Raw genomic sequence first — 55,705 nt, forward strand, 5'->3', positions numbered from 1 at the left:
TCGTCAAATCTGTCATAATTTTTTTTCACCACACTAAAGGGTTATTCGCCGCAAGTTTCACTTTTCGCTGTGTTAACCAATAGCGCACTAAGATGGACGTTAAATGAACGTCTTAAATCTCGTCAGGCGTCCGGAGGTTGGTCACCGCGATGCGCTCGCCGTGTTTACGCTCTCTTTCAGACTGCATATTGGCGCGGTAAACGCCCTGATCGCCGACAACCCACGACAGCGGGCGACGTTCTTTGCCGATGGATTCCTGCAGCAGCATCAGCGCTTGCATGTAGGCTTCCGGACGCGGTGGGCAGCCGGGAATGTACACGTCGACCGGCAGGAACTTGTCCACGCCCTGCACCACGGAATAGATGTCGTACATGCCGCCGGAGTTGGCGCAGGCGCCCATCGAGATCACCCACTTAGGCTCCAGCATCTGCTCGTACAGGCGCTGGATGACCGGGGCCATTTTGGTGAAGCAGGTCCCGGCTACCACCATCAGGTCAGCCTGACGCGGGGAGGCGCGCAACACTTCCGCACCGAAACGCGCCACGTCGTGAACGGCGGTAAACGACGTCACCATCTCCACGTAACAGCACGAAAGGCCGAAGTTATACGGCCAAATAGAGTTTTTACGCCCCCAGTTCACCATGTCATGCAGCGCATGTTCGAGTTTACCCATGTAAACCGTGCGGTGAACCTGTTGTTCCAGGGGATCGGCGACGATCTCCTGTTTTTGCAGGGGATAACGGTCGTTCTCACCGTTCGGGTCTATGCGGGTGAGCGTATAGTCCATCTTAATGCCTCGCTGTTACTGCGGATGACTGTTGGTGTTAGTGATCGTGCTCGGTTTGCTGCGGCGTTGGGAACGCGCCGGAGTCCAATCCAACGCGCCGATGCGCACCAGATAAACCAGACCGGCCAATAGCACCAAAATGAAAATGGCGGCTTCGATAAAGCCCACCCAGCCGCTCTCGCGAATCGAGACCGACCAGGCATACAGGTATAAGGCTTCAACGTCGAAAATAACGAAGAACATGGCCACCAGGTAGAACTTGGCGGACAAGCGCATGCGCGCCGTGCCGACCGAGTCGATGCCTGATTCAAACGGGGTGTGTTTGGCGCGCGCCCGGGCTCTCCCGCCCAAGAAGAACGCACCCAGCAGCATTAAGCCGCAAAGCCCGATAGCCACGACGAGAAATACGGCGAGCGCCCAGTGATGAGCGATAACTTCAGTGGTTGTTGACATACTCTATGCTTACTCATCAAAAGTGGCGTCGATCGCACTGCTCTTGTCACCGGCAGTTAGTGCGCCACATCGATTTAAGGGAAGGATAAATAACCACACAAACAAACTGCTTTTACAGCGAGTTAGGCAGCGTTTTTCTGTGGGCTTTTTACTCCTTTCTATAACCTTTTGTCAACTTTGACAAAAGTATCTACACACTAGTTTACATACGTATCATTTGATTAACATTTGATGCGCCAGGGACAGGCTAAATCGTGTCAGTTAATTTTTGTGTAGAAACAGATAGATATAAACCAACATGCACATTTCAGTTTTACTATACCATTGTCTCAGGAATTCCCTGTTCTTCCACTCACTACCTAGGGGTATTTTTTTGATCCAGGACACGTTTTCAGCATAAATCCTCAAAAAAAGTGTGGCCCTTTAACAATTTTCCTCAAATTAAGCCGCAAAAACGACCGCCATAAGCTAACAAAATAACCATGCTATTACCATGCCTTTAACTCATTCAATCTTATTGTGCAAAAAACGAACCCAGCATCTTAAATCCGGTCAAACTCTCTTTTCAGCAACGCTTAAAAGTTAATAAAACAGACGACTCATAACAAAATCATACTTAAACCTCTATAACAGTAGAAATCATCAAAAAACGGCCAAAAAAAACCTCCGCCGAAGCAGAGGTTTTTCATCAGATATCACGCCGCGGCGTTATTCTTCTTCGTCCACCAGGCTGGCATCATCCTGATCGCTCTGGAGACCGGCTTCCGCGCCGTTGAAGCCATAGCTGTCATCGCCGCCCTGCATCGCGCTGAAGATGGCCATGGCCAGTTCGTTGCTGCACTGCGCGTTTTTGCACAGCACATACTGGGTATCCGGCAGCGGCGGCAAACCTTCCACCGCGCCCAGCACCCGCAGATCGGGGCTCATCATCTCGATCGGCCGCGCGGTCACGCCCAGGCCGGCCTTACAGGCCGCCCGCACCGCGGACAGCGTGGAGGCGACGTAGGCGATACGCCACGGGATACCGGCTTCGTCCAACTGTTTGATCGCCAACGCGCGGAACGGGCTTGGTTCATCCATCACCACCAGCGGGATAGGTTCGCCGGCCTGATAGTGATAATCGGCAGCGCAGTACCACAGCGTCGGCGACGTGCGCAGCACGATGTGCGGGTGCCCGGCCGGATCGGCCGTGGTCACCGCCAGATCGATCTCCCCCTCTTCCAGCAGATCGACCATCGTCGTGCTGCGCTTTACGCGCACATCAATGGCCAGCTTCGGATAAATGGCGGTCACGCGGTTCAACAAGAAAGGCAGAATGGTATCGGCGGTGTCGTCGGAAGCGCCGATGGTCAGAACACCTTTAATATTGTTGTACATCAGCGAGGTACAGGCTTCGTCGTTAAAGCGCAGGATCTTCCTGGCATAACCGAGAAGCTGAATACCATGCTCAGTCAGGAGTTTGTTGCGCCCATGGCGGGCAAACAGTTCTTTGCCGACCAGTTGCTCTAATCGCTGCATTTGTTGGCTGACGGCTGATTGCGTACGGCAAACGGCAACAGCCGCCGCCGCGAAGGTATTCAAATCAGCAACCGCAACAAAGGTTCTTAGCAGATCGAGGTCGAGATTAAGTATCGGACGATTTGCAGTTGTCATAGTGTATTCTTCACTTTTTTAAATTCTAATTTACGAACTACTACCCTGGTGTGTTTCTCAGACGCCGTTGAAAAGGACGGAGCCTGTTATGACAGTACCCCACTCATAAGTGGAGGGCAAAAAAATTACTTATGATTCGTTACCTCTATCGCTTTTTAAAATGCGATCTATCGATGGTGCTTATAGAACGCGGGGGACTGAATACCGGTGGGAAGGGAAAACCCCCACCGAACCTGAGATTTTACTCATTGATACTGCCTAATTTCCACTCCATTCGTGCTACTGAGAATCCTTATCAACCGGCGTTCAGGCTGCATTACAGAGTAAGAAAAATAAATAATTAACGGCACCAACGTCGTGTTATCACTCAATGAATTTAATAAATTCAATCAGTAAGATTTTTACTTTAAATAATAATCCTATAACCACATAAACAATGCTTAAGCTGAAATATAAAGTAAAGCTAATGTAAATATGCCATTTTTTTAGTGTGGTGCGCTAACCGGCAACCCGCTATCAGACAACTCCGGTATTATCGTTCCTTTACAGTTTATTGAAGCCTATTCTCACTTTCGGCTTATCAGTTCACTGCTGCCGGCCGCGATCGCCGACACGTCTCGTTTATCGACACGTGATTTTACAGAACAAAACCCTAGTAAAATTATAGTTCATGAAATTATGAACCACAAAATAACTTTACCTTTGCTTATCATAACTAAAATCCCCCGTTACGACATGCATTTGCACCAAAGGCGTGCAAAACCCTTCAAAAGCAACTACGCCAGGAGTACATTGGGCGGGTTGCGGCGTCCCACGGTAGGAGCGCCCCTATCCCAGCAAAAGGCTCAACTTTTTATGTCCCCCATTGAGAAATCCAGCAAACTGGACAACGTCTGCTATGACATTCGCGGCCCGGTGCTTAAAGAAGCTAAACGTCTTGAAGAAGAAGGCAACAAAGTCCTGAAACTGAACATCGGCAACCCTGCCCCGTTCGGTTTCGACGCCCCGGACGAAATCCTGGTCGACGTGATCCGCAATCTGCCCACGGCGCAAGGCTACTCCGACTCCAAGGGCCTCTTCTCGGCGCGTAAAGCGATCATGCAGCACTATCAGGCGCGCAACATGCGTGACGTGACCGTTGAGGATATCTACATTGGCAACGGCGTCTCGGAGCTGATCGTTCAATCCATGCAGGCGCTGCTCAACAGCGGCGACGAAATGCTGGTGCCGGCGCCGGACTACCCGTTGTGGACCGCCGCGGTCTCGCTGTCCGGCGGCAAAGCCGTGCACTATCTGTGCGATGAGCAGGCCGGCTGGTTCCCGGATCTGGACGACATCATCAGCAAGATCACCCCGCGCACCCGCGGCATCGTGATCATCAACCCGAACAACCCAACCGGCGCGGTCTACAGCAAAGCGCTGCTGGAACAGATCGTCGAGATCGCCCGTCAACACAACCTGATCATCTTCGCCGACGAGATCTACGACAAGATCCTGTATGACGAAGCGGAGCATCATTCGATCGCTGCGCTGGCACCGGATCTGCTGACTGTGACCTTCAACGGCCTGTCGAAAACCTACCGCGTGGCGGGCTTCCGCCAGGGCTGGATGGTGCTGAACGGGCCGAAGAAGCACGCCAAAGGCTATATCGAAGGGCTGGAGATGCTGGCTTCGATGCGCCTGTGCGCCAACGTGCCGATGCAGCACGCCATTCAGACCGCGCTGGGCGGTTATCAAAGCATCAGCGAATTCATTCAGCCCGGCGGCCGTCTGTACGAACAGCGCAACCGCACCTGGGAACTGCTCAATGACATTCCGGGCGTCTCATGCGTGAAGCCGCAGGGCGCGCTGTACATGTTCCCGCGCATCGATGCCAAACGCTTCAATATCCATGACGACCAGAAGCTGGTGCTGGATCTGTTGCTGCAGGAAAAAGTGCTGCTGGTGCAGGGGACCGCATTCAACTGGCCCTATCCGGATCATGTGCGCATCGTCACCCTGCCGCGCGTAGACGAGCTGGAAATGGCGGTCGGCAAGCTGGGCCGCTTCCTTGAAGGCTACCATCAGTAATCGCCTGGGGCGCAGCGCCTTGCTGCGCCCTTCTCTCATTGCCCGGTTGCAAAATTCGCCGTCACTGCTTCACAATGGGGGCCTCACTTGCCGTTAAAGAGAGCACCATGAGCCAGAGCCATTTCTTCGCCCATCTGTCCCGCTTGAAACTGATCAACCGCTGGCCACTGATGCGCAACGTGCGCACCGAGAACGTCTCCGAACACAGTCTGCAGGTGGCTTTTGTCGCCCACGCGTTGGCGGTGATCAAGAACCGCAAGTTCAACGGCAATCTCAACGCCGACCGGGTTGCGCTGCTGGCGATGTATCACGACGCCAGCGAAGTGATCACCGGCGACATGCCGACGCCGATCAAGTACTACAATCCGCAGATCTCCCACGAGTACAAGAAGATCGAAAAGATCGCCCAGCAAAAGCTGCTGGACATGATCCCCGCGGAACTGCGCAACGATTTCCGCACCATTCTCGATGAGCACTATTACAGCGAAGATGAAAAGCAGGTGGTAAAGCAGGCGGACGCATTATGCGCCTACCTGAAATGCCTGGAGGAGCTGTCTGCCGGTAACAACGAATTTACCCTGGCCAAGGCGCGGCTGGATAAAACCCTGGAACAGCGCCGCAGCCCGGAAATGGACTACTTCATGGAAGTGTTCATTCCCAGTTTCAGTCTGTCATTGGACGAAATCAGCCTCGACAGCTCGCTGTAACCCCGCCGGCGCAGCCTCGTTGCGCCGTTAAAAATCGTAGAGCCACGGCACCACAATCACGCTGACCGCCATCACCAACAGGGTGAACGGCACGCCGAGCCGCACGAAATCGCCGAACTTGTAATTGCCCGGCCCCAGCACCAGCGTATTGACCGGTGAAGAAACCGGCGTCATAAAGGCGGCGGACGCGGCGACGGCGATAATCATCGCGAACGGGTATGGCGATACCCCCATTTCGCGCGCGGCGGCGATGGCGATCGGCGCCATCAGCACTGCCGTCGCGGTATTGGAAATAAACAGGCCGATGGTGGCGCACAAGACGAACAGGCACAGCAGCATCACGCGCGGCCCCGCGCCGCCGGCGATGTCCATCAGCCCGCTGACGATCAGATCCACCCCGCCGGTCTTTTGCAGCGCCTGCGCGAACGGCATCATGCCGACGATCAAAATAATGCTCGGCCAATGGATCGATTTATAGGCGCTCTCCATATCGATGCAGCGGAACTTGCCCATCAGCAAACAGGCGATCAGCGCCGCGATCGGGTTGGGGATTTCGTCGGTCAGCATCATCGCCACCATCAGCGCCAGGCAAAACAGCGCATGCGGCGCCTGCGTGATGGCCGGCGCCACTTCGTCCACCTCGGCCGGCAGATTGAGCACGATAAAGTCGTGGGTTTTGGCCTGCAGCTGACGAATCGCCTTCCAATCGCCGATCACCAGCAAGATGTCGCCCAGTTCCAGCGGCTCGTCCACCAACTTGCCGCCCAGCGTCTCGCCGTGGCGGCGGATGCCCACCACGTTCAGATCGTAACGGCTGCGGAACGCCGCTTCGCGCAGGCTTTTGCCCAGCAGCGCCGAGTCCGGGATCAGCGACACCTCCGCCATGCCGACGTTGCGCGACTGTTCCGAGAAGTAATCGCCGCGCAGCACCATCGGCTCCAGCCGCTGCTCGCCGCAGAATTCGCGCAGATCGACCTGGCTGTCCGACATGTCGATCAAGAGGACGTCGCCCTCGCGCAGTTCGGTGTTGCCGGAGGCGCTGACCATCACCCGCCGGAAGCGTTTCCAGCGCTCGATGCCCACCACGTTGGCGCCATAGCGCGCGCGCAGGTGCAGCTCGTCCAGCGAACGCCCGATCAGCGGCGAAGCGCTACGGACAGCCAACCGCCGCGCGCGGCCGGTCAGCTTGTAATCGCGGATCAGGTCACGGAAGGTGCGGCGCTGCCAGTCGTCGCCGGCTTTGCCCGTGTCGCCGCTGCCCAGCCAACGCCGGGCAATCAGCATGTAACCGACGCCCAGCGCCAGCACCGCCAGGCCAATGGGCGTCACGCTGAAGAAACCGAAACCATGGATGCCTTCACGCACCAGTTCGCTGTTGACCACCATGTTGGGCGGCGTGGCCACCAGCGTCATCATGCCGCTGATCAGCCCGGCGAAGCTGAGCGGCATCATCAGCCGCCCCGGCGCGATCTTCATTCTCGCCGTCACGCTGAGCACCACCGGGATAAAGATCGCCACCACGCCGGTCGAGCTCATAAATGCCCCCAATCCGGCGACCGTCACCATCAGCAGCATCAACATTTTGGTTTCGCTGCTGCCGGCCACTTTCACCAGCCAGTCGCCCACCTGATAAGCCACGCCGGTGCGCACCAGCCCTTCGCCGATCACGAACAGCGCGGCGATCAAAATCACATTGGGATCGCTGAAACCGACCGTCGCCTCCTGCAAGCTGAGCGTGCCGCTCAGCACGAAAGCGATGATCACCAACAGCGCCACCACGTCCATCCGCAGCTTGTTGGTGGTAAACAGCACGATGGCAATCAGCAGTAAACTCAGCACCCACAGTAATTCGCTGTTCAAAACGGCCTCATCCGGCAAATGTCCAAGGGTCTAAAAAATAGCATAAAAAAACCCCGCCGAAGCGGGGTCTAATCAATTAGGGTGAAGATCATGCCGCTTAAACTAGCCGGCGAACGATCGCGCCCTGCGCCGTTTTATCGACGGCGATCTGCGCCAGCGAATCCAGCCGCAGGTCGACCTGCTCCAGCTTCGGCGCATCGGCCGGGGCGTTGACCGCAATCACCTGGCAACCCGCCGCCAGGCCGGAGAGAATGCCGGCCGGCGCGTCTTCGACCACTACGCACTCGTGCGGCGCCAGCCCCAGGCGCTCGGCGCCCAGCAGATAGGCGTCGGGCTGCGGCTTGCCATGTTTAACCTGCTCGGCGGTGATGAACACCGCCGGCTGCGGTAAACCGCCGGCCTGGCGGCGAGCGCCGGCCACCGGCACCGAACCGGAGGTGACGATCGCCCAAGGGATGCCGAGCGCGTTCAGGCGCTCCAGCAACGCAATCGCGCCCGGCAGCGCGCGAACGCCATCGGTATCCTGCGCTTCCACCTGCTCCAGCAATTGGAATTCGCGCTGAATTTCCGCTTCGCTTTCGCCCGGCATAAAATGGCGCAGAGAAGTAATGGCCTGTTTACCGTGAATGAAGTCCAGCACCGCTTGCGGGTCGACGCCGCGGCGCTCGGCCCAGTGCGTCCAGGCGCGCTCTACCGCCGGCAGCGAATCCACCAGGGTGCCATCAAGATCGAACAGAAAACCCTTACACTCCACAGAAAACCTCTTCTTAATCAAGCATTGATGATTTGCGCTATCTCAACGGCGCTCAAGTGATACTGGCGCGGACAGGCCAACCAGATCGCCAGCATACGCTGGTATTTTTCCCACATTTTGGTCTGGGCGTTAAAACCGTGGCTGCCGGAATCAAAGTGAGTATAACGCCCCTCGGTGCTGACCAGGAAACGCACGTAACTCAGGTAGCGCGCCTCGGTCGCGGCGTCGAAGCCGAGAAACGCCAGGCGGCGCTCGTCCAGATCCTGCTTCTCTTTCAGGTTGCCCCAGGAAACCTGCAGCGCATGATGCATTTCCATCACGTTGATGATGGTGCGGCACACCTCTTCGCTCAGTTCGCCGAAGTCGCGATCCAGCTCGCGCATTTGCAAACCGAAGCCGCGTTCGACGATGGTTTGCAACCGGCGATAACGATCGCCGTTGTCCGGATCGAGCAAGGTCATCATCTTGTACTGATTCGACAGGATCAGCCGCTGGGCGTTGGTCATTTCCATCAGGATTTCCTCATTTCTGTGTGATGGCGGGAGCATCGCACAGCGCAAGAACGCAGGAAATCACAACTCGACCGTTCTTTGATTTAAACCGGGGTTATTGGCGCTTAGACGAAAAAGGCCGCACAACGCGGCCTTTTTTCATTTACAGATCGTCGAGGAAGGTTTTGTCCAGCTGCTTGAAGGCGCGCTTGAGCAAATCAGCCAACGTCTGATAGGTCGGCGTGCCTTCGAGCGGCGCCACCGCCTGTCCGGCTTCCGTCAGCTTGTTGCGCACCTCATGGAACCATTGCAGCAGCGTCGGCGGCAGCGGCGTGACCGAACGGCGCCCCAGCCACCACAAGCCCTGCATCGGCAGGCTGCAGGCGAACAGCGCGGTGGCGATCGCCGGGCCCAGTTGGCCGCCGAGCGCGATCTGCCAGGTCAGCGTGAAAATCGCCAACGGCGGCATGAAACGGATAGCGAAACGGGTGGCACGCGCAACGCGGTTCTCCGGAAAGACCGGTGCCAGACGTTTGTCTGACGGCCAGGTTTTCATATAATGCTGCCCGCGCTGGAAGACCTGAAACCAGCTTACGGAACCGGACGGTTTGCTCGTCATTGCGTACCTCAACGTCACGTAAAGAAACTAAAAGCGTGCTGCCAGAGCCCATACTAAAAAATTTGAAGCTTTAAATTTATTTTGTGTTTGCACCGGGCTATCGGTATCCTAAGCCGGCCTTGTGGCCGGTAGAAGATGACGTAAATTTTGTCAACTTTTAGCCCTATAAAAATCAAGATTATTTAAACCGCAGAGAAATCATCGGTTTTTCCATCATCCTGTGATTTGTGCACTTCACATGATGTTAATCATAAATGTCATCGGCACTATGCGCTACGCTTGTTGTCTGATTGACGATTAATTCACCACGTGTGTTCGATTTTCTTTTAACAACACGACTATTTAAGTAGGTACTTCCATGTCGAGTAAGCTAGTACTGGTTCTTAACTGCGGCAGTTCTTCTCTGAAATTCGCCATCATCGATGCCGTTAACGGCGACGAATTCCTCTCCGGTTTGGCCGAGTGTTTCCACCTGCCTGAAGCTCGCATCAAGTGGAAAATGGACGGCGCCAAACACGAAGCTGCCCTGGGGGCCGGCGCTGCACACAGCGAAGCGCTGAACTTCATTGTTAATACTATTCTGGCACAAAAACCAGAGCTTTCCGCGCAGCTGACCGCTATCGGCCACCGCATCGTGCACGGCGGCGAGAAGTTCACCGCCTCCGCCGTGATCAACGACGAAGTTCTGCAGGGTATCAAAGATTCCGTGCCGTTTGCACCACTGCACAACCCAGCTCACCTGATCGGCATCGCGGAAGCGCTGAAATCCTTCCCTCACCTGGCTGACAAGAACGTTGCCGTGTTCGACACCGCGTTCCACCAGACCATGCCGGAAGAATCTTACCTGTACGCCCTGCCGTACAGCCTGTACCGCGACCATGGCGTTCGCCGCTACGGCGCACACGGCACCAGCCACTTCTACGTGACTCAGGAAGCCGCGAAGATGCTGAACAAGCCGGTGGAAGAAGTGAACGTGATCACTTGCCACCTGGGCAACGGCGGTTCCGTCACCGCAGTGCGCAACGGCCAGTGCGTTGACACCTCCATGGGTCTGACCCCGCTGGAAGGCCTGGTAATGGGCACCCGCAGCGGTGACATCGATCCGGCTATCATCTTCCACCTGCACGATTCTCTGGGCATGAGCGTTGACCAGATCAACAAGATGCTGACCAAAGAATCCGGCCTGCTGGGCCTGACCGAAGTCACCAGCGACTGCCGCTACGTTGAAGACAACTACGACAGCAAAGCCGACGCCAAACGCGCCATGGACGTGTTCTGCCACCGTCTGGCCAAATACGTCGGCGCCTACAGCGCGCTGATGGAAGGCCGTCTGGACGCGGTGATCTTCACCGGCGGCATCGGCGAGAACGCCGGCATGGTGCGTGAGCTGACCCTGAACAAACTGGGTCTGCTGGGCTTCGAAATCGACCACGACCGCAACATGGCCGCTCGCTTCGGCAAATCCGGCGCCATCACCAAAGACGGCAGCCGCCTGGCGCTGGTGATCCCGACCAACGAAGAGTTGGTCATCGCGCAGGACGCATCCCGCCTGACCGCGTAATGCTCTCAAAACACCGTCAGCCCAGGCTGACGGTGTTGTTTTAGCCTCATGTTAATCGTGAAGAGGACTATTCTGTGTCACGTACTATTATGTTGATCCCCACCGGCACCAGCGTCGGCCTGACCAGCGTCAGCCTGGGTGTCATCCGCTCCATGGAGCAAAAAGGCGTTCGTCTGAGCGTGTTCAAGCCTATCGCTCAACCGCGCACCGGCGACAACGCGCTCGACCAGACCACCACCATCATCCGCAGCAACTCCACCATCCCGGCGGCCGAACCGCTGCGCATGGATTACGTTGAAGGCCTACTGAGCTCCAACCAGCAAGACGTACTGATGGAAGAGATCGTGGCGCGCTACCACGAGAACACCAAAGACGCGGAAGTGGTGCTGATCGAAGGCCTGGTGCCGACCCGCAAACACCAGTTCGCCAACGCGCTGAACTACGAGATCGCCAAAACCCTGAACGCCGAGATCGTCTTCGTACTGGCGCTGGGTAACGACTCCCCGGCGCAGCTGAAAGAGCGCATCGAACTGGCGCGCACCAGCTTCGGCGGCAGCAAGAACAAAAACATCACCGGCGTTATCATCAACAAGCTGAACGCGCCGGTCGACGATCAGGGCCGCACCCGTCCTGACCTGTCCGAAATCTTCGACGACTCCACCAAAGCCAGCATCGCCCACGTCGATCCTGCGCAGCTGTTCGCCAACAGCCCGCTGCCGGTTCTGGGCTGCGTGCCGTGGAGTTTCGATCTGATCGCCACCCGCGCCATCGACATGGCTCGCCACCTGAAGGCCCGCGTGGTCAACGAAGGCGACATCATGACCCGCCGCGTGAAGTCCGTGACCTTCTGTGCGCGCAGCATCCCGCACATGCTGGAACACTTCCGCCCAGGCTCCCTGCTGGTGACCTCCGCAGACCGTCCTGACGTGCTGGTCTCCGCCTGCCTGGCGGCGATGAACGGCGTGGAAATCGGCGCCATCCTGCTGACCGGCGGCTACGCCATCGATGAGCCGATCAAGAAGCTGTGCGAACGCGCCTTCCAGACCGGCCTGCCGGTGTTCATGGTCGACACCAACACCTGGCAGACCTCGCTGAGCCTGCAGAGCTTCAACCTCGAAGTGCCGGCGGACGACCACCAGCGCATCGAGAAAGTGCAGAACTACGTGGCCAGCCACATCAGCACCGAGTGGATCGATTCGCTGACCGCCACCTCCGAACGTTCACGTCGCCTGTCTCCACCGGCGTTCCGTTACGAGCTGACCGAGCTGGCGCGTAAAGCCGGCAAGCGCATCGTGCTGCCGGAAGGCGACGAGCCGCGCACCGTGAAAGCGGCGGCCATCTGTGCCGAACGCGGCATCGCGGAATGCGTGCTGCTCGGCAACCCGGACGAGATCCAGCGCGTCGCGGCGGCGCAAGGCGTTGAGTTGGGCAAAGGCATCGAAATCGTCGATCCGGTCGCCGTGCGTGAAAACTACGTGCCGCGTCTGGTTGAGCTGCGCAAGAGCAAGGGCATGACCGAAGTGGTCGCGCGCGAGCAGTTGGAAGACAACGTGGTGCTCGGCACCCTGATGCTGGAACAGGGCGAAGTCGACGGTCTGGTCTCCGGCGCGGTTCACACCACCGCCAACACCATTCGTCCGCCGTTGCAGCTGATCAAAACCGCGCCGGGCAGCTCGCTGGTGTCCTCCGTGTTCTTCATGCTGTTGCCTGACCAGGTACTGGTCTACGGCGACTGCGCGATCAACCCGGATCCGACCGCCGAGCAGCTGTCTGAAATCGCCATCCAGTCTGCGGATTCCGCCGCGGCCTTCGGCATCGAGCCGCGCGTGGCGATGATCTCCTACTCCACCGGCAACTCCGGTGCGGGCAGCGACGTCGAGAAAGTGCGCGAAGCGACCCGTCTGGCGCAGGAAAAACGCCCGGATCTGATCATCGACGGCCCTCTGCAGTACGACGCCGCCATCATGGCCGACGTTGCCAAGTCCAAGGCGCCGAACTCGCCGGTGGCCGGCCAGGCGACCGTGTTCATCTTCCCGGATCTGAACACCGGCAATACCACCTACAAAGCGGTACAGCGCTCCGCTGACCTGGTCTCCATCGGCCCGATGCTGCAAGGCATGCGCAAGCCGGTGAACGACCTGTCGCGCGGCGCACTGGTTGACGATATCGTCTACACCGTCGCGCTGACGGCGATCCAGTCTTCCCAGGCTGACGCTGCCGCCAAGGCGTAATTCATCGCCAAACGAAACAAGGGCCGGCATTGCCGGCCCTTGTTATTTCATTCATCCCTTCTCTGACTTTTTATTACTCCGCGCTGGCAATAACCTGCGAAATCTGGCCGTCACTGATTTTCAGCGAGAAACTGCGCTGCCAGAAACGTTTCGAATCCGCATCCTGAGGATCCACGGTACTGATTGCTACGGTGTATGGCATATTGCTCTCAAATGCTTTGAACGAGTATGGGATACACCGGCCGGGCGTGATCGTCTCAGCGGGCTTTGGCGGTAGAATGGTCCTGCGCCAGAGTTCATGCGTTTGGCTACCCAACCGTTGTTCAATAGCGATACTGACCAGACTGACCCTGCCACTCTGTGTTTGGTAGGTCTGCGGCAAAGAGAAACAGAGATCATTTCCCCGTAGCGTAATATCCGCAGTGTAAAAACGTTGCTTTTCAAGCATACAACCACTGAGCAACATCATCATGATGAGGGTATAGATTCTTCTCATTTCAGGTTTTTCCTGTCGGTAGGAGCATTAAGAAATCTTTTCAAAACATGCTCATAACGGCTTTTCAAATCTGGACCTATAATACCCTGCATCAGCTTCACCTCAAACCACCGTTCTTTTCCATAACGAGAAAGGATGAAGTAATCTGCAAGAAGGCTGGCTTGCGCCTCCATACCATAATCAGCTAATGAGTAGTAATCGGGCAGCGAGTATTTATAAGTTACCGCCCAGCTCATTATTCCCCGTAGCCGGACGTTCATCCCCATCTGATACTGCCATACGTGGGCCATTTCATGCATGAACCACCATAGATAGCGCGTTGTTTCTGTGGAAAAATCTTCCCTGAAGTGTTTTTCAGGCCAATAAAGTTCACCATTAGGCGTAACGGCCGTTTCCTCATTCTGCAAACCAAACGGGAAATAGCTCGCGTTATGCACTTTAACAAGACTGTAGTCGATGGCATTTTTATAGAGAGAGCGGGATAGCGTGATCTCGCCTAGCGTCAGCCTTCTGAATGAGCCTCTTGCTGTTATCATTATTCACTCCATGAATATAATTTATTGTATTTATTGATTTATTTTTATTATCTATTTTTATCCAAGCATTGACCACCTATTATTCACCGAAAACAAAAAGCCCCCTAAGGGGCTTATCCGTTAATAATACGTGAGTCATGACTCAAAATTCCGGGGGAAGGTATATGCTTTATCCAGAGCACCGAGCCTCATTCGTTACAGCAGTTGTTATTGACTCAAGAACTACTTTTGCAGCAACTGCCCGGCAGCCTCCAGAATATGTTCGGCGGTCAGGCCATACTCCTGCTGTAAAAACGCCTGGGTGCCCACCTGGCCGTAACGCTCCTTCACTCCCACGCGCCGCATCGGCGTCGGGCACTCTTCCGCCAGCACCTCCGCCACCGCCGATCCCAGCCCGTTATGAATGCTGTGGTTCTCACAGGTGACGATGCGTCCGGTCTTGGCCGCGTAGGTTTTGATCAGTTCACGGTCGATAGGCTTGAGGGTGAACATATCGATCACCGCCGCGCTGACGCCCTGCCGCGCCAGCATCTCCGCCGCTTTCAACGCCTCCGCCACCATGATGCCGTTGGCGATCAGCGTGACGTCGTCGCCATCGCGCAGCAGGTTGCCCTTGCCGATGGTAAAGCGCGAGCCTTCCTGGTAGATGCGCGTCGCCTGCTTGCGAATGGTGCGCACCCAGTAGAAGCCGCGCAGATCCATCAGTTGGCGCAGAATGTCGGCGAACATGGTGGCGTCGGTCACTTCCAGCACCACCGAATGCGCCAGCCCGCGCACAATGCCCATGTCCTCGAACGACATGTGGGTGCCGCCGTTGTGGCAGGCGCTTACCCCGGCGTCGGAAGCGATCACCTTGACGTTGTTGCGCTGATAATCCAGCGACATGAACAGCTGATCGAAACAGCGGCGGCTGGCGAAGGCGGTGAAGGTATGCACGAACGGCACCCGGCCGGTAAGCGACAGCCCGGCGGCGACGCCGATCACGTTGGCCTCCATGATGCCGCAGTTGATCACGTGCTGCGGGTGATCCTTGTGCACGCCGTCCATCGCCATCGAGCTCATCAAATCCGCCTCCAGCGCGATGATCGGCGCGCCCGCCTCAATCTGCCGCCGCACCGCGCCGGCGTAGACTTTGCGCATTTCGACGGCGTCGTTTTCCAACTGCGTCACTACGTTAAACATGGGCGGCCTCCAGTTCGGCGATGGCTTTTTCGATCTCCAGCTGCACGTCCGGCGTCAGGCGCAGGTGGTGTGAGTTCGACAGGTTTTCCAGATAGGTCACGCCCTGTCCCTTGATGCTGTCGAGCACGATCGCCAGCGGCCGCTGTTCGCCGCCGCGCGCCGGCGCTACCGCCGCCAGCAGCGCCGCGATGTCGTCGCCCTTGATGGTTTGCACCTCAAAGCCGAAGGCGCGGAACTTGGCGGCCAGATCGAACGGTTGGATCACCTCGTCCAGCGCGCCGTCCAGCTGTTGCTTGTTGTAATCGATAAACAGCGTCAGGTTGTTCAGGTTGTGGTGGGCGATAAACTGGAACGCCTCCCAGCACTGCCCTTCATTCAGCTCTCCGTCGCCGAGGATGCTGAACACCCGATTGCGCCGCCCCGCCAGCCGATGGGATAACGCCATGCCGGCGGCGATCGACACGCCCTGCCCCAGTGAGCCGGTGGTGGCGTCCACGCCGCGCGTGCGCAGCCGGTCCGGGTGGCTCGGCAGGCGCGTGCCGTTCTGGTTGAGGGTCTTCAGTTCCGCCAGCGGGAAGTAGCCCTTGATCGCCAGCGTGCTGTACAGCGCCGGGCCGGCGTGCCCTTTCGACAGCACGAAGTCATCGCGCTCCGGCCAGTCCGGGTCCGCCGGATCGATGCGCATCACGCCGCCGTACAGCACCGCCAGCGTCTCCACCACCGACATGCAGCCGCCGTAGTGGCCGAAGCCCAGCCCGGTCAGCGCTTTCAGCGTTTCCAGACGGATCGCGCGCGCCAGAGTGCGCAGCTCTTCAATTTCCGTTTCGCTCGTTGTGTCGTTCATCAGTCTGCCCTCGTTATTTCTCGACGCGGTCAGCGGCCGGCGCGCCTTTGCGTTTTCTCAAGAAGTTATGCGCCACCAGCAGCGCGAACACGGCGACGATCGCCAGCATGATCATCTCCTTCGACATAAAGCGCGCCATATTGCCCAGCAGGATGCCGATCACGCCGAAATCGGCGTCGGAGAAGGTGGTGTTGGCAAAGCCAAGCGCCCCCAGCACCGGCAACAGCAGCACCGGCAGGAAGGTGATCAGCAGTCCGTTGGCGAAGGCGCCCAGCATCGCGCCGCGCCGCCCGCCGGTCGCGTTGCCGAACACCCCGGCGGTAGCGCCGGTGAAGAAATGCGGCACCACGCCGGGCAGGATCAGCACCATCTTCAGTTGCCCCAGCAGGAACAGCCCGGCCAACCCGCCAAGGAAGCTGAACAGGAAGCCGATCAGCACCGCGTTGGGGGCATAGGGATAAACCACCGGGCAATCCAGCGCCGGCCGCGCGTTAGGCACCAGTTTTTCCGAGAAGCCGGTGAACGCCGGCACGATCTCCGCCAGAATCAAGCGCACGCCCTGCAGAATGATGAACACCCCGGCGGCGAAGGTGATGGCCTGGATAATCGAATACACCAGGTAGTTCTGGCCGCCACTGAGCTCGCTTTCCACATAGGCCCGCCCGGCGCAGATCGCCAGGATCAGGTAGATGACGATCATGGTCATCGAGATCGAAATGGAACTGTCACGCAGGAAGCTGAGGTTTTTCGGCAGGTTCATCTCCTCGGTCGAGCGCGAGTTCTTACCCACCTTCGAGCCGATCCAGCCGGACAGCACATAGCCCAGGGTGCCGAAGTGGCCGAAAGCGATATCGTCGTTGCCGGTGATGCGGCGCATATAGCGCTGGGCGATCGCCGGGAAGAACGCCATCACCAGCCCCAGGGTCAACGCGCCGGTAAACACCAGTTGAACGCCCTCGAAGCCCGCCACCGTCAGGATGATGCCGATCATGCAGGCCATGTAGAAGGTGTGGTGGCCGGTGAGGAAGATGTATTTCAGCCGGGTGAAGCGCGCCACCACGATGTTCGCCACCATGCCGAACGCCATGATCAAGGCGGTGGAAGCGCCGTATTTCTCCAGCGCGATAGAGACGATCGCTTCGTTGTTCGGAATGATGCCCTGAATATTAAATGCGTGTTCGAACATGCCGCCCAACGGATTGAGCGACCCGACCAATACCGTGGCGCCGCCGCCCAAAACGATAAAGCCGAGAATGGTTTTTACCGTGCCTTTCACCACGTCGGAAAAGGATTTCTTTTGCGCCAGCAAACCGATCAGCGCAATAAGCCCGACCAGCACCGAAGGCACCTTTAATATATCCACCACAAACTTAAGCGTTTCCTGGATAAACATATCCACCTCGCCAATCGTTTTATTCAGAGGATTGAGTGGGCTTCGAAGTAAGCGCGCAGCTTGGCTTCCAGCTCATTGATGTCGATGATGTTGCTGATCACCACCAGCTGCTCGGCCGGCACGCTGGCGCTGTCGGCAATGTCTTTCGCCATCACGAACACGTCGGCTGCGCCGGGGGTGGCCGACGACAGATCGGAGTGTTCGACCTCGGCCTCCACGCCCATTTTTTTCAGCACCTTTTTAATATTCATTTCCACCATAAAACTGCTGCCGAGACCAGAACCGCAAATCGCCATGATTTTCATGATATCCACCTGTTGAATTTAGCGTGTAGGGTAGCGCCGCCGGTCATATTCCCGGCGTTGTTAGCATTAATCGTGCTCCTGGTGATTAAACGTTAATAGCGGGCGATAATATCCTCGATTTGTCGTTTATCTTTGGCGTGAAATAACGCCTCCATTGCCTGATTGTCTGAAAATAATTCAGCCAGTTGCGAAATCAATTCGATGTGGCTGTTGCCGTCAGGCGCGGAAAGCGTCACCACCACCTGAACCGGATCGTTATCCGCGGAATGAAAGTTCACCCCCTGATGGATCTTCAACAGCGATAACCCCAGCGCGTTGGCGCCCTCCTCGGGCCGGGCGTGTGGCATGGCGATGCCCGGCGCCAGGACGAAGTAAGGGCCGAGCTTCTCCTGCTGATGAAAGATGGCCGTCAGATAATTCGGCGTAATCACGCCGTCTTGCAGCAGCGGCTGCGCGCTCAGCGTTACCGCCTGGCGCCAGTCCTCCACCCGTTCGCACAGCTGTATATGATCGGCGGTCAGCCACTCTTTCAGCACGTTATCCTCCCGAGAATCGATGATTGCGGCCGGTGATTAATTCACCGACGACGGTAAAACTTTAATCAACCCCTCCCGGCCACACAGTGATGGATATCACAAAGATAGCGCTACCAAAGCGCTATCATGCAGATCTGTGATAGCGCTATCAAAACGCCGCGCCGCGGCATGACGTTAACCACAATTTTTTCTCGCTCTTTCGGGTAACGGGGTAGAATGTGCCACATACGGGGATCGTCGAAGCCGCGCCGTCGGCTTCCCACCCTCACCATTTTTATGCGCCGCGCGCGCATTTCAGTCGGGATTTGGCATGTCGATCGGTAAAAAACGACGCAGCACGGGCAGGGTGACGTTGGCTGACGTAGCGCAGCTGGCGGGCGTCGGCACCATGACGGTGTCGCGCGCGCTGCGCACGCCGGAGCAGGTTTCAGACAAACTGCGCGAGAAGATTGAAGCCGCGGTGAGCGAGTTAGGGTATCTGCCCAACCTGGCCGCCAGTTCGCTGGCGTCGGCCTCCTCCTACACCATCGCCATGGTGGTGCCCAGCCTGTCCGAATCCGGCTGCGCCGAGATGTTCGCCGGTCTGCAGAAAGTGCTGCAGCCCGCCGGCTATCACATCATGCTGGCGGAGTCGCAGCACCACCTGGAACGCGAGGAGAGACTGCTGGAGACCCTGCTCTCTTACAACCTGGCGGCGGCGGTGCTGCTCAGCGTCGAGCATTCGCAAAATGCCCGCAACGCGTTGATCGCCGCCAACATTCCGGTGGTGGAGATCGGCGCCGTGCGCGCCGATCCGATCGACATGAGCATCGGCATCGATTACGTGGCGGCCATGTATCAGCTGACGCAAACGGTGATCGCCGGCGGCTATCAGAATATCGGGCTGCTGTGCGCCAATCAGGAACAGTGGATTTTCCAGCAGCACCTGCAGGGTTGGCACAAGGCGCTTCTGCGCAACCATATGTCGCCGCATCGGGTGATCAACGCCGCGCAGCCCGCCAGCTTCAGCACCGGCGCGCAGCAGCTGCCGGAATTTTTGCTGGCCTGGCCGGAGCTGGACGCGCTGGTGTGCGCCTCGGACGAACTGGCCGGTGGCGCGCTGTATGAATGCCAGCGGCGGCGCATCAAGGTGCCGGACAATCTGGCGGTGGTGGGGTTCGGCAACAGCGAGTTCAGCCGGGTGTGCCAGCCGCCGCTGACCACCATGACCATTCCGCATCGCGACATCGGCATTCAGGCCGGCCAGGCGCTGCTGGCGCGGCTGAACGAGCAACCCTGGCAACCGGCGGGCTCCCTGCCCGCCACGCTGTGCCGCCGCGACAGTTGCTGAATCCACAGCATAAAAAAAGCCGGTCGATGACCGGCTTTCTCACGCGTTGGCGTCTCAGTGGTTGTCGAGCGGCTTACCGTAATCCTGTTCGTTGTTGCGCGTCAGCCACAGCGACAGCGCCTTCAGCGAATCCGGGGTAAACTCGTCGCAGCGCGCGGTGATCTCTTCCGGCGTCAGCCAGCACACTTCAGCCACTTCTTCTTCCTGCAGCGCGAACGGGCCGTGCGATACGCAGCTGAACAGCGCCCCCCACACCCGGCACTGCTCTTCTTCGAAGTAGAACAGACCGTGTTCGGCGAAGGGCACGCCGGCGATGCCCAGCTCTTCTTCCGCCTCGCGGCGCGCCGAATCCAGTACGTTTTCACCGCTTTGCACTACGCCACCCGCCGTCGCGTCAAGCCAGCCCGGGTAGAAGTCCTTGATCTCGGTGCGACGCTGCACCAGAATTTTTCCCATCCCATCATGCACCACAATATAGGTAGCACGATGACGCAGCCGCTCCGCCCGCATCTGTTGACGACTGGATTGCGCAATCACCTCGTTTTGCTCGTCGACGATATCAACCCATTCGGTATCTGCAGCCTGACCCTGTTCCGCCATCCTCTAAAACCTTCTATTTTGGCGCGATGCATCCCGCGCGCTGGTTAATCAATGAGTGTTTTTCAAAGATTTTTATTGTGTGTGTATAAATTAGTGCGTTTAGCGTGTTAACGCCACCTCCGCGACGACCTTGCCGTCGTCGAGCGCCAGCACGCGCAAAGTGCCCCGATCCAACATGCCGTAGCTGGCCGGAAAGCCCCCTTTCGGGATGCTGACCGAGCCTGGATTGAAGCAATAGATCTCACCCTGCCGCTCCGCCTGCGGCAGATGCGTATGGCCGTAGGCCAGGACGTCACCGCGGGATAACGGCGGCAGTGCCGAGGGATGATAAAGGTGACCGTGGGTCAAAAACAATCGTCTTTTTTGCAGTAAAACCTGTTGCCAGGGCGCCTCGATGGGAAACGTCAGCAGCATCTGATCGACCTCGCTGTCGCAATTGCCGCGAACGGCGATGATCTTGTCGCTATAGCGATTCAATCGTTCGGCAACCTGAGCGGGCTGATACCCGGCGGGCAGCGCGTTGCGCGGGCCGTGATTCAGCAAATCACCCAGAAGAATCAGCCAGTCGGCGCCGTGTTGTGCGAACAATTCCAGCACGCGTTCGGTAGCCGGCAGCGATCCGTGGATATCCGAGGCGAACATCAGCTTCATAACCTTGTCCTATAGAGGGAAATAAGCGCCATTTTACCGCGCCGGCGCCGTGCGGCAAACCGCCGACCGCCCCGGTGGAGAATTGTGATCCAACTGCGCAGATAGCATCGGACGAATCCCACATAGCCTGCTATCCTTAGCTGCTATTGTTGGATCTCTGATATACCTTTGTGCGCGGCGAAGACCGCAGCAACGTGTAATGAATTACAGATCACCTTACCGCAGGAGGCAACATGATTGACCTGTATTACGCGCCTACTCCCAATGGTCACAAGATCACCTTGTTTCTGGAAGAGGTCGGCTTGCCCTACCGTATCCATCGCGTAAACATCAGCGCCGGCGAGCAGTTCAAACCGGACTTTCTGAGCATTTCTCCCAACAACAAAATCCCGGCGATCGTCGATCAGCAACCGGTGGACGGCGGCGCGCCAATCAGCCTGTTCGAGTCCGGGGAAATCCTGCTGTATCTGGCGGAGAAGACCGGCAAGCTGCTGAGCAAGGGCCTGCGCGAACGCGCCGCCACCCTGCAGTGGCTGTTCTGGCAGGTGGCCGGGTTCGGGCCGATGCTCGGGCAGAATCATCACTTTAATCACTACGCGCCGCAGCCGGTGCCTTACGCCATCGAGCGTTACCATCTGGAGACCAAGCGGCTGTACGGCGTGCTGGAAGCTGAACTGCAAAAACACCCGTACCTGGGCGGCGACAACTACAGCATCGCCGATATCGCCACCTACCCGTGGGTGGTGTCGCATCCGCGCCAGCGCATCGATCTGGCAGATTACCCGGCGGTGCGCAACTGGTTCGAGCGCATCAGCAACCGCCCGGCGACCGAGCGCGCCTACAAACTGGCCGAACAAGCCTAAGCGCCTCCCCCGACTCCCCGTCGGCCGGGGAGTCACATCGTCCTCACGTTATCATTTCCTTACTTTCCGTGTATTCTGAACGCTAATAATCAGACCTATGGAGAATCTCTGATGTCTTTCAGTCAACCCGACGCCGTTATTCGCATTAAAAATCTGCGGCTGCGCACGTTCATCGGTATCAAGGAAGAGGAAATCAACAACCGGCAGGACGTTCTGATCAACGTGGTGATCCACTACCCGGCGGATAAGGCGCGCAACAGCGAAGACATCGCCGACGCGCTCAACTACCGCACCATCACCAAAGCGATCATCCGCCATGTGGAAGATAACCGTTTCGCATTGCTGGAAAAATTAACGCAGGATGTGCTCGACATCGTAAAAGAACACGCCTGGGTAACCTATGCTGAAGTGGAGATAGATAAACTTCTGGCTCTGCGCTACGCCGATTCGGTCTCCATGACCATGAGCTACCGCCGGGGCTAACTCAGGGAGGTCGACCATGCGGATCCTGATCACCGGCGCAACGGGATTGATAGGCAGCAGCCTGACGGCAAGACTGCTGGCGCTTTCTCACCACATTACGGTACTGACCCGCGACGAGCGGCGCGCCCGAGCCAGGCTGGGCGACCGGCCGAGCTATTGGCAAACGCTGGACGACCGGCAGTCGCTGGATGACTTCGACGCAGTGATCAACCTCGCCGGCGAACCTATCGCCGACAAGCGCTGGAGCGCGCAGCAGAAAGAGCGCCTGTGCCGCAGCCGCTGGGATCTGACCGAACGGTTGGCGCAGCTGATCAAGGCCGGCAGCACGCCCCCCGGCGTGCTGATTTCCGGTTCCGCCGTCGGCTACTACGGCGATCAGGGGCAGGCGGTGGTCACCGAAGAGGAGCCGCCGCACGACGAATTCACCCACCAGCTGTGCCAACGCTGGGAAGCGCTGGCGCTGCAGGCGCAGAGCGACGCCACCCGCGTCTGCCTGCTGCGCACCGGCGTGGTGCTGGCGCCACAAGGCGGCGCGCTGGCCAAAATGCTGCCGCCGTTCCGCTTCGGGCTGGGCGGCCCGATCGGCGACGGCCGCCAATATCTGCCGTGGATCCATCTCGACGACATGGTCAACGGCATTATTTATCTGCTGGATCACGCCACGCTGACCGGCCCGTTCAACATGGTCGCCCCCTACCCGGTGCATAACGAACAGTTCGTCGCCCAACTGGCCAACGTGCTCGATCGCCCGGCGTTTCTGCGGGTGCCGGCGTTCGTCATGCGCTTGTTGATGGGGGAAGCGGCGGTGCTGGTGCTCGGCGGCCAGCGGGCGGTGCCGAAACGGCTGGAAGAAGCCGGCTTCCACTTCCGCTATCTGGAGTTGGAACAGGCGTTGGATGACGTGATCAATCAGCGGGCCGAAGCCCGCTGATCTGACGTTACTTCAACGCGCCGGACAGGAACTGCTGCAGGCGCGGGCTTTTGGGGTTGCCGAACAGCTCGGCCGGCGGCCCCTGTTCTTCAATCAACCCTTTGTGCAGGAAGATCACGTGGTTGGAAACGTGGCGCGCAAACTCCATTTCGTGCGTCACCACCACCATGGTCTTCCCCTCCTCCGCCAGCTTCTGCATGATGCGCAGCACCTCGCCCACCAGTTCGGGATCCAGTGCCGACGTCGGTTCGTCAAACAGCAGCACCTCCGGCTCCATCGCCAATGCGCGGGCGATAGAGACGCGCTGCTGCTGGCCGCCCGACAGGTGCACCGGGTATTTGCCGCGCGCCCGCTCGTCGATGCCCACTTTGTCCAGGTAGCGCACCGCGCGCTCGTGCGCGTCGGCCTTGCTCAGCCCCAGCACCTGCACCGGCGCTTCCATCACGTTCTCCAGCACCGTCATGTGGCTCCACAGGTTAAAGTGCTGAAATACCATGGTCAGGCGGGTGCGCAACAGCTGCAGCTGCTTCTTGTCGAATACCTTCAGTTGGCCGTCCTTGTCGCGCACCATGCGAATATCTTCGTTGTTCAGACTGATCGAACCTTCGCTCGGCTTCTCAAGGAAGTTGATGCAGCGCAGAAAGGTGCTTTTGCCGGAGCCGGAGGAGCCGATGATGCTGATCACATCCCCGGCGTTGGCCGCCAGCGAGACGCCCTTCAGCACTTCGTGGTCGCCATAGCGTTTGTGCAGTTCCGTGACGGCTAATTTATTCTCAGACATGGTTTTCTTCCCGTCATTTATCAGTGACTAACGTGTGCCATCCAGCGTTTCTCAGCTTTGCGGAACAGGCTGATTAACACGTAGGAGATGATCAGATACAGCACCGCCGCAATGCCGAAGGCGTAAAACGGCTGATAGGTCGCGGCGTTGATGTCGCGCGCGATCTTCAACAGATCCGGCACGGTGGCGGTAAACGCCAGCGCGGTGGAGTGCAGCATCAGGATCACTTCGTTGCTGTAAGCCGGCAGCGCGGTGCGCAGCGCCGAAGGCAAAATGATGCAGCGATACATCTTGAAACGCGAGAAACCGTAGGCGTTGGCGGCCTCGATTTCACCGTGCGGCACCGAGCGGATCGCCCCGGCGAAGATCTCGGTGGTATAAGCGCAGGTGTTGAGCGTCAGCGCCAGGATGGTGCAGTTGAGCCCGCTGCGGAAAAACGCATTGAGAAACTCGCTGCCGCGCACGATCTCGAGGCTATACATGCCGGAGTAGAACACCAGCAGTTGCACGTACAGCGGCGTACCGCGAAACACATAGGTGTAGAGCCACACCGGGAAACGCACCCAGCGAAGGGAAGAAACGCGCGCCACCGCCATCGGGATCGCCAGCAGCCCGCCCATCACCACCGAGGCAATCAGCAGCCACAGCGTGATCGCCACGCCGGTGAAGCGGTAGCCGTCACTCCACAGCAGCGACTGCCAATACTGTTGCAGGATCTCGATCATAGTTCGGCCCTCTTGACGCCCAGTGAGTAACGCCGTTCAAGCCACAGCAGCACGCCGTTGGAAACGGTAGTGAAGATCAGATACACCACGCCGGCCACGATGGCGAAGAAGAACGGCTGATAGGTGCCTTTTCCCGCCAGCTGCGTGGCTTTGACCACATCGTTCAGGCCGAGAATCGACACCAGCGCCGTCGCCTTCAGGATCACCTGCCAGTTATTGCCGATGCCCGGCAGGGCGAAACGCATCATCGCCGGGAACAGAATGCGCCGGAAGATCTGCGCGCCGCTGAAGCCATAGGCCGTCGCCGCTTCGATCTGCCCTTTCGGCACCGCCAGATAAGCGCCGCGGAAGGTCTCGGTAAAATAAGCGCCGTAGATAAAGCCGAGGGTAATGATGCCGGCGCCGAGCGGATCGATATCGATCTGCGCGAAGCCCAGCAGCGTAGTGATATTGTTCAGCGCGATTTGCAGACCGTAAAAAATCAGCAGCATCAGCACCAGATCGGGCACGCCGCGGATCAGCGTGGTATAGGCGCCGAACAGGCCGGAGATAAAGGGGTTATGAGACAGTTTGCCACCGGCGCCGATCAGGCCGATCACCACCGCCAGCAACACGGAACTGAGGGCCAGCTCCAACGTCACCAGAGCCCCCTCGAAAATCAGTTGGGAATAGCCTTGCAGCATCTACTTCACCCTGTGGTCTAGGATCCGAACCATCGGGGCCGGCACGCCGGCCCCGCAGTCACAGCATGGAACGGTAAGCGGATTACCCGCCGTAGACGTCAAAGTCGAAGTACTTTTTCGCGTATTTGTCGTAGGTGCCGTCTTTGCGCATCTCGGCGAAGGCTTTGTCCAGCGCCGCTTTCAGCTCGGTATCGGTCTTGCGCAGCCCCATGCCGGTGCCGACGCCGAAGAACTTGTCATCCTTCACCGATTCGCCGGCGAACGCATAGTCTTTGCCCGGCGGCTGTTTCAGGAAGCCGTCGCTGCCCGCCACTTCATCCTGGAAGGCGGCGTCGATACGGCCGGAAGCCAAATCGGCGTAAACCAGATCCTGGTTCTGGTAAGGCACGACGGTGATGCCCTTCGGCTGCCACATGGCGTTGGCGTAGGCTTCCTGGGTGGTGCCCTGCAACACGCCCACACTCTTGCCTTTCAGGGCGTCCACGGTAGGCAACAGCTTGGACCCTTTCGGCGCGATCAGACGCGCGTTGGCGGCATACAGCTTGTCGGTAAAGGCGATTTCCTGCTGGCGTTTTTCGGTGATGGACAGCGAAGAGATGATGGCGTCGATTTTCTTCGCCTTGAGGGATGGGATCAGCGCGTCGAAGTCGCTCTCCACGAAGGTGCATTGGGTATTGATGCGTTTGCACAGCTCTTTGGCCAAATCGATGTCAAAGCCAACCAATTCGCCTTTGGCGTTTTTGGACTCAAACGGTGCGTAAGTCGGATCGGTGCCAATCTTCAGCGTGGAAGGAATGGCGGCAAAGGCGCTGCTGGCGGCGCTCAAAGCCAGAACTAACGGCAAAATCAAAACCCGCTTTTTCATAAATTACCCTCAAATTGATTTTTTGATGCCACTACGGGCATTACTTTTCCCCACCAAATCAATTTGCAGTAATCGTGCCACATTAGGTGCTACGGGCGGAGGGAACGGCTCCGGCCTTCACAATACTGTTTCCTGGGACGATAACCGCAAAATTAAATCGGCCGCTCGGGGCCGCGCCACTGGCAGCCGCGATAAGGCGGCGCCATGAAACAGTGAACGTGATGAAGTGGGATCATTATGGTGCATACGCCGCCCTAATTCAGTGCGGTGTTGCACAAATGTGCCAATTTGGGGATAAAAATGTTAATCAGCACCCTGCCAGCGGGTGAACAGATCGGCCGGCAGTTCGATATCAAACTGATCGATCACCCGATTGACGGTCTGATCGATGATGTCTTCCACGCTTTTCGGCTGGTGGTAAAACGCCGGCACCGGCGGCATGATCGCCGCGCCCATCTCCGCCGCCTGCGTCATCAACCGCAGGTGTCCCAGATGCAGCGGCGTTTCCCGCACGCACAGCACCAAACGGCGACGCTCTTTGAGCACCACGTCGGCGGCGCGGGTCAGCAGCCCGTCGCTGTAGCTGTTGACGATGCCGGACAGGGTTTTGATCGAGCATGGCAGGATCGCCATGCCCAGGGTTTTGAAGGAACCGGAAGAGATGGCGGCGGCGATATCGCGCGCATCGTGCACCACGTCGGCCAACGCCTGCACTTCACGCAGGCTGTACGGCGTTTCCAGCGCCAGCGTCTGCCGTGCAGCGTTGCTCATCACCAGATGGGTTTCCACCTCTGCGACGTCGCGCAAAACCTGTAACAGGCGCACGCCGTAGATCGCGCCGCTGGCGCCGGAAATGCCGATGATGAGTCGTTTCATGGAAAATGGCCTCTGCCGTAAAAAGTAAGATCAGGCAGACTTTGCCGCAATGGCGAGGGATAAGCAAGTTCACAGGAGCAAGGCGCACCGCCGCAGACGCGGCGATGCCCCCCGAGTAATCAACGCGGCCGGTTAGCCTTCGTTGTGCAGTTCCAGATTTTCCGCTTCGGTTTGCCCTCGCAGCGCCTTGGCGTCGTCGCTGCGCAGCGACTCCAGATATTCCAGATAGCTTTGATCGACGTCTTTGGTCACGTAGATGCCGTTGAACACCGAGCATTCGAACTGGGTGATGTCCGGGTTCTCTTCGCGCACCGCTTCGATCAGATCGTCCAGGTCCTGGAAGATCAGCCCGTCGGCGCCGATAATCTGGCGGATTTCATCCACTTCACGCCCGTGGGCGATCAGTTCGTTGGCGCTCGGCATGTCGATGCCGTAGACATTCGGGAAACGCACTTCCGGCGCGGCGGAAGCCAGGTACACACGCTTGGCGCCCGCTTCGCGCGCCATCTCGACGATCTGTTCCGACGTGGTGCCGCGCACGATGGAGTCATCCACCAGCAGCACGTTCTTGTCGCGGAACTCGGCGCGGTTGGCGTTCAGCTTGCGGCGCACCGACTGACGACGCGCCTGCTGGCCCGGCATGATAAAGGTGCGGCCGACGTAGCGGTTCTTCACAAAGCCCTGGCGGTAGGGTTTCTCGAGAATGCGCGCGATCTCCAGCGCGATGTCGCAGGAGGTTTCCGGGATCGGGATCACCACGTCGATGTCCAGATCTTCCCATTCGCGGGCAATCTTCTCACCCAGCTTCTGGCCCATGCGCACGCGGGCGCTGTAGACCGAGATCTTGTCCATAAAGGAGTCCGGGCGCGCGAAATAGACGTATTCGAACAGGCACGGGTTGGTTTTCGGGTTCTCTGCGCACTGGCGGGTGAACAGCTGGCCCTTGGTGGTGATATACACCGCTTCGCCCGGCGCCACGTCGCGCAGGAACTCAAAGCCCAGGGTATCCAGCGCCACGCTCTCTGAAGCCACCATGTACTCGCTGCGGCCATCCTCCAGCGTGCGTTTGCCGATCACCAGCGGACGAATACCGTTCGGATCGCGGAACGCCAGCAGGCCATGGCCGATGATCATCGCCACGCAGGCGTAAGCGCCGCGCAGTTGCTGATGCATGGCGGCGACCGCGGTAAAAATGTTGTCGGCCTCCAGCGGATAATGCGGGAAGCGATCCAGCTCGCTGGCCAGCACGTTCAGCAGGATTTCCGAGTCGGAGGTGGTGTTGACATGGCGGCGGCCGCTTTCGAACAGCTTTTGGCGCAGCTCATGGGCGTTGGTCAGATTGCCGTTGTGGGCCAGCGTAATGCCGAACGGCGAGTTGACGTAGAAAGGCTGGGCCTCAGAGGCGCTCGAGCTGCCGGCCGTCGGGTAACGCACATGGCCAATGCCCATGTTGCCCTGCAAGCGTTGCATATGGCGCGCCTCAAACACATCTTTCACCAGGCCGTTGGCTTTACGCAAACGGAACCCGTTGTGGGCGTCAATGGTGACGATGCCTGCGGCATCCTGGCCACGGTGCTGAAGCACCGTCAGCGCATCATAAATCGACTGGTTTACCGGCATGAAACCGGCGATACCGACAATACCGCACATGTTGTCTTTTCCTCATCAGCGCTACCGCCCCGGCAATTGGGTCGGCAAGAAACTCGACGTGCTCTGCAGGTAGTCAAAGAACCACCTGATGACGTAACTGAACTGGGGAATGAGCTGTGACTGTTTCCAGTCGGCACTCTGTGAAAAGCCGGTAAAGGTATCCAGGAAGAACAGGATCGCTGCGACGATCAATACTCCGCGCAGCGCGCCGAAGCAGATGCCCAACACCCGGTCGGTGCCCGACAACCCGGTTTTCTCTACCAGTGAGCTAATCACATAGTTAACAATAGCCCCTACGATCAAGGTCGCGATGAACAAAATCGCGATCGCGATGCCGTTTCGCACCAGTTCATCTTCAAAACGAGTGAAATAGACCGCAAGGTAAGAGTAGAAATGGCTGGCAACAAAAAACGCACATCCCCATGTCACAAGTGACAATGCTTCGCGAACAAACCCTCGGATCAGGCTCACCAGAGCCGAAAATCCAATCACCGCTATAATGACGTAATCAATCCAGACCATGAACTATTCCAATGATGAATCGCCCCTGCATCCAATTCGCGGCGAATTCTAACAGAAAAAGAAAACGTTTGCGTAGGGGATTTCCTACCACGTTACAAATAAAAAGCGGCGATCAAAAAATTCCCAATCGCCGCGCCTACATAGGTGATTTCGCCTGTAAAAGGCGCGGTTTTTCTCGCTTTATCTCCACCACTCCTTAATTCAGGGGCGCATCGTGCTGCGCCCCTGCGGGGTTTAACGGCCGTACGGCTTCACCTGCCCGCTCAGCCCGCTGATCGAGTTCAGCGACGGCAGCGCCGCCTGCAGCTTCTGCTTGGAAGCGTCCGGGCCGACGTAGATACGGGTGATCTGCCCCTGCACCGGCGTTGACGGCACGGTAAAGGCGCGATAGCCCGAGAGGCGCAGCGAGGCGACAATCTCGTTCGCCTTGGCGGCATTTTTCAACGCCCCGAGCTGCACGACGTAGGCTTGCCCGGCCGGCGCTTTTTCTTCCGCCGGTTTCGGCTGCGGCGTCGGTTCAGGTTTCGGCGTCGGCTCCGGCTTCGGTACCGGCTTCACTTCCACCGGTTTCGGTTGCGGCACCGGTTTCGGTTTCACTTCCACCGGTTTGGTTTCTACCGGTTTGGTTTCTACCGGTTTCGGCTTGGGCTGCGGCACCGACGGAGGACGCGTCTCGACCGGTGGCGGCGCCACCTGCGCTGGCTGCTGAGCACCTTGCCGCACCGCCTGTTGCGCCGCCGCTTCGTTGGCCGCCTGCTGTTCGACCAGCGCGCCCGCCCCTTCCGGCGGCTGCGCCGGCAACGGTTGCGTCACCGGTGGCAGCACGTCGTTCTCTTCGACGTCGCCCGCCTTCGGCACCAACGGAATGGCCGCGAATTCATCCTCGTAATGCTTCTTTTTGCCGTCCAGCAACCCTGGCAGGATGATCACCCCCAGCGCCACCAGAATCACGGTTCCGACCAGTCGGTTCTGAAATTTACTCGCCACTCACACTCCCCGCATCTCGTCTAACGCCGCCATCACCTGCGCCACGGTGTGGAACGATCCACAGACGATCACAATATCCTGTTTATCAGCATCCTGCATAGCCTGCCGCCAGGCAGTTTCGACATCATTAAAGCGGCGCGGTTCCGTCAGATGCTGCGCCAGCTGTTCGACGCTGGCGCCGCGCGGCCCGTCGAGCGGCGCGCAGTACCATTCATCCACCTGCTCGCTGAGGCAGGCCAGCGTGCCGGCGATATCCTTGTCCGACAGCATGCCCACCACCGCGCGCACCTTGCCGCCGTTGCGCGGCAGTTGGGCCAGACGCCCGGCCAGATAGCCGGCGGCATGCGGGTTGTGCGCCACATCGAGGATCAGCGTCGGCTCCCGCCGCACGATCTGGAAACGCCCCGGCAACGTCGCCTGCTGCAGCCCGGTGAAAATCGCGCGTTCGTCGATTTCCAGCGGGCTGCAGTTGAGCGCCGCCAGCGCGGTAGCGGCGTTGGCCAGCGGTACGTTCGGCGTCGGCAGATCGGTCAGCAGCGTGTCGCCGCCCTGCCACTGCCAGCGATCGCCCTGCTCGCTGAAGCGCCAGGCTTCACCACGGCGAGACAGCGGCGCGCCCAGCGTTTCGGCAACCTGACGAATGCTGTCCGGCATATCGGGTTCACCGACCACCGCCGGTTTGCCGCTGCGGAAAATGCCGGCCTTTTCACGGCCGATGCTTTCGCGATCGTTGCCCAGCCAGTCGGTGTGATCGAGCGCAATGCTGGTGATCACCGCCACGCTCGGATCGACGATGTTAGTGGCGTCGAGACGCCCGCCCAGCCCCACTTCCAGGATCACCACGTCGAGTCGCGCCTGTTTGAACAGCTGCAGCGCCGACAGGGTGCCGAATTCGAAATAGGTCAGCGACGTTTCGCCGCGGCCGGCTTCAATGGCGGCGAACGAGCGGCTGTGCTCCGCTTCGCTCAGCTCTTCGCCCTGAATGCGCACGCGTTCGGTATAGCGCACCAGATGCGGTGAACTGTAGACGCCGACGCGCAGGCCGGCGGCCAGCAGAATAGCTTCAAGGGTGCGACAGGTGGTGCCTTTGCCGTTGGTGCCGGCAACGGTGAACACCGTGGGTGCGGGGGTCAGTAAATCCAGATGCGCCGCGACGCGCTGTACGCGCTCAAGGCCGAGTTCGATCGCCTGGCTGTGCAGACGTTCCAGATAGTAAAGCCACGAGCTCAATGGCGACGTGGCTTGGGGAATTTGGTGGTTTTGCATGAGTCCCATCACTGAACTTGGGTTCATTAATCCATCAGGGCACCACCCTCACCGCGGTAAAGGCGATGCGCTTCGTGACTGCCGCCAGCCTGCAAACCGCAGCGGAAAGGCTACGGCCGGCAGGGAGCGGGCATCAGCCGTCACTTAGCCACAAAGTGGCGGCTGAACCCGGGCGGGATCTGTCTTTGCCTCAGGCGTCGGCCTGCGGCTCCGGCTCAATGACCGGCGCGGCCTCATCGAAATGCGGCTGCGGCTGGTTGGTCAGCTTGGACAGAATGCTCGCCAACGTTTGGCGCATTTCCGGACGGCGAACGATCATGTCGATCGCGCCTTTTTCGATCAGGAACTCGCTGCGCTGGAAGCCTGGTGGCAGTTTCTCGCGCACGGTTTGCTCGATAACGCGCGGGCCGGCAAAACCGATCAGCGCTTTCGGCTCGGCGATATTGATGTCGCCCAGCATCGCCAGGCTGGCGGAGACACCGCCCATGGTCGGGTCGGTCAGCACGGAGATATACGGCAAGCCGCGCTCCTGCATTTTGGCCAACGCCGCGCTGGTTTTCGCCATCTGCATCAGCGACATCAGCGCTTCCTGCATGCGCGCGCCGCCGCTGGCGGAGAAGCACACCAGCGGACAGTTGTCCTCCAGCGCCTGCTCAACCGCACGCACGAAACGCGCGCCGACCACGGAAGACATCGAGCCGCCGATGAAGGCGAATTCGAAGGACGCGGCGACGATCGGCATGCCGTACAGCGTGCCCTTCATCACCACCAGCGCGTCTTTCTCGCCAGTCGCTTTCTGTGCAGCGACCAGACGATCTTTATAGCGCTTGGAATCCTTGAATTTCAGAACGTCCTTCGGCTCCAGATCGCTGCCCAGCTCCACTTCGCTGCCTTCGTCCAGCAGGGTATGCAGACGCGCGCGCGCGCTCATACGCATGTGGTGGTCGCACTTCGGGCACACTTCCAGATTCCGCTCCAGCTCGGCGCGGTAGAGAACCTGGCCGCAGCTGTCGCATTTAGTCCAGACCCCTTCAGGAATGCTCGCCTTACGGGTTTGTGTGATATTGCTCTTGTTAAGAATTCGTTCAATCCAGCTCATCGATGACCTTTCTGTTTGAACCTGGCACACGCCAGTCCGCTGTTCATGCTTTAACAATCCCCCCGAAAACACCCCAATGAAAAAATGCCCGTTCGCGGCGCGGCAAGCGCGGCGACTGAGGCATCGGCTTCAGGGTTGTTCGCAGGAACAGACCATAATGTCGCTCATTAAACCATATCGGCCCGACGCTGTGGACAAAAAACTGGTCGAACCGACAGGTTAAGCGATGTTTTTACTGTTTTTGCTGGCGGGCGGCCGCGCGCTTGTGGCGCCAAATTTCAATCACGCCCGGCAGAATCGAAACGATGATGATCCCGACGATCAACAGCTTCAGGTTCTCCTGCACCACCGGCAGATCGCCGAACAGATAGCCAGCATAAGTGAAGAGCAGCACCCAAACCAGTGCGCCAATCACGTTGTAGGCGGCGAAGTGGCGATAGGACATATGCCCCATGCCCGCGACGAACGGCGCAAAAGTACGCACGATCGGCACGAATCGCGCCAGAATAATCGTTTTCCCACCGTGCTTCTCATAGAACTGATGCGTCTTGTCCAGGTAGCTGCGGCGGAAGATTTTCGAATTCGGGTTGCTGAACAGCTTCTCGCCGAACAACCGCCCGATAGTGTAGTTCACCGCATCGCCGAGGATCGCCGCCACCACCATCAACGCCACCATGGTGTGCACGTTCAGATCGTTGGTCGGCAACGCCGCCAGCGCGCCGGCGACAAACAGCAAAGAATCCCCCGGCAGGAACGGCGTCACCACCAGACCGGTTTCGCAAAACAGGATCAGGAACAGAATAGCGTAGACCCACATGCCGTATTGTGCGACCAGTTCGGCCAGGTGCACATCAATATGCAGAATGAAATCAATAATAAACTTGATGATATCCATAAATTCTCTCATTGATACCGGGTGTTTCAGTCACCCGGCAGAAGCACAAGGGAGCGACGCTTTCAGGCGTGCCGGCGTTTAATCGTCGGGCAAAAACAGCGGCCCCATCGGCGGCCGCGGTAGACCAAAGTGGTCAGGGTAATCCACGGCAACCAGATACAGCCCCTCGGCTCGCGCCGTCGCCGCCGCCAGGTTGCGATCTTTCAGCGCCAGCAACTCGGCCATCCAGTTCTCATCCTGATTGCCGCAGCCGATCTCCATCAGGCTGCCGACGATGTTGCGAACCATGTGATGCACAAAGGCATTCGCCTTGATATCTACCACAATATATTCGCCGTAGCGCGTAACCTTAACGTGTTTTACGCAGCGCCACGGAGTGCGCGACTGACACTGCACCGCGCGGAACGACGTGAAGTCGTTCTCGCCCAGCAGCGCCTGCGCCGCCCGATGCATGCGATCGGCGTCCAGCGGGTGATAAAAATGCGTCACCCCCTGTTGCAGCACCGCCGGCCGGTAGCGGTGGTTGAAAATAATGTAGCGGTAGCGGCGCGCGGTGGCGCTGAAACGCGCGTGAAAATCGTCGGCGACGGGGCTCACCCAACGCACCGCGATATCCGGCGGCAGATGGGTGTTTACCCCCATCGTCCAGGCGGCGTCCTTGCGGCGCGCAGTGGTTTCGAAATGCACCACCTGCCCGGTGGCGTGCACCCCGGCGTCGGTACGCCCGGCGCACAGCACGCTAATCGGCGCATCCGCCACCTTGCTCAACGCCTGCTCCAGGCGTTGCTGCACGCTGGCCACTTCTTGCTGCCGCTGCCAGCCGTAGTACCGGCTGCCGTCATATTCGATGCCCAGCGCGATCTTCAGCGTCGGCTGAGCGGGTGAGACCACCTCAGACATCAGTACATCTGCTCCTGCACCAGACGCTCGGCGGTTTCGACAGCCATCAACGCGCCGCCGAAGCGCACGTTGTCCGCCACCGTCCAGAACTGCAGCAGCTCGGGGATACCGTAATCGTTACGCAGACAACCGATGCTGAGCGCATCGCTGCCGGAGGCGTCGGTGACCTGAGTCGGGTAATCGTCCTCTTCGCTCAGCTGAATGTCTTCAACCTCTTCGAGTTCGCTGCGCGCCTCTTCGGCGGACAGCGGGCGCAGCGCTTCCAGGTGCACCACCTGCGCGTGGCCGTAAAACACCGGCGACTGAACGCAGCTCACCGAAATCGGCAGCCCTTCATCCTGCAGCACCTTGCGCACCTGATCGACGATCAGGCGCTCTTCGCGCACGCTGCCCTGCTCGTCGGCGACAAGCGGCAGCAGGTTGAACGCCAGCTGTTTACCGAAGACGCCTTCCTCGGCCGGAATGCCGTTCAGCAGGCGCGCGCTCTGGCCGGCCAAGTCGTCCACCGCCACCTTGCCGCGCGACGATACCGACATCAGCGTGGTGACGTGCAGACGCGACAGCCCCGCCTGTTCGGTCAGCGGTTTGATCGCCGTCAGCAGTTGGCTGACCATGCTGTCGGCCACCGCCACGATATTGCGGTTACGGTAATCCGCCAGCACCTGCGGGTTCACGCCCGGCACCACCAGCGGCACATCCGGCTCCATGGCGAACAGGCCGCTGGTGTCGATCACCAGGCAGCCCATGTTGCCGGCTTCTTCGGCATAGCGCGCGGAAGCGTCGCTGCCGGCGACGAAGAAGGCCAGCTGCGCCTGCGACCAGTCGAACTCTTCGGCGTTTTGCACCAGAAGAGACTTGCCGTTGAAGCGCACATTGGCGCCCGCGCTGCGTTCGCTTGCCAGAGGATAGAGTTCACCCACCGGGAACTGGCGTTCCTGCAACAATTCCAGCAACGCTTCACCTACCGCGCCAGTGGCGCCGAGCAGCGCGATATTCCAGCCGTCAGACATCGGGTTTTCTCCAGAGTATTTCATTCATAAAAGCACACGGGCAGTGCAATCACCGCCCGATAATCTTTACCGCTCACTGTAGCGGCGTTGGCTTAAGACAACCTTACGCTACGCCACGCTGAAGCCCAGCTTGCCGAGCAGCTCGGCGCTGGCGCTGTCATCGCATTGCACGGCCAGCGAAGACCACTCGCGGCGCTCCTGGTAGTGCTTGCGCAGGCGATCGAATTCGCCCGGTTGCCCGGCGACTTTGCGCAGTGGCGCATCATCGCGGCGCACATCATACACCAAGTGCATCAATCGTTTTAACCGCGCTTCATCCAGCGGGCCGTTGAGGCGGATCAGGCTGAACTCCGGCACCGGCAGCAGCGAGGCCAGCGCCACCTGCTGCGGCTGCCCCAGATGGCGGCTGAACGCTTCGAACACCTGGGTGGTGCCGCGCGCCTTGCCTTCCAGCGTATACCCGGCGATATGCGCGGTGCCGATATCCACCCGCGCCAGCAGCGGCAAGGCGAGATCCGGCTCGGGTTCCCACACGTCCAGCACCGTGCTCAGCTTTTTGCCCTTTTCCAACGCCTGCAGCAGCGCGGTGTTATCCACCACCGGCCCACGGCAGGCGTTGATCAGAATGCGCTTGTCCGGCAGCGCCGCCAACAGATCGGCGTCCGCCAGATGCAGCGAATGGTATGGGCCGGATTTATTCAGCGGCGTATGGAAGGTCAGCACGTCGGCCTCGGCCACCAGCTTCTCCAGCGGCCAAAACTCCCCGGCGTCGCCGCGATCGGCGCGCGGTGGATCGCACAGCAGCGTGCGCACGCCCAGCGCTTTGAGGCGCGCGTCCAGGCGGGAACCGACGTTGCCCACGCCGATGATGCCGACGGTTTTATCCCGCAGATGGAAGCCATCGCGTTCGGCCAGCAGCATCAAGGCGGAGAACACATACTCGACCACCGCAATGGCGTTGCAGCCCGGCGCGGCGGAAAAGCCGATGCCCTGCCCTTGCAGCCAGGCGTCATCGACGTGATCGGTGCCGGCGGTGGCGGTACCGACAAAGCCGATGCGGCTGCCGGCCAGCAAGGCTTCATTGACCTTGGTGACCGAACGCACCATCAGCGCATCGGCATCCGCCAGCGCCTCGCGCGGGATCGGGCGGCCCGGCACTGCCTGCACGTCCCCCAGGCGGCTGAACAGCTCGGCCGCGTACGGCATATTTTCATCAACCAGAATTTTCACTGCGTTCTCCGACGGTTTACGGCTATTTGTCTGCGAAATAGTGTGCCACTGAATCAGGCACGGCGAAAGCGCTCAGGGGTGGTGCCGGCGATCTGCTGGAACATGACGATAAACGCCGACGCGGAGCTGTAGCCGACGTCCAGCGCCACGTCCTGCACGGTCTTGCCCTGCTCGAGCAGCGACACGGCATGCAGAAAACGCAGGCGCTGGCGCCATTCGCTGAACGACATGCCCAGATCCTGTTGGCAGCGGCGCGACAGCGTGCGCTCGGTGGTGTAGACCCGAGCCGCCCACGCCGCCAGCGAGGTGTTGTCCGCCGGGCAGTGCTCCAGCGCTTCCAGCACCGGCGCCAAAAACTTGTCGTCCGACGACGGCAGATAGGTTTGCTGGCGCGGCGACAGGCGCAGCTGATCGATCAGTACCTGGCACAGGCGCAAATCCTCCTCCGCCTGCGGAATGTACTGCTTGCGCGCATAGAAATCCTCGGCGATGGCGCGGAAAATGGGCGTGACGCTCACCAGACAGGGGTCGGCCGGCATACCGGCGCACAGCGCCGGCGTGATGTCCACCATGCGGCACTGCGCCAGTCGCTGGTTGTAGCAGGAGTGTTCGATGCCCGCCGGCGCCCACAACACGAACTCCGGCGGCGCCAGAAAGCGCTGCCCGCCGATGCGCAGCACCATCACCCCGGCCTTGACCCACATCAACTGGCCCCAGGTGTGGCTGTGCGGCTGGAATTCGGTGCGCGCGTTAAACTCTTCGCAGCGGAACTGCACCGGGTTGGGCGCCGGGATCAGCGACTCGGGGAAATGGCGGATTTCTGGCATGGTTTCGTCCCGTGATTTGTCTTGTTTACGCCGATTTTTGTCTGGATATCGCTATATATGATAAACCGGACACGCGTAGACTAGCCAGCATGTTGGACGTTATTGAGAATAATTATCATGAATATGCTCTTCCCGCTGTTGGCCGTGCTGATTTGGTCGATTAACGCCGTCGTCAGCAAACTCTCCGCCACCGCCATCGATCCGGCGGCCATTTCGCTCTACCGCTGGCTGCTGGCGCTGGTTGCCCTGACGCCGTTCGTGCTGCCGGGCGTGCTGCGCAATTGGGCGCAGGTGCGCGCCAACTGGTGGAAGTTGATGATCCTCGGCCTGCTGGGCATGGTGCTGTATCAAAGCCTGGCCTATTACGCGGCGCACAGCGTCAGCGCGCTGTTTATGGGCATCATCGTGTCGCTGATCCCGCTGCTGACCATCCTGATCAGCATCGTCCTGCTGCGCATTGCGCCGACCGTCGGCGTGCTGCTCGGCAGTATTCTCTCCTTCGGCGGTTTGATCTGGCTGGTCAGCGGCGGCCAGCCCGGCGTACTGCTGCAGCACGGTATCGGCAAGGGGGAATTGATGATGCTGCTCGCCACCGCCTCTTACGCGCTGTATGGCGTGTTGACCAAACGCTGGGCCATCGCGCTGCCGAACTGGCAATCGCTGTACGTGCAGATCCTGTTCGGCGTGCTGCTGCTGCTGCCTAATTTCCTGATGGCGCAGGATGTCGGCTTGAACGGCCATAACCTGCCGCTGGTGCTGTTCGCCGGCATTCCGGCTTCGATTATCGCCCCGTTCCTGTGGATCCAGGGCGTGATGCGCCTGGGCGCCAACACCGCCTCGATCTTCATGAACCTGGCGCCGGTGTTTACCGCCGCTATCGCCGTGCTGTTCCTGCATGAGCAGTTGCACGGTTACCACCTGATCGGCGGCGGCATTACCCTGCTGGGCGTTATCCTGTCGCAGCGGCTGCGCACGCCGCTGACGCGTAAAGCCAAAGTCCCGGCGGCTGACGTCGAGTCCTGCAAAGAACAGGCTTAAGACAACAGCCTGAAACGCACCCGCACCAACAGGCCGCCCAGCGCGGCGGAGCTCAACAGCTCCGGGCGGGTGCCGTGATACGCGGTGATATCCTTCACCAGCGCCAGCCCCAGGCCGGCGCCCGGCTGATCGCCCACGTTGTCCAGCCGGTGAAACGGCTGCAGCGCCAGTGCCTTGTCCTGTAAGGCGATGCCGGGGCCGCTGTCTTCTATCTCCAGCACGCCTTCCCCTGCCGCCTGATCCTGAGTGAGGCGAGCGGTGACCACGCCCTGACGCGGCGTGTATTTCAGCGCGTTGTCCAGCAGGTTGGCGCACAGCTCGGCCAACAGCAGCGGTTCCCCCGCCACCTGGCACACCGCCTCGCCTTCAAACCCGAGATCGATCTGTTTACTGCGCGCCTGCGGCAAGCGGGAAAAGCAGGCGTCGCGCAGCACCTGCGCCAGATTGACCGGCTGCAGCTGGCGCTCGGCCCGGTGCTCGCTGGCCTTCAGACGTGATAGATGCAGCAGGCGGTCGGTCAGCGCCACGGTATTATCCAGCGTCGCGCTCATCGCCTGCAGGCTTTCTCGCCACTGCTGCGGCCGGTCGCTGGCCAACGCTACCCCAACCTGGGTCTTCAACACCGCCAGCGGCGTGCGCAGTTGGTGCGAAGCGTCGGCGCTGAAACGCTCCTGGCGCGCCACCATCAGCCGCAGCCGTTCGATATAGCGATTGAACGCCACCAGCAGCGGCTGCATCTCCGACCACGGCAATACCCGCGGCAAGGGCGTCAGCTCGCCCGGATCGCGCCTCAGCATGATGCCGGAGAGTTTACGCATCGGCTTCAACACCCGCTTGAGCAGCGCGAACGCCAGAATCAGGGTCAACACCACTACCGTGCCCTGGCTCAACAGCGCCGCGATCATCATCTGCCGCGCCAGGTAACGGCGCGACTCCAGGGTTTCCGCCACCAGAATGGTCGCCATGCCGCTCACGCCCGACTCGTTGATCGGTTGAAACAGCGCTGCCACACGGATCGGCCGGCCGAGGTATTCCGCATCGTAAAAATGCACCAGCGCCGGATAGAGCGAGGAACGCGGGATATGGGGCGGCAACGACGGCAAATCGTCATAGCCCGAGATGCTTTTTCCCTGCGGCGAAATCACCTCGTAATACAGCTGATCGTTCATGTTGCGCTCGAAGCTGTCGAGCACTACATAGGGCACATCGACCGCCAGCTTGCCTTCGCGCACCACCAGTCGCTCCGCCACGGTGCGCGCCGACGCCAGCAGCGTGCGATCGTAAGCCAATGTGGCGGCGCTCATGGCGCTGAAATAGTGGGTGTAGATAGAGATACCGCCCAACGCCAGCAGCGGCAGGCCAAAAAACAGCAGCAGTTGATAGAACAGCGAACGCGGCGCATTAAACCACCGCATTGCAAAGCTCCAGGCTGTAGCCCAGACCGCGCAGCGTGACGATCGCCACATCGCTGCCCTGCAGCTTTTTCCGCAGGCGGTGTACGTAAAGCTCGATGCTCTCGGGATTGGCCTCGTCGGACAGCGTAAACACCTGCTCGAACAGCTGTTGTTTGGCCACCGGGCGGCCGCGCCGATGCATCAGCGCGGTCAACACCGCCAGTTCGCGCGGCGTCAGCGCCAGCGGCTTGCTCTCCAGCAGAAAATAGCCTTCGTCATGGTAGGTCAACGCGCCGTACTGCAACGCCGGCTGCGGGGCGCCGACGCTGCGGCGCAGCAGCGCCCGAATACGCGCTTCCAGCTCGTCCAGTTCGAACGGCTTGGTGAGGTAATCGTCCGCCCCCAGATTCAGGCCCTTTACCCGATCGGCCACGTCGGTGCGCGCCGTCAGCAGCAACACCGGCAGATCCTGCCCGCGCTTGCGCAGGCGCGCCAGCAAATCCAGGCCGTTCAAACGCGGCAGCGCCACATCCAACACCGCCAGCGCATAACGCTCGTTGAGCAACAGATGATCGGCCGCCACGCCGTCCGGAGCGACGTCGACGGCAAACCCGGCGCCGGTCAGCGCCTTTTGCAACCAGTGAGACAGCTCGGGGTGATCTTCAACCAATAACAGTCGCATGTTCCCATTCCATTGATTTATCTGAACAACCTGGCTCCGACACGGCGTCCGTTAACAGGCTGATAACAGAGAATGGCATGGAAAATAAGGGGATAAAAGAGCGCCGCGCCGCCAGTTTTGGGAGCTGGCACACAATTATGCGTATGGAGCGCGATCGCAGGGCGGCGTCAGATCAGCGGAATGGGGCTATCGGCCACGGCAATGTCCAGCACCGAGCGCAGCTTGTCGGCGGTAAACGGTGCAGAAACCAGCACGGAGCGATTGTTGACGGCAAATACCAGATCGATGCCGGTCACGCAGGCGGTCATCTGGCAGGCATATCTTTCACCGGCGGCGTTGACGAAATGCAGCTCAAACACGCCAACCTCGGCGCGCAGTCGCTTCAAACGGCACTGCCCGGTTCCACCGACCATCTCCGCGTAGACCTCAGGCAACCGTTTAATCGCGCATACTTTGGCGCTGTCCCTGCCGCTAAACAATTTCCCTAACGAAAACATATCACTGCGTCCCTATTCATTTCACTGATCATGATTTTATCGCGAAAGCAAAACGGCAAACCTGATATTACGCAGGATTTTGGCCGGTTTTGCGCCCTGTTCCTGCCAGCATTTCTATGGTAGCGCACCCGTGATTCGCTAGCGACAAGAGACCCTAATCACAGACTGGAAACTTTTCCGGCCACTGAAAGGTAAATGAAAGGTTGTTGTTTTAACAATCCTGCAACCGCGCTCAGCGGGATTCACAACCAGAACAATACCGAGGGCAAGTCACAATGAAAAAAATAATGACCCGTACCTTGACCGCCGCCGCACTGTTGCTGGCGGCCTCTCAGGCCTTTGCCGGGGAAGCGCCCAAACGCACCGAATGCATTGCGCCGGCCAAGCCCGGCGGCGGCTTCGATCTGACCTGCAAGCTGATTCAGGTGTCGTTGCAGGACACCAAGGCCATCGATAAACCGATGCGCGTCACCTATATGCCCGGCGGCGTCGGCGCGGTGGCCTACAACGCCATCGTCGCGCAGCGCCCGGCGGAGTTCGGCACCGTGGTGGCCTTCTCCGGCGGTTCGCTGCTCAATCTGGCTCAGGGCAAGTTCGGCCGCTATAACGTGGACGACGTGAAATGGCTGGCGGCGGTCGGAACCGACTACGGCATGATCGCGGTGCGCGCCGACTCGCCTTACAAAACCCTGAAAGACCTGATGGACGCCTTCCAAAAAGATCCCAACAGCGTGGTGTTCGGCGCCGGCGCCTCCATCGGCAGCCAGGACTGGATGAAAACCGCGCTGCTGGCGCGCGAAGTCGGCGTGGATCCGCGCAAGATGCGCTACGTGGCGTTCGAAGGCGGCGGCGAGCCGGTCACCGCGCTGCTGGGCAACCATATTCAGGCGGTTTCCGGTGACCTGAGCGAGATGGTGCCTTACCTGCAGGGCGACAAAATCCGCGTGCTGGCGGTGTATGCCGAGCAACGTTTGCCGGGCCAGTTGGCCGACATTCCGACCGCCAAAGAACAGGGGTACAGCCTGGTGTGGCCGATCATTCGCGGCTTCTACGTCGGGCCGAAAGTCAGCGATGAAGAGTATCAGTGGTGGATCGACACCTTCCAGAAAATGATGGCGACAGACGAATTCAAGCAGCAGCGCGATCTGCGCGGCCTGTTCGAATTCAATATGACCGGCAAAGAGCTGGACGCCTACGTGAAGAATCAGGTTGCCCAATACCGTGAGCAGGCGAAAGTGTTCGGCCTGGCCAAATAACCGCAGGGGAAAACCATGAGCGATCGTATTTTTGCCGGCTTTTGGCTGCTGCTGTGTATCGGCGGGCTGTTCATCGGCTGGGGCATTCAAAGCGAATACAGCTATGAACCGCTGGGGCCGCGCCCGTTCCCGCTGGCGATCCTCAGCCTGATGGCGCTGTGCGCGGCCCTGTTGCTGCTACGCCGCCCACAGGCGGTGGAATGGCCGCACCACAAGGTGCTGCAGCGGCTGCTGGTGCTGGTGATCACCCTGGTGCTGTATGCCTGGGGCTTTGAATGGCTGGGCTTTCCGCTGGCGACCGCGCTGCTGACGTTCAGCATCGGCCTGTTGTTTCAGGCCAGCCTGCCGGCGGCGGCCATCTCCGGCGTCGTCATGGGCGCAGCGCTGTACTACGCCTTTGACCAACTTCTCGATGTCACACTGCCGCTCGGCATCTGGCTGAGCTAACGGGAGCGATGATGGATACCTGGATGTATTTGACCCAAGGGTTTGAAGTGGCGCTGGTGCCGCAGAACCTGATTATCGCCCTGATCGGCTGCTTCGTCGGCACCATCGTCGGCCTGTTGCCGGGGCTGGGGCCGATCAACGGCGTGGCGATCCTGCTGCCGCTGGCGTTCGCCCTCAAACTGCCGGCCGAATCGGCGCTGATCCTGCTGGCGACGGTGTATATCGGCTGCGAATACGGCGGGCGCATCTCGTCGATTCTGCTCAACGTGCCGGGCGACGCGGCGGCGATCATGACCGCGCTGGACGGCTACCCGATGGCGCAGCAGGGGCGCGCCGGCGTGGCGCTGTCCATCTCGGCGGTCAGCTCGTTCGTCGGCTCGATGATCGCCATCGGCGGCATCATTCTGTTCGCGCCGCTGCTGGCCCGCTGGTCGCTGGCCTTCGGCCCGGCCGAGTATTTCGCCCTGATGGTGTTCGCCATCGCCTGCCTCGGCAGCATGATGAGCCAGAACCCGCTAAAATCGCTGCTGGCGGCGCTGATCGGCCTGGGATTGGCGACGGTGGGCGTCGACGCCAACACCGGCGTTTACCGCTTTACCTTCGACAGCGTGCATCTCTCCGACGGCGTGCAGTTTATCGTGGTGGTGATCGGCCTGTTCTCGGTCAGCGAAATCCTGCTGATGCTGGAAAGCACCAGCGCCGGGCAAAAGCTGGTGCGTAAAACCGGCCGCCTGCTGTTCAACCGTAAAGAGGCGGCGCAGTGCGCAGGCCCGACCCTGCGCTCGTCGGTGATCGGTTTCTTCGTCGGCATTCTGCCGGGCGCCGGCGCCACCATCGCCAGCGCGTTGACCTACATGACCGAGAAGAAAATCAGCGGCAACAGCGACACCTTCGGCAAGGGCGACATTCGCGGCGTAGCGGCGCCGGAAGCGGCCAACAACGCCTCGGCCTGCGGCTCGTTCATTCCGATGCTGACGCTGGGGGTACCGGGTTCCGGCACCACGGCGGTGATGATGGGCGCGCTGACGCTGTACAACATCACCCCCGGCCCGGCGATGTTCACCGAACAGCCGGATATCGTCTGGGGGCTGATCGCCGCGCTGCTGATCGCTAACGTCATTTTGCTGATCATGAACCTGCCGCTGGTCGGCCTGTTCACCCGCATGCTGACCATCCCGCTGTGGTTCCTGGTGCCGGCGATCGCCGCGGTGTCGGCGGTAGGGGTTTATGCGGTGCACAGCACCACCTTCGACCTGCTGTTGATGGTCGGGTTGGGCGTGTTCGGCTACATTCTGCGGAAAATGCATTTCCCGATGTCGCCGCTGATTCTGGGCTTTGTGCTGGGTGAGATGCTGGAACAAAACCTGCGCCGCGCGCTGTCGATCAGCAACGGCGAGTTCGGCATTCTGTGGAGCAGCAGCATCGCGCAAACGCTGCTGGTATTGGCGATCGCGGTACTGGCGTTGCCGCCGCTGCTGCGCCTGATGCGCAAACGCCGCCAACCGGCGGCCGAGGCCAAGGCCGAATAACGCGAAACGGGCGGGGATCCCCCGCCCGTGGTGTTTAACGGCGCAAGGCCGCAATTCCCTTTTCCAGCGCCCCGATATCGTCATCGGCAAGCAGAGGCTGGATCACCGCAAAGTCCGCCTCGGACAAGTCATAGAGGCGCAACGCAAGCAACCGCGCGATGATTTCCGGCGTGAATCGCCAACGGATAAACGTCGCCGGGTTACCGCCGACGATGGCATAAGGTTCAACATCGCCGGCCACCACGCTGCCGGCGGCGACGATCGCCCCTTCGCCTATCGATATCCCCGGCATCAACATCGCCCGCATGCCGATCCAGCAACCGTCACCCAGCCGGGTATCGCCTTTGGGACGGTATGCCTGCTTGATGGTTGCCATAAACGGGTACAGGCTCAGCCAGTCGATGCGGTGGGTGTGATTACCGCCCATCAGGATCACCGCTTCGGCCGCGATGCACACGTAATCGCCGATCAGCAAACGGTCTATTTCGCCCAGCGGCTGCCATTGCCGGCTGACCGCGTCGCCGTGCAGATAGCGCACCACCGAGCGTTCGAAGCCGTTGTCCCAGCAATCGCTGTAGTAGCTGTGGGTGCCTTTGACGATAATATTCGGGTTGGTCACCGTCTGATGCAGAAGCTCAGTGTTGGACCAGTGTTTTTCGGACATGGCGTATTCTCTTGTTACGGGAATAAAAGCCACGGAACGGAGTGTCTGTGGCCGTGTTGTCGTTCACTCAACACGGCCATTCAAGCGATAAGCGCTCGTTTCAATCTCGGGTTATTCATCATTACCGCCTCTCTTGCGAGGCGTAATGCTAACCGATCACGCCTCGGCGGTCTTGCTTTTCAACAGCAGCACCCCGCCCATCACCAACGCGCTGCCCAGCAGCTGCAGCTGATTCATGTTCTCCCCCAGCAGGAAATAGGCGATCACCGCGGTGAACACCAGCTCCAGCGACAGGATCAGGTTGGCTACCGCCAGCGGCAGCGTTTTCAGGCTGATGTTATACAACCCGAAACCCAGCAGCGTCGGCCCGGCGGCCAACGCCAGCAGCAACAGCCAGCCGCTCCACTGAATGCCCTGCGCGCTGTGCGACAGGAACCACAGATCGCCGGCCATGCCGTGGAACGCCGCCAACGGGAACGCCGTCAGCGCCGCATTGAACGCCAGCTGATACAGCGCCGAAAACCCGAACACGTACAGGATGGTGTTCCACACCGGATAGCCGCGTTCGCTGGCCACCCGCCCGCCGAGGGTATACAGGGTATAACCGATGCCCGACAGCATCCCCACCAGCAGCCCCAGCAGATCGAAGTGGCTGTTCCCCATGCTGTCGCCGTTGCTGACCAGGAAGCAGCCGCCCAGGCTGATGGCGATCACCAGCAATTGGCGCAGCGTCAGGCGTTCGCTGTACATCACCCAGCCGAGGAATACGGTAAAGCCCACCGAACAGTAGGTCAGAATGGTCGCCACCGACGCGCCGTTCAGCGCCACCGACAGCGTCCACAGGCTGTTGAACAGCGCCAGCAGCAGCCCGTAAAGCGCGTAGAACACCACCTGCTCACGGCGCAGACGCGCCCACTGCGGTTTCACCAGCAACAGCAGCGGCAACAACACCAACGCCACCAGCGCCGCGCGCCAGAACGCCAGCACGAAGGTCGGCAGGTGGTAATACTCGGTCAGCGCGCGGATGATGATGGCGGTAAAGGCCAGCAGCATGGCGCTGATAATGGCGATGACGTACCCCTGGCTGCTGCCCTGAAAGAGGCGCGCGCCGGGCAGCGCCGGCCGGGCGGAAACGCCTGACGGTAATGACATGAGATCCTCGGAGAAATGGCGACATAAATACTCAGGCACAGAGTGTAACGCGGCCATTTTTTCTCACTATAGCCACTTTGCAGCGTTGTCATGCAGGCCACTTTTGTGCGCTTGAAGCCCTGCTGACATGGGGTATAGTGAAAATATCTCTCCCTAACCGGGCCAATTTCGCATGCACATCCCGTTAGATCGCGAGCAGGACGTTCCGCTCTATTTACAGATCGAAGAAGCGCTGCGGCGCGCCATCCTCACCGGCGTGTTCGTCGATGGCGACAAGCTGCCCTCGACGCGCACGCTGGCGACCGAGCTGGCGGTCAGCCGTTTAACGGTGGATAACGCCTACGCCGAGCTGGCGGCCAAGGGCTTTTTGCATCAGCGGCGCGGCAGCGGCGCCTATGTCGCGCACCCGCAGGCGCAAACGCGCCCGGCCCGCCCGACCAGCGACGCCCCTTTCCCGCTGGAGAGCTTCACCACCCTCACCTCGCGTCTGGACGGCTACGCCGACGCTCCGCTGCCGGAGGGGCTGATCAACTTCGCCGCCGGCGTCGGCAGCCCCAAAATATTTCCGCTGGAGGCGTTTCGCAAAGTGCTGCTGTCGGTGCTCAGCCGCCACGCGGAAGAGGCCTTCAGCTACGGCGAATACTGCGGCTACTATCCGCTGCGCGATACGCTGAGCCGCATCCTCAGCGCCCAGGGCATCCCCACGCAGGCGGAACAGGTGCTGATCACCAACGGTTCGCAGCATGCCATCAGTCTGGTGGTGCAAAGCCTGCTGGCGCCGGGTGATACGGTGATCGTCGAAGAGCCGACCTACGCCGAAGCGCTGGGCCTGCTGCGCCAGCACCGCATCAATATCGTCACCGTGCCCGGCGACCGCCACGGCATGCGGGTGGATTTGCTGCCGGAGTTGTTGGAACGCCACCGCCCCAAACTGATCTACACCATCCCCAACTTCCACAACCCGACCGGCCGTTGCCTGAGCGAGACGCGCCGGCGACGTCTGCTGGCGATCGCCCAACAGGCCGGCGTGGTGATCCTGGAAGACGACTTCGTCGGCGATCTGCGTTATCAAGGCAAACAACTGCCGTCGCTGCGCGCGCTGGCGCAGCCGGGCGCGGTGATCTACGTCAGCACCTTCTCCAAAATGCTGCTGCCCAGCATGCGCATCGGCTATCTGGTGGCGGACAGCGAACACTATCAGCGTTTCGCCAGGCTGAAGCACGTCGACAGCTTCACCAGTTCCAGCCTGATCCAGCGGGCGCTGGACGCGTTCGTCACCGTCGGCCGTTACGATAAGCAGCTGCGGCGCGCCGGGCGCGTCTATCGCCTGCATCTGGAAGTGATGATCGACGCGTTGCAACGGCGGCTGCCGCCGGGGTGCCGTTTCGAAACGCCGCAAGGCGGCTTGTTTATCTGGCTGACGCTGCCCGCGACGGTGACCACCGCCGAACTGATGCCGGCGGCCTGGCGGCACGGTGTCACCTTTGCCCGCGGTGAATGCTTCTATGCGCAGGAACAGCTGGGCGCACACGGCCTGCGGCTAAACTTCGCCGCCAACTCGCCGCCGCAGATTGAAGAAGGTATCGCCCGGCTGTGCCGGGCGATTGAGGAAGTGATAGCGGAGAAAAGCGCCGGTTAGACGGCGGCCCACCACAGCCGCAGCTTCATCCCCCAGTAGCTGGTCCAGCCGGTGGTGCTCTGCACCACCTTGCCCTGCGAGATCACCACGAAGGTCGGCGTCACGCCAATCCGCCACTGCGCCGACAGCGCGCCGGCCGGATCGTTGACCACCGGCAGCGCCAGCCGTTTACGCGCCAGCCACTGTTTCACCTGGGTATCGTCGCCCGAGCGCAGCGCGACGGTCAGCACGTTGCCGCCCTCCGCCTGCAAGCGGGCGACGTCCGGCGTGGTGAAACGGCAAACGCCGCACCAGCTGGCCCAAAAGTAAACCAGCAGCGGCCGCTCATGGCTAAGCTGCGCCAACGACACGCGCTCGCCGTCCAGCGAGGTCAGCGTCTGGGCATCGAAGGCCGGCGGCGCCTGCGGCGCGTTCAGCCAATCCATCACCGTGACCACCGCCAATGCGATCAGCGCCAGCAGCAGCAACTCGCGCCCCCAGCGCTTGAGCTTAGCCATTGTTGGCCTTCGCCAGCTGCTGCTTCACCATCGTTTCCAGCTCTTCATACGACACCGCCCCCGGCAGCATCCGATCGCCGATCAGCGTCGCCGGCGTTCCTTGTACGCCCAGTTGCTCCGCCAACGCCATATTGCTGCGCAGCGTGGTCATGCTCTGTTCGCTCGGCGCCACCGCCTTGACGCCGGTTTTCTCCTGCGCGGCGGCGATGCTGGCATTGTCGTGGAAGCCCTTTTTCGCCATCAGCCGCTGATGCAAGGCCCAGAATTGCTCCGGGTGCTGCTGCCAGGTGGTGAGCGCCACGCGCGCCGAGCTGACCGAACTTTCGCCCTTGAACGGCAGCAGCTTCACCACCAGCGCCACATCCGGGTATTGCTTGACGATCTTCTCCAGCATCGGATCAAACCGCTTGCAGTACGGGCAGTTATAATCGGTAAAGGTCACCAGCGTCAGTTTGGCGTTGGCGGCGCCCAGCCGCGGGCTGGCCGGATCCTGATACAGCGTTTTGGCGTTCTGCTTGATAGCCTGGCTGATTTGCTGGCTGGCGGTTTGCTGCTGCCAGGCGTCCACCGCCTGCGCCAGAATGTCCGGGTTGGACACCAGCGTTTCGCGGATCATCTCTTTGATACGCGCCTCTTGCGCCGGGGTGAAAGGCTCGGCGGCCCACACCGGGGCGGCGATGATCATCAGTAAAATCAGTAGTTTTTTCATTGTTCGGTTCCTTTGGCATGGGAAAGCGTTTGCAGCACGGCGTCACGGGTCAACAGCGGGGATAACACCTCGCCGTCCGGGCTGCCGGGGCCATAGATTTGGTTGAAAGGCACGGCGACGCTGCCGCGCTTTTGCAGGAAGGCGCTGATGTCGGCCGACGGGCGGCTCCAGTCGCCGCGCAGCGCGACCACATCATCGGCGCTCAACGCCCGCTGTATGTCATCGCGCAGCAGCACATTGAATTTGTTGGCTTTGCAGGTCACGCACCAGTCGGCGGTCACGTCGACGAACACCCGCTTATGCTGCGCCAGCGCCTCGGCGATCGCCTGTTCGCTCAGCGGTTGCCACTGCACCCGATCCTGCAAGGGTTGACGCCACAGACCGGCGGTCAGCGAGCCGGCCAGCAAGGCCGCGCCCGCCAGCACCAACGTGCCCGCCGCCAGCTTGGCCGCCAACCGTGCCCCTTGCTGGCGCCACACCGCCAGCAGTAATGCCAGCAACGCCAGCGCCCCCAGCCACAGCGTGGCCTGCGCGCCGATATGATTGCTCAGCAGGCTCAGCAACCACAGCGACGACGCCAGCATCAGTAATCCCATCGCCAGCTTGACGGTATTCATCCAGCGGCCGGGGCGCGGCAACCGCAGCGCCAGCGACGGCCAGGCGGCGATCAGCAGCCACGGCAGACTCATGCCGATGCCGAGCGCGATGAACATGCCCCACAGCACCGGCAGCGACGCCGCCAGCGCGAAGGCCACCGCCGTGCCGAGAAACGGCGCCGAGCACGGCGTCGCCAGCAGCGTGGCGAACGCGCCCTGCCAGAAATGGCCGCTCAGACCGTGCCCGTTATGGGTCGCCAGCGAGGTATTCAGATCGGATGAGAGTCGCAGATGGAACAGGCCGAACAGGTTGGCGCTGAACAGCAGCGTCACCAGCACCATAAAGCCGATAAACCACGGATTCTGGAACTGAATGCCCCAGCCGAGCGCGTGGTTGCCGAGCCGCAGCAACGTCATCAGCAGGGCCAACGCCATAAACGAGGCGACGATGCCCAGCGACGACGCCAGAAACTGCAGACGAACGCTGCGCCGATCGCGCCGCTCCACCTGCAGGATGGAGCCGAGCTTGATGCCCAGCACCGGCAGCACGCACGGCATCAGGTTGAGGATCAACCCGCCCGCCAGCGCCATCAATACCGCCTGCCATAGCGGGAACGCCGCACCGGTCGGCGCGGCCAGCGGCTGGCCGATCGGCAGCGTTATCTGCTGCGCCATACCGCCGTCGTCGATCACCAACGTCAGCGTTTTGCCGCGCAGGTCCGGCGCCGCATCGCCCCAGCCATCGCTGACCGGCACTCGCGCCAACAGCTGAGCGCCGTCGGTCTCGACCTGCGGCTTGCCGAGATCGGCATCCGCCAGCGTATCGAAGAACAGCGCAGGCTGTTGCCAGCCGGCGGCGCGTTCGGCGGAAATCTGCAGCTCGCCGCTGCGATACCCGGCCTTGACGCTTTCCGCCAACCCGGCGGCGATCGGCACCTGCCCCATTGCCTGCGCGAAGTCATGGTTAAACTGCGGATCGTTCGGCGTGGTCAGATCCAGACTGAACGGGTAGTCGGTCAGAATGCAGACGTTGCTGCAGGTGGACAGCGTCAGCGTACCCGCCAGCGGGCCGGACACCTGGCCTGGCATCACGATCGGCAGCGTGACCCGATCGTGATAGCCCTGGGTGGAAATGCCGGCCACCTCGAAACGCTGCGGCGTCGGCCAGTGCCAGGTCGCCGGCGGCGGGTTACCCTGCCAGACGATAGCCGGCGCGATGCCGCCTTCGCCTGGAGAGCGCCAGTAAGTTTTCCAGCCTTTTTGCAGCTCGACCGACAGCAGCAGGCGGGTCTCTCCCGGCTGTGACGTGTCGGCGCGCAGCCGCACCTTGGCATGATCGTTGGCCGGATTTTGCAGCCAGCCGCTGTCCGCCGCCTGCAAGGCAGGCAGCCACAGCATAAACAGGCAAGCGCAGGCCAGCCTGATAATTTTCAACATGTTAATTCTCCATAAATGATTAATTCACCGCGAAAAACGGGCGATTAACTCATTCACGGAAGACGCATAATCGAAGGTGCACCCTGAGGGTGGGCGGTGAAATGGCGCGGGGAGGAGGAATGCGCAGACGCGCGGCAATGGTCGGCGCCAACAGCGCCAGCAGCAGACCCAGCCCGAACAGCACGGTTTCGAACATTACCGGCGGCGCGGCCAGCAATGATTTGGCGCTCAGCTCACAGGGCGTCGGCTGCGCTTCGGCGGCGGCGTCGCTGGATTGCACGGCAGTGGCGGCCGGGATCCCCAGCGTTTGCTGCAGCGCATGCAGGCCCGCCATGCGCTGGGTCATGCACGTCAGCACCACCAGGCAAGCCAGGCATAAAAACCATTTTGCAATCCGCTGCCGTTTAACCATGCCATCCTCATGTTCAGATCTGGGGTTATCTTAGCGACGCAGACGCGTTTAGCAACGTTTTGTCGGTAAAGAAATGTCTGAGCGGCGGTATTGATGGCGGCGATTTACAGGTATCATAGACGGTAAGCCTGCGCTTTTCGCCGGGTACGATGACGATTCTCTCCTCCAGGCACACTGCGGGGATACACAGCGAAGGACTGGTGATATGCAACCTTTGAGTGGGCCGGGCACCCCAATCGCCGGCGAACGCCCCCCCTCCCCGGGCAAAACGGCGGCCACTGACGATCAACCTCTCTCTCCGGCGCAGCGCACGACGCTGGAAAAACTGATCGTGAAAATCATGACGCTCAGCCCGGCCAAATCGGCGGAGATCTGGGCGTCTCTGCGTCACGATCTCGGCGCCGACAAAGGTGGCGAACTGCTGGCGCGCCATTTTCAACCGGCGGAACAGCTGCTGCAAACGCGCCTGACGCAGGCGCAACAAAACCATGCCGGGCGCCAACTGCTGCAACAGCTGGCCGAATTGCTGCCGCAGGGCAATAACCGCCAGGCGGTCAGCGACTTTATTCGCCAGCAGTTCGGCCATACGGTGTTGAGCCAGCTGAGCCCACCGCAATTGCAGCAGGTGCTGAATCTGTTGCAGACCGGCGGCCTGACCATTCCCCAGCCGCAGCAAACCGCCACCAGCGATCGCCCGCTGCTGCCCGCAGAGCATCAAAGCCTGCAGCAGCAGATCACCAAACTCAGCGCCGCGACCGGCGAAGCGCCGGCTAAAATCTGGCAAACGCTGTTCGATCTGGCGGGCGTGAAAACCAACGATCCGCTGCCGGCGCGCCACTTCCAGCTGCTGAACCAGTTTTTACAGGTGAAGGTGGCGCTCAGCCCGCAGAACGCGCCGACGCTGAACAACCTGCTGGCGGCGCTAAAACAGCCGGCGGATGAGCAAGAACTGCAGCAGATGAACGACTATTGCCAGGCGCGCTTCAACTGCGGCGCCAATGCACCGCTGACGCACCCGCAAATGAGCGACGCCATTCATCAGCTGTTTGCCCGCCGTCTGGATAAAGCCGGCCAGGCGCAGCCGATCGCCAGCCACCCTGTCGAACCGCAGCCGCTGCTCAACCCGCTGATCGCCGCTCTGCCTCTGCCGCTGCAGAAAGCGCTCAGCAAGCCGGCCGTGGCGCTGATCCTGTTGCTGTTGGCGTTGGCGGTCGTGCTGGCGCTGGTGTTTTAACGCCTCAGGCGCAGCCGCAGTCCTCAGCAGCCGCCCGATCGCGCAGCGATCCCGGCTGTTCTCCGATGGCCAATGGATGGCCATCGCGCAGCCAGAAGTCCAGCCCGCCGATCAGCTCCTTCACCCTGAATCCCAGTTTCGCCAGCTTGTAAGCGCCTTTGGTGGATCCGTTGCAGCCAATGCCGTCGCAGTAGGTCACATACACCTTTTGACGATCCAGATGCGCCGTGCCGGCTTCATCCATCAGGCGATGCGGCAAGCTGAACGCGCCGGGAATATGCCCGGCGGCGTACAGCGCCTCCGCGCGGGTATCGATCACCACTATCCCGTCCACGCCATTGCGCAGATCTTCCGCCACATCCCAGGCATCCGCATAGCGGCTCAGTTTGGCCGCCAGGTAGGCCAAACTCTCTTCCGGCGCCGCCGGCGGAAAAGCCAGCACCAATGATTCTTTCGACATATCACTTACTCCCGTGCATCAAGACAGATGACAATAGTGCCCCATTTTGGTCTTATGATTGATACCCATTATCCACAGATGATAAGACCCATTATGCGGCACACGCTGATCACGCTGTTTCAGCAATCGCCCCAGGCCGTCGGCACACTGCGCGATCGTTTGTGCGCGGCATTGCGGCAAGCCATCCACCACGGCGCATTGAGCATTGGGCAACGCCTGCCCTCCAGCCGAGTGCTGGCTGGGGATCTGAGCCTCTCAAGGGTGACCGTCGAAGCAGCCTACGGTCAGTTGGAGGCGGAAGGATATTTGCAGCGCCGCGTCGGCCAGGGCACCTTTGTGGCGATTACCATCGCCAAATCACCGCCGCCGGCAGCCGGCTCCGGCTTGCCGCGCCTTTCGCAGCGCGGCCAACAGATCGTGCAAACCGGCGGCTGCCGCGATCCGCAGCAGCCACAGGCGTTTGCCGCCGGCTCGCCGGATCTGCGCGCGTTTCCGCTGGCCTTGTGGAAGCAGTTGACCGCGCAGCGCCTGCGGCTACAGGGGGAAAGCCTGCTGCGCTACGGCGACCCGCAGGGCTATTTGCCGCTGCGTGAAGCGATTGCCGCCCACGTCAACCAAACGCGCGGCGTAATCTGCGATGCAAACCAGGTTATCGTGCTGACCAGTTCGCAGCAGGCGCTGCAGCTGCTCGCCACGTTGCTGCTGGACAGCGGCGACAGCGTCTGGATGGAAGAACCGGGTTACGCCGGGGCGAGAAACGCCTTTATCAGCGCCGGCGCCGCCCTGACGCCGGTGGCGGTAGACGGCGACGGCCTGCACGCTGAGCCCTCCTTGCCCGAGCCGCGTTTGATTTATCTGACGCCCTCGCACCAATACCCAACCGGCGCAGCGCTCAGCCTGGCGCGCCGATTGGCATTGCTGACGCTGGCGGAAAGGCAGCAGGCCTGGATCATTGAGGACGATTACGACAGCGAGTTTCATTACGACGGCCTGCCGATACCGGCGATGCAGGGCCTGGATCGCCGTGGCCGCGTACTGTACCTCGGCACCTTCTCCAAATCGCTGTTCCCTTCGTTGCGGTTGGCGTACCTGATCGTACCGCCCACGCTGGTTGAAGCGTTCGTCACCGCGCGCACGGTGTATGACGGCCACAGCGCGCAGCTGATGCAGGCGGTCACCGCCGAATTCATCCGCCAGGGGCACTTCGCCGCGCATATCCGCTACATGCGCCAACTCTACCATAGCCGGCGCGATGTGTTGCTGGCGGCAGTGCGCGAAAAACTCGGCCACTTCGCCACACCCGCTCCCGCCGCCGGCGGCCTGCAGCTCAGCGTCTGGCTGCCGCCCGGCCAGGAGGCGGCGCTCAGCCGGCAGGCGCGGCGGCTCGGCGTCCTTACGCCCGGGTTAACTGCGCAATACCAAACGGTTCAGGCCCAGCGCGACGGATGGCTGCTGGGCTTTTCGGCCCTGACGCCGGGCGAGATCCGCAGCGCCGTCGAGCGGCTGGCGCGGATCGCCGCGGCTTAGCCCTGCCCCGGAGAGACGCCGGCCGGCTTATTGCTCGGTCAGGCGCATCTCCGCAACCAGCGGCAGGTGATCGCTCACCGCCGGCCAGTGCACGCCGTTCCAATCGCCGCTAGCGTTCGGCACCGTCAGGCTGTCCAGATGCCAACGCTGCGCATTGCCGCTAAAGATGTAATCCACCTTGATTTCGGCGTTTTCCGCCGGCCAGCTGCGGCCGTCCTGCCCGTTGGGCATGATATCGTTCCAATAGCGGCTCAGCTCCAGCCAGGTGACGCTGCCCGGTACGTCGTTCATGTCGCCGAACAGCAGTTTGATGCCGCGCACTTCGATGGTGCGATCGTTCAGCTCCCGTACCTGATCCAGACGCATCGTCGGATCTTCCTTGGTATCGAGGTGGGTGTTGAACAGGGTGATCGGCGTCGGGAACTCCGGCACATCGACCTTGGCGCTGAAGGCGATGCGCTGCTCGCGCTGGCCGGACGGCAACGGATAGATCACGGCATCGTGCAGCGGATACTTCGAGAGAAACGCCAGGCCGTATTCACCGCCGTCGAAATCGATCGCCCGGCCGAACACCGCCTGCATGCCGGTCAGCTTCGCCAGTTCCGCCGCCTGATCGACCCGCCCGCTGCGGGCGGTGAGTTTATCCACCTCCTGCAGCGCCACCACGTCGACGTTCATCGCGCGAATCGCCTTGGCGATGGCGGTCATGTCGCTGACCTTGCCGGCGGCGATATTGAAGCTGGCGACGCGGATCTTCGGCGCCTGTTCCAGTTCGTAGGTTTTGTTCTTCAGGCCGCCCAACGCGCTGGCCACCTCGCGGCTGTTGGCATTGCTGTTGGCGTGCCCGGTATCGGCAGACGACCAGGCGCTGTGAGAGATACCC

58 protein-coding genes (2 of these 58 cut by a window edge) are annotated in these 55,705 nt (G+C 60.3%); 15 read left to right on the forward strand and 43 right to left on the reverse strand.

Features of this window, described 5'->3' with window-relative positions:
• The 4 genes from nuoC to lrhA form a co-directional block, all read right to left on the reverse strand.
• Positions 1-16, reverse strand: the start of a protein-coding gene (gene nuoC, locus ACTJJ6_RS05690; RefSeq protein ID WP_004936036.1) for an NADH-quinone oxidoreductase subunit C/D. 1,781 nt of this gene lie to the left of the window's left edge; the window shows 16 of its 1,797 coding nt (coding positions 1-16); it begins with the start codon at positions 14-16; its stop codon lies off the left edge, out of view.
• 96 nt (positions 17-112) lie between these two features.
• On the reverse strand, positions 113-787 hold the full coding sequence (locus tag ACTJJ6_RS05695; RefSeq protein WP_004936039.1) for a NuoB/complex I 20 kDa subunit family protein: 675 nt from the start codon (positions 785-787) through the stop codon (positions 113-115).
• A gap of 15 nt (positions 788-802) precedes the next feature.
• Positions 803-1,240, reverse strand: a complete 438-nt coding sequence (gene nuoA / locus ACTJJ6_RS05700; protein WP_004936040.1) for an NADH-quinone oxidoreductase subunit NuoA — start codon at positions 1,238-1,240, stop codon at positions 803-805.
• A gap of 708 nt (positions 1,241-1,948) precedes the next feature.
• Positions 1,949-2,893, reverse strand: coding sequence for a transcriptional regulator LrhA (lrhA, locus tag ACTJJ6_RS05705; RefSeq protein WP_049300063.1), 945 nt, complete (start codon positions 2,891-2,893; stop codon positions 1,949-1,951).
• Between the two features lie 855 nt (positions 2,894-3,748).
• On the opposite strand from lrhA, the gene ACTJJ6_RS05710 reads away from it, so the two are divergent.
• Both ACTJJ6_RS05710 and yfbR read left to right on the forward strand, forming a co-directional pair.
• Positions 3,749-4,963, forward strand: coding sequence for a pyridoxal phosphate-dependent aminotransferase (locus ACTJJ6_RS05710; protein WP_004936047.1), 1,215 nt, complete (start codon positions 3,749-3,751; stop codon positions 4,961-4,963).
• A 107-nt stretch (positions 4,964-5,070) separates the two neighbouring features.
• Positions 5,071-5,670: a 5'-deoxynucleotidase gene (gene yfbR, locus ACTJJ6_RS05715; RefSeq protein WP_440803108.1), complete on the forward strand. Its 600-nt coding sequence runs from the start codon at positions 5,071-5,073 to the stop codon at positions 5,668-5,670.
• 27 nt (positions 5,671-5,697) lie between these two features.
• Here the strand turns inward: yfbR and ACTJJ6_RS05720 are convergent, their stop codons facing one another.
• The 4 genes from ACTJJ6_RS05720 to yfbV form a co-directional block, all read right to left on the reverse strand.
• Entirely contained in the window at positions 5,698-7,548 is a 1,851-nt protein-coding gene (locus tag ACTJJ6_RS05720) for an SLC13 family permease (RefSeq protein WP_206194839.1), read from the reverse strand.
• Between the two features lie 79 nt (positions 7,549-7,627).
• Entirely contained in the window at positions 7,628-8,284 is a 657-nt protein-coding gene (locus ACTJJ6_RS05725) for a sugar phosphatase (protein WP_016926899.1), read from the reverse strand.
• A gap of 17 nt (positions 8,285-8,301) precedes the next feature.
• The gene (locus tag ACTJJ6_RS05730; protein ID WP_016926898.1) at positions 8,302-8,796 is read right to left on the reverse strand and encodes a YfbU family protein; all 495 of its coding nucleotides are present in this window, start codon (positions 8,794-8,796) and stop codon (positions 8,302-8,304) included.
• A gap of 142 nt (positions 8,797-8,938) precedes the next feature.
• Positions 8,939-9,394 carry a terminus macrodomain insulation protein YfbV gene (gene yfbV / locus ACTJJ6_RS05735; RefSeq protein ID WP_004936061.1) on the reverse strand — a complete coding sequence of 152 codons (456 nt, stop codon included), beginning with the start codon at positions 9,392-9,394 and terminating at the stop codon, positions 8,939-8,941.
• A 358-nt stretch (positions 9,395-9,752) separates the two neighbouring features.
• On the opposite strand from yfbV, the gene ackA reads away from it, so the two are divergent.
• Together ackA and pta are read left to right on the forward strand one after the other, a co-directional pair.
• On the forward strand, positions 9,753-10,955 hold the full coding sequence (gene ackA, locus ACTJJ6_RS05740; RefSeq protein ID WP_004936063.1) for an acetate kinase: 1,203 nt from the start codon (positions 9,753-9,755) through the stop codon (positions 10,953-10,955).
• Between the two features lie 74 nt (positions 10,956-11,029).
• A complete protein-coding gene (pta, locus tag ACTJJ6_RS05745) occupies positions 11,030-13,186 on the forward strand; it encodes a phosphate acetyltransferase (protein WP_028127748.1) in 2,157 nt (718 codons plus the stop codon).
• A 73-nt stretch (positions 13,187-13,259) separates the two neighbouring features.
• Here the strand turns inward: pta and ACTJJ6_RS05750 are convergent, their stop codons facing one another.
• The 7 genes from ACTJJ6_RS05750 to ACTJJ6_RS05780 form a co-directional block, all read right to left on the reverse strand.
• Entirely contained in the window at positions 13,260-13,682 is a 423-nt protein-coding gene (locus tag ACTJJ6_RS05750; protein WP_016926895.1) for a putative T6SS immunity periplasmic lipoprotein, read from the reverse strand.
• Complete coding sequence (locus ACTJJ6_RS05755; RefSeq protein ID WP_016926894.1) at positions 13,679-14,218, reverse strand: hypothetical protein; 540 nt, start codon at positions 14,216-14,218, stop codon at positions 13,679-13,681. Before ACTJJ6_RS05755 ends, ACTJJ6_RS05750 begins: the two co-directional genes overlap by 4 nt.
• Positions 14,219-14,440: 222 nt before the next feature.
• Complete coding sequence (locus ACTJJ6_RS05760) at positions 14,441-15,400, reverse strand: transketolase family protein (protein ID WP_016926893.1); 960 nt, start codon at positions 15,398-15,400, stop codon at positions 14,441-14,443.
• Positions 15,393-16,244, reverse strand: coding sequence for a transketolase (locus ACTJJ6_RS05765; protein WP_033639778.1), 852 nt, complete (start codon positions 16,242-16,244; stop codon positions 15,393-15,395). Before ACTJJ6_RS05765 ends, ACTJJ6_RS05760 begins: the two co-directional genes overlap by 8 nt.
• Before the next feature lie 13 nt (positions 16,245-16,257).
• Positions 16,258-17,637, reverse strand: coding sequence for a PTS ascorbate transporter subunit IIC (locus ACTJJ6_RS05770; RefSeq protein ID WP_016926891.1), 1,380 nt, complete (start codon positions 17,635-17,637; stop codon positions 16,258-16,260).
• Positions 17,638-17,660: 23 nt separating this feature from the next.
• Positions 17,661-17,942, reverse strand: a complete 282-nt coding sequence (locus ACTJJ6_RS05775; protein ID WP_015378585.1) for a PTS sugar transporter subunit IIB — start codon at positions 17,940-17,942, stop codon at positions 17,661-17,663.
• A gap of 92 nt (positions 17,943-18,034) precedes the next feature.
• Positions 18,035-18,478 (reverse strand): PTS sugar transporter subunit IIA, encoded by a 444-nt coding sequence (locus ACTJJ6_RS05780; protein ID WP_016926889.1) that lies wholly within the window; start codon positions 18,476-18,478, stop codon positions 18,035-18,037.
• A gap of 310 nt (positions 18,479-18,788) precedes the next feature.
• On the opposite strand from ACTJJ6_RS05780, the gene ACTJJ6_RS05785 reads away from it, so the two are divergent.
• Positions 18,789-19,808 carry a LacI family DNA-binding transcriptional regulator gene (locus ACTJJ6_RS05785; protein WP_016926888.1) on the forward strand — a complete coding sequence of 340 codons (1,020 nt, stop codon included), beginning with the start codon at positions 18,789-18,791 and terminating at the stop codon, positions 19,806-19,808.
• Positions 19,809-19,862: 54 nt separating this feature from the next.
• Here ACTJJ6_RS05785 and yfcD read toward each other — a convergent pair whose 3' ends face one another.
• The gene (yfcD, locus tag ACTJJ6_RS05790; RefSeq protein ID WP_004936086.1) at positions 19,863-20,408 is read right to left on the reverse strand and encodes an NUDIX hydrolase YfcD; all 546 of its coding nucleotides are present in this window, start codon (positions 20,406-20,408) and stop codon (positions 19,863-19,865) included.
• Positions 20,409-20,507: 99 nt separating this feature from the next.
• Positions 20,508-21,059 (reverse strand): phosphodiesterase, encoded by a 552-nt coding sequence (gene yfcE / locus ACTJJ6_RS05795; protein ID WP_016926887.1) that lies wholly within the window; start codon positions 21,057-21,059, stop codon positions 20,508-20,510.
• 233 nt (positions 21,060-21,292) lie between these two features.
• On the opposite strand from yfcE, the gene yfcG reads away from it, so the two are divergent.
• The 3 genes from yfcG (at position 21,293) to ACTJJ6_RS05810 (ending at position 23,336) form a co-directional block, all read left to right on the forward strand.
• The gene (yfcG, locus tag ACTJJ6_RS05800) at positions 21,293-21,922 is read left to right on the forward strand and encodes a GSH-dependent disulfide bond oxidoreductase (RefSeq protein ID WP_016926886.1); all 630 of its coding nucleotides are present in this window, start codon (positions 21,293-21,295) and stop codon (positions 21,920-21,922) included.
• A 111-nt stretch (positions 21,923-22,033) separates the two neighbouring features.
• Entirely contained in the window at positions 22,034-22,405 is a 372-nt protein-coding gene (gene folX / locus ACTJJ6_RS05805) for a dihydroneopterin triphosphate 2'-epimerase (protein ID WP_004936094.1), read from the forward strand.
• Positions 22,406-22,421: 16 nt separating this feature from the next.
• Positions 22,422-23,336 (forward strand): TIGR01777 family oxidoreductase, encoded by a 915-nt coding sequence (locus tag ACTJJ6_RS05810; protein ID WP_049300066.1) that lies wholly within the window; start codon positions 22,422-22,424, stop codon positions 23,334-23,336.
• A gap of 7 nt (positions 23,337-23,343) precedes the next feature.
• On the opposite strand, the gene hisP is transcribed toward ACTJJ6_RS05810, so the two are convergent.
• The 15 genes from hisP to ACTJJ6_RS05885 form a co-directional block, all read right to left on the reverse strand.
• Entirely contained in the window at positions 23,344-24,117 is a 774-nt protein-coding gene (gene hisP / locus ACTJJ6_RS05815) for a histidine ABC transporter ATP-binding protein HisP (protein ID WP_004936098.1), read from the reverse strand.
• Between the two features lie 20 nt (positions 24,118-24,137).
• Positions 24,138-24,842 (reverse strand): ABC transporter permease, encoded by a 705-nt coding sequence (locus tag ACTJJ6_RS05820; RefSeq protein WP_004936100.1) that lies wholly within the window; start codon positions 24,840-24,842, stop codon positions 24,138-24,140.
• Positions 24,839-25,525: a histidine ABC transporter permease HisQ gene (locus ACTJJ6_RS05825; RefSeq protein WP_016926884.1), complete on the reverse strand. Its 687-nt coding sequence runs from the start codon at positions 25,523-25,525 to the stop codon at positions 24,839-24,841. The genes ACTJJ6_RS05820 and ACTJJ6_RS05825 overlap by 4 nt, the downstream gene beginning before the upstream one ends.
• An 82-nt stretch (positions 25,526-25,607) precedes the next feature.
• Entirely contained in the window at positions 25,608-26,390 is a 783-nt protein-coding gene (hisJ, locus tag ACTJJ6_RS05830) for a histidine ABC transporter substrate-binding protein HisJ (RefSeq protein WP_004936109.1), read from the reverse strand.
• A gap of 303 nt (positions 26,391-26,693) precedes the next feature.
• Positions 26,694-27,266: a UbiX family flavin prenyltransferase gene (locus ACTJJ6_RS05835; RefSeq protein WP_016926883.1), complete on the reverse strand. Its 573-nt coding sequence runs from the start codon at positions 27,264-27,266 to the stop codon at positions 26,694-26,696.
• A 132-nt stretch (positions 27,267-27,398) separates the two neighbouring features.
• Positions 27,399-28,916, reverse strand: a complete 1,518-nt coding sequence (purF, locus tag ACTJJ6_RS05840) for an amidophosphoribosyltransferase (RefSeq protein ID WP_004936117.1) — start codon at positions 28,914-28,916, stop codon at positions 27,399-27,401.
• 21 nt (positions 28,917-28,937) lie between these two features.
• Complete coding sequence (gene cvpA, locus ACTJJ6_RS05845; RefSeq protein ID WP_004936119.1) at positions 28,938-29,438, reverse strand: colicin V production protein; 501 nt, start codon at positions 29,436-29,438, stop codon at positions 28,938-28,940.
• A 234-nt stretch (positions 29,439-29,672) separates the two neighbouring features.
• On the reverse strand, positions 29,673-30,425 hold the full coding sequence (gene dedD / locus ACTJJ6_RS05850; RefSeq protein ID WP_440803098.1) for a cell division protein DedD: 753 nt from the start codon (positions 30,423-30,425) through the stop codon (positions 29,673-29,675).
• The gene (gene folC, locus ACTJJ6_RS05855; protein WP_110147216.1) at positions 30,426-31,691 is read right to left on the reverse strand and encodes a bifunctional tetrahydrofolate synthase/dihydrofolate synthase; all 1,266 of its coding nucleotides are present in this window, start codon (positions 31,689-31,691) and stop codon (positions 30,426-30,428) included.
• A 190-nt stretch (positions 31,692-31,881) separates the two neighbouring features.
• Positions 31,882-32,790, reverse strand: coding sequence for an acetyl-CoA carboxylase, carboxyltransferase subunit beta (accD, locus tag ACTJJ6_RS05860; protein ID WP_028127750.1), 909 nt, complete (start codon positions 32,788-32,790; stop codon positions 31,882-31,884).
• Positions 32,791-33,022: 232 nt separating this feature from the next.
• Positions 33,023-33,685, reverse strand: a complete 663-nt coding sequence (locus ACTJJ6_RS05865; protein ID WP_019453745.1) for a DedA family protein — start codon at positions 33,683-33,685, stop codon at positions 33,023-33,025.
• A 78-nt stretch (positions 33,686-33,763) separates the two neighbouring features.
• The gene (gene truA, locus ACTJJ6_RS05870) at positions 33,764-34,585 is read right to left on the reverse strand and encodes a tRNA pseudouridine(38-40) synthase TruA (protein WP_033635351.1); all 822 of its coding nucleotides are present in this window, start codon (positions 34,583-34,585) and stop codon (positions 33,764-33,766) included.
• Entirely contained in the window at positions 34,585-35,595 is a 1,011-nt protein-coding gene (locus ACTJJ6_RS05875) for an aspartate-semialdehyde dehydrogenase (RefSeq protein WP_015378594.1), read from the reverse strand. Before ACTJJ6_RS05875 ends, truA begins: the two co-directional genes overlap by 1 nt.
• A 108-nt stretch (positions 35,596-35,703) precedes the next feature.
• The gene (pdxB, locus tag ACTJJ6_RS05880) at positions 35,704-36,825 is read right to left on the reverse strand and encodes a 4-phosphoerythronate dehydrogenase PdxB (RefSeq protein WP_049300069.1); all 1,122 of its coding nucleotides are present in this window, start codon (positions 36,823-36,825) and stop codon (positions 35,704-35,706) included.
• 53 nt (positions 36,826-36,878) lie between these two features.
• Positions 36,879-37,652: an AraC family transcriptional regulator gene (locus ACTJJ6_RS05885; protein WP_033635354.1), complete on the reverse strand. Its 774-nt coding sequence runs from the start codon at positions 37,650-37,652 to the stop codon at positions 36,879-36,881.
• Between the two features lie 117 nt (positions 37,653-37,769).
• Between ACTJJ6_RS05885 and ACTJJ6_RS05890 the strand changes: the two genes are divergently transcribed.
• Positions 37,770-38,690 carry a DMT family transporter gene (locus ACTJJ6_RS05890; RefSeq protein ID WP_016926878.1) on the forward strand — a complete coding sequence of 307 codons (921 nt, stop codon included), beginning with the start codon at positions 37,770-37,772 and terminating at the stop codon, positions 38,688-38,690.
• On the opposite strand, the gene ACTJJ6_RS05895 is transcribed toward ACTJJ6_RS05890, so the two are convergent.
• From ACTJJ6_RS05895 to ACTJJ6_RS05905, 3 genes are all read right to left on the reverse strand, one after another.
• A complete protein-coding gene (locus ACTJJ6_RS05895) occupies positions 38,687-40,105 on the reverse strand; it encodes a sensor histidine kinase (protein WP_164053280.1) in 1,419 nt (472 codons plus the stop codon). The two genes, ACTJJ6_RS05890 and ACTJJ6_RS05895, sit on opposite strands and share 4 nt — an antisense overlap.
• A complete protein-coding gene (gene tctD / locus ACTJJ6_RS05900; RefSeq protein WP_016926876.1) occupies positions 40,092-40,766 on the reverse strand; it encodes a transcriptional regulator TctD in 675 nt (224 codons plus the stop codon). Before tctD ends, ACTJJ6_RS05895 begins: the two co-directional genes overlap by 14 nt.
• 167 nt (positions 40,767-40,933) lie before the next feature.
• The gene (locus ACTJJ6_RS05905; RefSeq protein WP_228009735.1) at positions 40,934-41,152 is read right to left on the reverse strand and encodes a hypothetical protein; all 219 of its coding nucleotides are present in this window, start codon (positions 41,150-41,152) and stop codon (positions 40,934-40,936) included.
• 386 nt (positions 41,153-41,538) lie between these two features.
• Between ACTJJ6_RS05905 and ACTJJ6_RS05910 the strand changes: the two genes are divergently transcribed.
• Genes ACTJJ6_RS05910 through ACTJJ6_RS05920 form a run of 3 tightly spaced genes read left to right on the forward strand, consistent with a single transcriptional unit; the run spans position 41,539 to position 44,495 of the window.
• Complete coding sequence (locus ACTJJ6_RS05910; RefSeq protein ID WP_028127751.1) at positions 41,539-42,519, forward strand: Bug family tripartite tricarboxylate transporter substrate binding protein; 981 nt, start codon at positions 41,539-41,541, stop codon at positions 42,517-42,519.
• A gap of 15 nt (positions 42,520-42,534) precedes the next feature.
• On the forward strand, positions 42,535-42,966 hold the full coding sequence (locus ACTJJ6_RS05915; protein ID WP_016926873.1) for a tripartite tricarboxylate transporter TctB family protein: 432 nt from the start codon (positions 42,535-42,537) through the stop codon (positions 42,964-42,966).
• An 11-nt stretch (positions 42,967-42,977) separates the two neighbouring features.
• Positions 42,978-44,495: a tripartite tricarboxylate transporter permease gene (locus tag ACTJJ6_RS05920; protein WP_193843359.1), complete on the forward strand. Its 1,518-nt coding sequence runs from the start codon at positions 42,978-42,980 to the stop codon at positions 44,493-44,495.
• Positions 44,496-44,529: 34 nt separating this feature from the next.
• Here ACTJJ6_RS05920 and ACTJJ6_RS05925 read toward each other — a convergent pair whose 3' ends face one another.
• Together ACTJJ6_RS05925 and ACTJJ6_RS05930 are read right to left on the reverse strand one after the other, a co-directional pair.
• The gene (locus ACTJJ6_RS05925) at positions 44,530-45,159 is read right to left on the reverse strand and encodes a CatB-related O-acetyltransferase (RefSeq protein ID WP_049300072.1); all 630 of its coding nucleotides are present in this window, start codon (positions 45,157-45,159) and stop codon (positions 44,530-44,532) included.
• Positions 45,160-45,315: 156 nt separating this feature from the next.
• A complete protein-coding gene (locus tag ACTJJ6_RS05930; protein ID WP_079452187.1) occupies positions 45,316-46,311 on the reverse strand; it encodes a DMT family transporter in 996 nt (331 codons plus the stop codon).
• A 172-nt stretch (positions 46,312-46,483) separates the two neighbouring features.
• Here ACTJJ6_RS05930 and pdxR (ACTJJ6_RS05935) point away from each other — a divergent pair, with 172 nt between their 5' ends.
• Positions 46,484-47,950: a MocR-like pyridoxine biosynthesis transcription factor PdxR gene (pdxR, locus tag ACTJJ6_RS05935; RefSeq protein WP_016926869.1), complete on the forward strand. Its 1,467-nt coding sequence runs from the start codon at positions 46,484-46,486 to the stop codon at positions 47,948-47,950.
• Here the strand turns inward: pdxR (ACTJJ6_RS05935) and ACTJJ6_RS05940 are convergent.
• From ACTJJ6_RS05940 to ACTJJ6_RS05955, 4 genes are read right to left on the reverse strand one after another with little or no spacing between them, the layout of a single operon-like run.
• Positions 47,947-48,447 carry a protein disulfide oxidoreductase gene (locus tag ACTJJ6_RS05940; RefSeq protein WP_016926868.1) on the reverse strand — a complete coding sequence of 167 codons (501 nt, stop codon included), beginning with the start codon at positions 48,445-48,447 and terminating at the stop codon, positions 47,947-47,949. The genes pdxR (ACTJJ6_RS05935) and ACTJJ6_RS05940 overlap by 4 nt on opposite strands.
• Entirely contained in the window at positions 48,440-49,156 is a 717-nt protein-coding gene (locus ACTJJ6_RS05945) for a DsbA family protein (RefSeq protein WP_049300074.1), read from the reverse strand. Before ACTJJ6_RS05945 ends, ACTJJ6_RS05940 begins: the two co-directional genes overlap by 8 nt.
• Positions 49,153-51,189: a protein-disulfide reductase DsbD family protein gene (locus ACTJJ6_RS05950; RefSeq protein WP_164053284.1), complete on the reverse strand. Its 2,037-nt coding sequence runs from the start codon at positions 51,187-51,189 to the stop codon at positions 49,153-49,155. Before ACTJJ6_RS05950 ends, ACTJJ6_RS05945 begins: the two co-directional genes overlap by 4 nt.
• 49 nt (positions 51,190-51,238) lie before the next feature.
• Positions 51,239-51,601: a hypothetical protein gene (locus ACTJJ6_RS05955; protein WP_033639760.1), complete on the reverse strand. Its 363-nt coding sequence runs from the start codon at positions 51,599-51,601 to the stop codon at positions 51,239-51,241.
• A gap of 205 nt (positions 51,602-51,806) precedes the next feature.
• Here ACTJJ6_RS05955 and flk point away from each other — a divergent pair, with 205 nt between their 5' ends.
• On the forward strand, positions 51,807-52,835 hold the full coding sequence (flk, locus tag ACTJJ6_RS05960) for a flagella biosynthesis regulator Flk (RefSeq protein WP_049300076.1): 1,029 nt from the start codon (positions 51,807-51,809) through the stop codon (positions 52,833-52,835).
• A 4-nt stretch (positions 52,836-52,839) separates the two neighbouring features.
• Here the strand turns inward: flk and ACTJJ6_RS05965 are convergent, their stop codons facing one another.
• Positions 52,840-53,295 carry a rhodanese-like domain-containing protein gene (locus tag ACTJJ6_RS05965; protein ID WP_049300077.1) on the reverse strand — a complete coding sequence of 152 codons (456 nt, stop codon included), beginning with the start codon at positions 53,293-53,295 and terminating at the stop codon, positions 52,840-52,842.
• Between the two features lie 93 nt (positions 53,296-53,388).
• Here ACTJJ6_RS05965 and pdxR (ACTJJ6_RS05970) point away from each other — a divergent pair, with 93 nt between their 5' ends.
• A complete protein-coding gene (gene pdxR, locus ACTJJ6_RS05970; RefSeq protein ID WP_185976505.1) occupies positions 53,389-54,822 on the forward strand; it encodes a MocR-like pyridoxine biosynthesis transcription factor PdxR in 1,434 nt (477 codons plus the stop codon).
• Between the two features lie 27 nt (positions 54,823-54,849).
• Here pdxR (ACTJJ6_RS05970) and ACTJJ6_RS05975 read toward each other — a convergent pair whose 3' ends face one another.
• A protein-coding gene (locus ACTJJ6_RS05975) for an endonuclease/exonuclease/phosphatase family protein (RefSeq protein WP_016926861.1) crosses the window boundary here: on the reverse strand, positions 54,850-55,705 show its 3' portion. Its footprint extends 41 nt past the window's final position; the window shows 856 of its 897 coding nt (coding positions 42-897); its start codon lies off the right edge, out of view; its stop codon occupies positions 54,850-54,852.

The organism is Serratia sp. 22278, from assembly GCF_052045405.1.
Taxonomy (GTDB): domain Bacteria; phylum Pseudomonadota; class Gammaproteobacteria; order Enterobacterales; family Enterobacteriaceae; genus Serratia; species Serratia marcescens.

Coding starts and splice junctions, on each gene's coding strand:
- ACTJJ6_RS05765 (WP_033639778.1), bottom strand. CDS start 16,244: ATGAACGACACAACGAGCGAAACGGAAATTGAAGAGCTGCGCACTCTG.
- accD (WP_028127750.1), bottom strand. CDS start 32,790: ATGAGCTGGATTGAACGAATTCTTAACAAGAGCAATATCACACAAACC.
- ACTJJ6_RS05770 (WP_016926891.1), bottom strand. CDS start 17,637: ATGTTTATCCAGGAAACGCTTAAGTTTGTGGTGGATATATTAAAGGTG.
- ACTJJ6_RS05760 (WP_016926893.1), bottom strand. CDS start 15,400: ATGTTTAACGTAGTGACGCAGTTGGAAAACGACGCCGTCGAAATGCGC.
- yfbV (WP_004936061.1), bottom strand. CDS start 9,394: ATGACGAGCAAACCGTCCGGTTCCGTAAGCTGGTTTCAGGTCTTCCAG.
- ACTJJ6_RS05835 (WP_016926883.1), bottom strand. CDS start 27,266: ATGAAACGACTCATCATCGGCATTTCCGGCGCCAGCGGCGCGATCTAC.
- yfcD (WP_004936086.1), bottom strand. CDS start 20,408: ATGGCGGAACAGGGTCAGGCTGCAGATACCGAATGGGTTGATATCGTC.
- ACTJJ6_RS05890 (WP_016926878.1), top strand. CDS start 37,770: ATGAATATGCTCTTCCCGCTGTTGGCCGTGCTGATTTGGTCGATTAAC.
- folX (WP_004936094.1), top strand. CDS start 22,034: ATGTCTTTCAGTCAACCCGACGCCGTTATTCGCATTAAAAATCTGCGG.
- purF (WP_004936117.1), bottom strand. CDS start 28,916: ATGTGCGGTATTGTCGGTATCGCCGGTTTCATGCCGGTAAACCAGTCG.
- tctD (WP_016926876.1), bottom strand. CDS start 40,766: ATGCGACTGTTATTGGTTGAAGATCACCCCGAGCTGTCTCACTGGTTG.
- ACTJJ6_RS05920 (WP_193843359.1), top strand. CDS start 42,978: ATGGATACCTGGATGTATTTGACCCAAGGGTTTGAAGTGGCGCTGGTG.
- ACTJJ6_RS05755 (WP_016926894.1), bottom strand. CDS start 14,218: ATGATAACAGCAAGAGGCTCATTCAGAAGGCTGACGCTAGGCGAGATC.
- ACTJJ6_RS05925 (WP_049300072.1), bottom strand. CDS start 45,159: ATGTCCGAAAAACACTGGTCCAACACTGAGCTTCTGCATCAGACGGTG.
- ACTJJ6_RS05950 (WP_164053284.1), bottom strand. CDS start 51,189: ATGTTGAAAATTATCAGGCTGGCCTGCGCTTGCCTGTTTATGCTGTGG.
- ACTJJ6_RS05930 (WP_079452187.1), bottom strand. CDS start 46,311: ATGTCATTACCGTCAGGCGTTTCCGCCCGGCCGGCGCTGCCCGGCGCG.
- ACTJJ6_RS05710 (WP_004936047.1), top strand. CDS start 3,749: ATGTCCCCCATTGAGAAATCCAGCAAACTGGACAACGTCTGCTATGAC.
- lrhA (WP_049300063.1), bottom strand. CDS start 2,893: ATGACAACTGCAAATCGTCCGATACTTAATCTCGACCTCGATCTGCTA.
- ACTJJ6_RS05785 (WP_016926888.1), top strand. CDS start 18,789: ATGTCGATCGGTAAAAAACGACGCAGCACGGGCAGGGTGACGTTGGCT.
- yfcG (WP_016926886.1), top strand. CDS start 21,293: ATGATTGACCTGTATTACGCGCCTACTCCCAATGGTCACAAGATCACC.
- ACTJJ6_RS05955 (WP_033639760.1), bottom strand. CDS start 51,601: ATGGTTAAACGGCAGCGGATTGCAAAATGGTTTTTATGCCTGGCTTGC.
- ACTJJ6_RS05875 (WP_015378594.1), bottom strand. CDS start 35,595: ATGTCTGACGGCTGGAATATCGCGCTGCTCGGCGCCACTGGCGCGGTA.
- ACTJJ6_RS05885 (WP_033635354.1), bottom strand. CDS start 37,652: ATGCCAGAAATCCGCCATTTCCCCGAGTCGCTGATCCCGGCGCCCAAC.
- hisJ (WP_004936109.1), bottom strand. CDS start 26,390: ATGAAAAAGCGGGTTTTGATTTTGCCGTTAGTTCTGGCTTTGAGCGCC.
- pdxR (WP_185976505.1), top strand. CDS start 53,389: ATGCGGCACACGCTGATCACGCTGTTTCAGCAATCGCCCCAGGCCGTC.
- cvpA (WP_004936119.1), bottom strand. CDS start 29,438: ATGGTCTGGATTGATTACGTCATTATAGCGGTGATTGGATTTTCGGCT.
- flk (WP_049300076.1), top strand. CDS start 51,807: ATGCAACCTTTGAGTGGGCCGGGCACCCCAATCGCCGGCGAACGCCCC.
- ACTJJ6_RS05825 (WP_016926884.1), bottom strand. CDS start 25,525: ATGCTGCAAGGCTATTCCCAACTGATTTTCGAGGGGGCTCTGGTGACG.
- yfcE (WP_016926887.1), bottom strand. CDS start 21,059: ATGAAGCTGATGTTCGCCTCGGATATCCACGGATCGCTGCCGGCTACC.
- ACTJJ6_RS05730 (WP_016926898.1), bottom strand. CDS start 8,796: ATGGAAATGACCAACGCCCAGCGGCTGATCCTGTCGAATCAGTACAAG.
- ackA (WP_004936063.1), top strand. CDS start 9,753: ATGTCGAGTAAGCTAGTACTGGTTCTTAACTGCGGCAGTTCTTCTCTG.
- ACTJJ6_RS05775 (WP_015378585.1), bottom strand. CDS start 17,942: ATGAAAATCATGGCGATTTGCGGTTCTGGTCTCGGCAGCAGTTTTATG.
- ACTJJ6_RS05895 (WP_164053280.1), bottom strand. CDS start 40,105: ATGCGGTGGTTTAATGCGCCGCGTTCGCTGTTCTATCAACTGCTGCTG.
- nuoA (WP_004936040.1), bottom strand. CDS start 1,240: ATGTCAACAACCACTGAAGTTATCGCTCATCACTGGGCGCTCGCCGTA.
- ACTJJ6_RS05945 (WP_049300074.1), bottom strand. CDS start 49,156: ATGAAAAAACTACTGATTTTACTGATGATCATCGCCGCCCCGGTGTGG.
- truA (WP_033635351.1), bottom strand. CDS start 34,585: ATGTCTGAGGTGGTCTCACCCGCTCAGCCGACGCTGAAGATCGCGCTG.
- hisP (WP_004936098.1), bottom strand. CDS start 24,117: ATGTCTGAGAATAAATTAGCCGTCACGGAACTGCACAAACGCTATGGC.
- ACTJJ6_RS05940 (WP_016926868.1), bottom strand. CDS start 48,447: ATGGCTAAGCTCAAGCGCTGGGGGCGCGAGTTGCTGCTGCTGGCGCTG.
- folC (WP_110147216.1), bottom strand. CDS start 31,691: ATGCAAAACCACCAAATTCCCCAAGCCACGTCGCCATTGAGCTCGTGG.
- ACTJJ6_RS05915 (WP_016926873.1), top strand. CDS start 42,535: ATGAGCGATCGTATTTTTGCCGGCTTTTGGCTGCTGCTGTGTATCGGC.
- ACTJJ6_RS05810 (WP_049300066.1), top strand. CDS start 22,422: ATGCGGATCCTGATCACCGGCGCAACGGGATTGATAGGCAGCAGCCTG.
- ACTJJ6_RS05695 (WP_004936039.1), bottom strand. CDS start 787: ATGGACTATACGCTCACCCGCATAGACCCGAACGGTGAGAACGACCGT.
- pdxR (WP_016926869.1), top strand. CDS start 46,484: ATGCACATCCCGTTAGATCGCGAGCAGGACGTTCCGCTCTATTTACAG.
- ACTJJ6_RS05820 (WP_004936100.1), bottom strand. CDS start 24,842: ATGATCGAGATCCTGCAACAGTATTGGCAGTCGCTGCTGTGGAGTGAC.
- yfbR (WP_440803108.1), top strand. CDS start 5,071: ATGAGCCAGAGCCATTTCTTCGCCCATCTGTCCCGCTTGAAACTGATC.
- ACTJJ6_RS05750 (WP_016926895.1), bottom strand. CDS start 13,682: ATGAGAAGAATCTATACCCTCATCATGATGATGTTGCTCAGTGGTTGT.
- ACTJJ6_RS05865 (WP_019453745.1), bottom strand. CDS start 33,685: ATGGATATCATCAAGTTTATTATTGATTTCATTCTGCATATTGATGTG.
- ACTJJ6_RS05965 (WP_049300077.1), bottom strand. CDS start 53,295: ATGTCGAAAGAATCATTGGTGCTGGCTTTTCCGCCGGCGGCGCCGGAA.
- ACTJJ6_RS05910 (WP_028127751.1), top strand. CDS start 41,539: ATGAAAAAAATAATGACCCGTACCTTGACCGCCGCCGCACTGTTGCTG.